General features: G+C 69.0%; 56 protein-coding genes and 1 tRNA gene (2 of these 57 cut by a window edge). 43 read left to right on the top strand and 14 right to left on the bottom strand.

Annotated features, from left to right (window positions below; translation table 11 throughout):
• The 8 genes in view from ACLF6J_RS13665 to ACLF6J_RS13630 are tightly spaced (at most 37 nt apart) and all read left to right on the top strand, a layout consistent with a single transcriptional unit that may run on beyond the window.
• Positions 1-309: the 3' portion of a Bug family tripartite tricarboxylate transporter substrate binding protein gene (locus ACLF6J_RS13665; RefSeq protein WP_134352083.1), read on the top strand. It extends 711 nt beyond the left edge of the window; 309 of the gene's 1020 nt are visible here — the last part of the coding sequence; its start codon lies off the left edge, out of view; its stop codon occupies positions 307-309.
• A 1-nt stretch (position 310) separates the two neighbouring features.
• On the top strand, positions 311-802 hold the full coding sequence (locus ACLF6J_RS13660) for a tripartite tricarboxylate transporter TctB family protein (protein ID WP_134352082.1): 492 nt from the start codon (positions 311-313) through the stop codon (positions 800-802).
• Positions 802-2349 carry a tripartite tricarboxylate transporter permease gene (locus ACLF6J_RS13655; protein ID WP_047524848.1) on the top strand — a complete coding sequence of 516 codons (1548 nt, stop codon included), beginning with the start codon at positions 802-804 and terminating at the stop codon, positions 2347-2349. The genes ACLF6J_RS13660 and ACLF6J_RS13655 overlap by 1 nt, the downstream gene beginning before the upstream one ends.
• Before the next feature lie 37 nt (positions 2350-2386).
• Positions 2387-3184: a sulfite exporter TauE/SafE family protein gene (locus ACLF6J_RS13650; RefSeq protein WP_047524847.1), complete on the top strand. Its 798-nt coding sequence runs from the start codon at positions 2387-2389 to the stop codon at positions 3182-3184.
• A 29-nt stretch (positions 3185-3213) separates the two neighbouring features.
• Positions 3214-3681 carry an FAS1-like dehydratase domain-containing protein gene (locus ACLF6J_RS13645; RefSeq protein WP_047524846.1) on the top strand — a complete coding sequence of 156 codons (468 nt, stop codon included), beginning with the start codon at positions 3214-3216 and terminating at the stop codon, positions 3679-3681.
• Positions 3681-4079 (top strand): MaoC/PaaZ C-terminal domain-containing protein, encoded by a 399-nt coding sequence (locus ACLF6J_RS13640; protein ID WP_134352081.1) that lies wholly within the window; start codon positions 3681-3683, stop codon positions 4077-4079. Before ACLF6J_RS13645 ends, ACLF6J_RS13640 begins: the two co-directional genes overlap by 1 nt.
• A 13-nt stretch (positions 4080-4092) precedes the next feature.
• Positions 4093-5226, top strand: coding sequence for a UDP-N-acetylmuramate dehydrogenase (locus ACLF6J_RS13635; RefSeq protein WP_134352080.1), 1134 nt, complete (start codon positions 4093-4095; stop codon positions 5224-5226).
• A 30-nt stretch (positions 5227-5256) separates the two neighbouring features.
• Complete coding sequence (locus ACLF6J_RS13630; protein ID WP_134352079.1) at positions 5257-5658, top strand: VOC family protein; 402 nt, start codon at positions 5257-5259, stop codon at positions 5656-5658.
• A 102-nt stretch (positions 5659-5760) separates the two neighbouring features.
• On the opposite strand, the gene ACLF6J_RS13625 is transcribed toward ACLF6J_RS13630, so the two are convergent.
• Both ACLF6J_RS13625 and ald read right to left on the bottom strand, forming a co-directional pair.
• Positions 5761-6960, bottom strand: coding sequence for a pyridoxal phosphate-dependent aminotransferase (locus tag ACLF6J_RS13625; protein WP_134352078.1), 1200 nt, complete (start codon positions 6958-6960; stop codon positions 5761-5763).
• Between the two features lie 81 nt (positions 6961-7041).
• Positions 7042-8136, bottom strand: a complete 1095-nt coding sequence (ald, locus tag ACLF6J_RS13620) for an alanine dehydrogenase (protein WP_134352077.1) — start codon at positions 8134-8136, stop codon at positions 7042-7044.
• Positions 8137-8241: 105 nt separating this feature from the next.
• Between ald and ACLF6J_RS13615 the strand changes: the two genes are divergently transcribed.
• Complete coding sequence (locus ACLF6J_RS13615) at positions 8242-8760, top strand: Lrp/AsnC family transcriptional regulator (protein WP_131492339.1); 519 nt, start codon at positions 8242-8244, stop codon at positions 8758-8760.
• A 13-nt stretch (positions 8761-8773) separates the two neighbouring features.
• On the opposite strand, the gene ACLF6J_RS13610 is transcribed toward ACLF6J_RS13615, so the two are convergent.
• From ACLF6J_RS13610 to aceA, 3 genes are all read right to left on the bottom strand, one after another.
• Complete coding sequence (locus ACLF6J_RS13610) at positions 8774-9205, bottom strand: hypothetical protein (protein WP_134352076.1); 432 nt, start codon at positions 9203-9205, stop codon at positions 8774-8776.
• A gap of 98 nt (positions 9206-9303) precedes the next feature.
• A complete protein-coding gene (gene aceB / locus ACLF6J_RS13605; protein ID WP_244093490.1) occupies positions 9304-10974 on the bottom strand; it encodes a malate synthase A in 1671 nt (556 codons plus the stop codon).
• Positions 10975-11117: 143 nt separating this feature from the next.
• On the bottom strand, positions 11118-12443 hold the full coding sequence (gene aceA, locus ACLF6J_RS13600; protein WP_131494298.1) for an isocitrate lyase: 1326 nt from the start codon (positions 12441-12443) through the stop codon (positions 11118-11120).
• A gap of 234 nt (positions 12444-12677) precedes the next feature.
• On the opposite strand from aceA, the gene ACLF6J_RS13595 reads away from it, so the two are divergent.
• The 6 genes from ACLF6J_RS13595 (at position 12678) to ACLF6J_RS13570 (ending at position 19343) form a co-directional block, all read left to right on the top strand.
• Positions 12678-14120, top strand: a complete 1443-nt coding sequence (locus tag ACLF6J_RS13595) for a helix-turn-helix transcriptional regulator (protein WP_047522379.1) — start codon at positions 12678-12680, stop codon at positions 14118-14120.
• Between the two features lie 113 nt (positions 14121-14233).
• Entirely contained in the window at positions 14234-15337 is a 1104-nt protein-coding gene (locus ACLF6J_RS13590) for an ABC transporter substrate-binding protein (RefSeq protein ID WP_131494301.1), read from the top strand.
• Positions 15322-16134: an ABC transporter ATP-binding protein gene (locus ACLF6J_RS13585; protein WP_134352075.1), complete on the top strand. Its 813-nt coding sequence runs from the start codon at positions 15322-15324 to the stop codon at positions 16132-16134. Before ACLF6J_RS13590 ends, ACLF6J_RS13585 begins: the two co-directional genes overlap by 16 nt.
• A complete protein-coding gene (locus tag ACLF6J_RS13580) occupies positions 16127-16975 on the top strand; it encodes an ABC transporter permease (RefSeq protein WP_047522375.1) in 849 nt (282 codons plus the stop codon). The genes ACLF6J_RS13585 and ACLF6J_RS13580 overlap by 8 nt, the downstream gene beginning before the upstream one ends.
• 111 nt (positions 16976-17086) lie before the next feature.
• Complete coding sequence (locus ACLF6J_RS13575) at positions 17087-18466, top strand: NtaA/DmoA family FMN-dependent monooxygenase (RefSeq protein ID WP_134352074.1); 1380 nt, start codon at positions 17087-17089, stop codon at positions 18464-18466.
• A complete protein-coding gene (locus ACLF6J_RS13570) occupies positions 18459-19343 on the top strand; it encodes a ribokinase (protein WP_134352073.1) in 885 nt (294 codons plus the stop codon). The genes ACLF6J_RS13575 and ACLF6J_RS13570 overlap by 8 nt, the downstream gene beginning before the upstream one ends.
• 4 nt (positions 19344-19347) lie before the next feature.
• Here the strand turns inward: ACLF6J_RS13570 and ACLF6J_RS13565 are convergent, their stop codons facing one another.
• Positions 19348-19947: a PadR family transcriptional regulator gene (locus tag ACLF6J_RS13565; protein ID WP_047522369.1), complete on the bottom strand. Its 600-nt coding sequence runs from the start codon at positions 19945-19947 to the stop codon at positions 19348-19350.
• 103 nt (positions 19948-20050) lie between these two features.
• Between ACLF6J_RS13565 and ACLF6J_RS13560 the strand changes: the two genes are divergently transcribed.
• Together ACLF6J_RS13560 and ACLF6J_RS13555 are read left to right on the top strand one after the other, a co-directional pair.
• Positions 20051-20560, top strand: coding sequence for a flavin reductase family protein (locus tag ACLF6J_RS13560; protein WP_047522367.1), 510 nt, complete (start codon positions 20051-20053; stop codon positions 20558-20560).
• Positions 20557-20964 (top strand): riboflavin kinase, encoded by a 408-nt coding sequence (locus tag ACLF6J_RS13555; RefSeq protein WP_047522365.1) that lies wholly within the window; start codon positions 20557-20559, stop codon positions 20962-20964. Before ACLF6J_RS13560 ends, ACLF6J_RS13555 begins: the two co-directional genes overlap by 4 nt.
• A gap of 76 nt (positions 20965-21040) precedes the next feature.
• Here the strand turns inward: ACLF6J_RS13555 and ACLF6J_RS13550 are convergent, their stop codons facing one another.
• On the bottom strand, positions 21041-22549 hold the full coding sequence (locus ACLF6J_RS13550) for a PucR family transcriptional regulator (protein ID WP_134352072.1): 1509 nt from the start codon (positions 22547-22549) through the stop codon (positions 21041-21043).
• Between the two features lie 98 nt (positions 22550-22647).
• On the opposite strand from ACLF6J_RS13550, the gene gabT reads away from it, so the two are divergent.
• From gabT to poxB, 8 genes are all read left to right on the top strand, one after another.
• On the top strand, positions 22648-24015 hold the full coding sequence (gabT, locus tag ACLF6J_RS13545; protein WP_052193443.1) for a 4-aminobutyrate--2-oxoglutarate transaminase: 1368 nt from the start codon (positions 22648-22650) through the stop codon (positions 24013-24015).
• Between the two features lie 105 nt (positions 24016-24120).
• Positions 24121-25503: a flavin monoamine oxidase family protein gene (locus ACLF6J_RS13540; RefSeq protein WP_047522362.1), complete on the top strand. Its 1383-nt coding sequence runs from the start codon at positions 24121-24123 to the stop codon at positions 25501-25503.
• The gene (locus ACLF6J_RS13535; RefSeq protein WP_134352071.1) at positions 25503-26387 is read left to right on the top strand and encodes a universal stress protein; all 885 of its coding nucleotides are present in this window, start codon (positions 25503-25505) and stop codon (positions 26385-26387) included. The genes ACLF6J_RS13540 and ACLF6J_RS13535 overlap by 1 nt, the downstream gene beginning before the upstream one ends.
• Positions 26387-27934 (top strand): APC family permease, encoded by a 1548-nt coding sequence (locus ACLF6J_RS13530; RefSeq protein ID WP_134352070.1) that lies wholly within the window; start codon positions 26387-26389, stop codon positions 27932-27934. Before ACLF6J_RS13535 ends, ACLF6J_RS13530 begins: the two co-directional genes overlap by 1 nt.
• 22 nt (positions 27935-27956) lie before the next feature.
• On the top strand, positions 27957-29423 hold the full coding sequence (locus tag ACLF6J_RS13525; protein WP_047522356.1) for an NAD-dependent succinate-semialdehyde dehydrogenase: 1467 nt from the start codon (positions 27957-27959) through the stop codon (positions 29421-29423).
• A 58-nt stretch (positions 29424-29481) separates the two neighbouring features.
• Positions 29482-30846, top strand: coding sequence for an NAD-dependent succinate-semialdehyde dehydrogenase (locus tag ACLF6J_RS13520; protein ID WP_134352069.1), 1365 nt, complete (start codon positions 29482-29484; stop codon positions 30844-30846).
• Positions 30847-30958: 112 nt separating this feature from the next.
• Positions 30959-31396, top strand: a complete 438-nt coding sequence (locus tag ACLF6J_RS13515) for a pyridoxamine 5'-phosphate oxidase family protein (RefSeq protein WP_134352068.1) — start codon at positions 30959-30961, stop codon at positions 31394-31396.
• Positions 31397-31616: 220 nt separating this feature from the next.
• Positions 31617-33341: a ubiquinone-dependent pyruvate dehydrogenase gene (gene poxB / locus ACLF6J_RS13510; RefSeq protein ID WP_134352067.1), complete on the top strand. Its 1725-nt coding sequence runs from the start codon at positions 31617-31619 to the stop codon at positions 33339-33341.
• A gap of 8 nt (positions 33342-33349) precedes the next feature.
• On the opposite strand, the gene ACLF6J_RS13505 is transcribed toward poxB, so the two are convergent.
• Entirely contained in the window at positions 33350-36154 is a 2805-nt protein-coding gene (locus tag ACLF6J_RS13505; protein ID WP_134352066.1) for a hypothetical protein, read from the bottom strand.
• 23 nt (positions 36155-36177) lie between these two features.
• A complete protein-coding gene (locus ACLF6J_RS13500) occupies positions 36178-38001 on the bottom strand; it encodes an HSP90 family protein (RefSeq protein ID WP_166804656.1) in 1824 nt (607 codons plus the stop codon).
• 195 nt (positions 38002-38196) lie between these two features.
• Between ACLF6J_RS13500 and ACLF6J_RS13495 the strand changes: the two genes are divergently transcribed.
• The 9 genes from ACLF6J_RS13495 (at position 38197) to ACLF6J_RS13455 (ending at position 43970) form a co-directional block, all read left to right on the top strand.
• Positions 38197-38269: transfer RNA gene (locus ACLF6J_RS13495), tRNA-Trp, on the top strand.
• Positions 38270-38309: 40 nt separating this feature from the next.
• On the top strand, positions 38310-38582 hold the full coding sequence (gene secE / locus ACLF6J_RS13490; protein WP_017201518.1) for a preprotein translocase subunit SecE: 273 nt from the start codon (positions 38310-38312) through the stop codon (positions 38580-38582).
• A 42-nt stretch (positions 38583-38624) separates the two neighbouring features.
• Entirely contained in the window at positions 38625-39659 is a 1035-nt protein-coding gene (gene nusG, locus ACLF6J_RS13485; RefSeq protein WP_047522345.1) for a transcription termination/antitermination protein NusG, read from the top strand.
• Between the two features lie 315 nt (positions 39660-39974).
• Positions 39975-40406 (top strand): 50S ribosomal protein L11, encoded by a 432-nt coding sequence (gene rplK, locus ACLF6J_RS13480; protein ID WP_033106100.1) that lies wholly within the window; start codon positions 39975-39977, stop codon positions 40404-40406.
• 11 nt (positions 40407-40417) lie between these two features.
• Complete coding sequence (gene rplA, locus ACLF6J_RS13475; protein ID WP_047522875.1) at positions 40418-41107, top strand: 50S ribosomal protein L1; 690 nt, start codon at positions 40418-40420, stop codon at positions 41105-41107.
• A gap of 186 nt (positions 41108-41293) precedes the next feature.
• Positions 41294-42115 (top strand): amino acid ABC transporter substrate-binding protein, encoded by an 822-nt coding sequence (locus tag ACLF6J_RS13470; RefSeq protein WP_134352065.1) that lies wholly within the window; start codon positions 41294-41296, stop codon positions 42113-42115.
• Between the two features lie 3 nt (positions 42116-42118).
• Positions 42119-42784: an amino acid ABC transporter permease gene (locus ACLF6J_RS13465; RefSeq protein WP_047522873.1), complete on the top strand. Its 666-nt coding sequence runs from the start codon at positions 42119-42121 to the stop codon at positions 42782-42784.
• Positions 42771-43574 carry an amino acid ABC transporter ATP-binding protein gene (locus tag ACLF6J_RS13460; RefSeq protein WP_047522872.1) on the top strand — a complete coding sequence of 268 codons (804 nt, stop codon included), beginning with the start codon at positions 42771-42773 and terminating at the stop codon, positions 43572-43574. Before ACLF6J_RS13465 ends, ACLF6J_RS13460 begins: the two co-directional genes overlap by 14 nt.
• A 39-nt stretch (positions 43575-43613) precedes the next feature.
• Positions 43614-43970 carry an iron chaperone gene (locus tag ACLF6J_RS13455; protein ID WP_134352063.1) on the top strand — a complete coding sequence of 119 codons (357 nt, stop codon included), beginning with the start codon at positions 43614-43616 and terminating at the stop codon, positions 43968-43970.
• 6 nt (positions 43971-43976) lie between these two features.
• Here ACLF6J_RS13455 and ACLF6J_RS13450 read toward each other — a convergent pair whose 3' ends face one another.
• Positions 43977-44639, bottom strand: coding sequence for a LysE/ArgO family amino acid transporter (locus ACLF6J_RS13450; RefSeq protein ID WP_134352061.1), 663 nt, complete (start codon positions 44637-44639; stop codon positions 43977-43979).
• A gap of 70 nt (positions 44640-44709) precedes the next feature.
• On the opposite strand from ACLF6J_RS13450, the gene ACLF6J_RS13445 reads away from it, so the two are divergent.
• Positions 44710-45654, top strand: a complete 945-nt coding sequence (locus ACLF6J_RS13445; RefSeq protein ID WP_205802390.1) for a LysR family transcriptional regulator ArgP — start codon at positions 44710-44712, stop codon at positions 45652-45654.
• Here ACLF6J_RS13445 and ACLF6J_RS13440 read toward each other — a convergent pair.
• Both ACLF6J_RS13440 and ACLF6J_RS13435 read right to left on the bottom strand, forming a co-directional pair.
• Positions 45593-46081, bottom strand: coding sequence for a MarR family winged helix-turn-helix transcriptional regulator (locus ACLF6J_RS13440; protein ID WP_134352057.1), 489 nt, complete (start codon positions 46079-46081; stop codon positions 45593-45595). The genes ACLF6J_RS13445 and ACLF6J_RS13440 overlap by 62 nt on opposite strands.
• A complete protein-coding gene (locus ACLF6J_RS13435; protein WP_134352055.1) occupies positions 46068-47789 on the bottom strand; it encodes an MDR family MFS transporter in 1722 nt (573 codons plus the stop codon). Before ACLF6J_RS13435 ends, ACLF6J_RS13440 begins: the two co-directional genes overlap by 14 nt.
• A gap of 274 nt (positions 47790-48063) precedes the next feature.
• On the opposite strand from ACLF6J_RS13435, the gene ACLF6J_RS13430 reads away from it, so the two are divergent.
• Genes ACLF6J_RS13430 through ACLF6J_RS13410 form a run of 5 tightly spaced genes read left to right on the top strand, consistent with a single transcriptional unit; the run spans position 48064 to position 51059 of the window.
• Entirely contained in the window at positions 48064-48690 is a 627-nt protein-coding gene (locus ACLF6J_RS13430) for a SipW-dependent-type signal peptide-containing protein (RefSeq protein ID WP_134352053.1), read from the top strand.
• Between the two features lie 8 nt (positions 48691-48698).
• Positions 48699-49316 carry a SipW-dependent-type signal peptide-containing protein gene (locus ACLF6J_RS13425; protein WP_134352051.1) on the top strand — a complete coding sequence of 206 codons (618 nt, stop codon included), beginning with the start codon at positions 48699-48701 and terminating at the stop codon, positions 49314-49316.
• On the top strand, positions 49313-49939 hold the full coding sequence (locus ACLF6J_RS13420) for a signal peptidase I (RefSeq protein WP_244093488.1): 627 nt from the start codon (positions 49313-49315) through the stop codon (positions 49937-49939). The genes ACLF6J_RS13425 and ACLF6J_RS13420 overlap by 4 nt, the downstream gene beginning before the upstream one ends.
• Entirely contained in the window at positions 49936-50568 is a 633-nt protein-coding gene (locus ACLF6J_RS13415; RefSeq protein ID WP_134352049.1) for a hypothetical protein, read from the top strand. Before ACLF6J_RS13420 ends, ACLF6J_RS13415 begins: the two co-directional genes overlap by 4 nt.
• A complete protein-coding gene (locus ACLF6J_RS13410; protein ID WP_134352047.1) occupies positions 50565-51059 on the top strand; it encodes a hypothetical protein in 495 nt (164 codons plus the stop codon). The genes ACLF6J_RS13415 and ACLF6J_RS13410 overlap by 4 nt, the downstream gene beginning before the upstream one ends.
• A 49-nt stretch (positions 51060-51108) precedes the next feature.
• Here the strand turns inward: ACLF6J_RS13410 and ACLF6J_RS13405 are convergent, their stop codons facing one another.
• The gene (locus ACLF6J_RS13405) at positions 51109-51789 is read right to left on the bottom strand and encodes a YqaJ viral recombinase family protein (protein ID WP_134352045.1); all 681 of its coding nucleotides are present in this window, start codon (positions 51787-51789) and stop codon (positions 51109-51111) included.
• A 277-nt stretch (positions 51790-52066) separates the two neighbouring features.
• On the opposite strand from ACLF6J_RS13405, the gene ACLF6J_RS13400 reads away from it, so the two are divergent.
• The 3 genes from ACLF6J_RS13400 (at position 52067) to rplL (ending at position 54320) form a co-directional block, all read left to right on the top strand.
• Complete coding sequence (locus ACLF6J_RS13400) at positions 52067-53050, top strand: type IV toxin-antitoxin system AbiEi family antitoxin domain-containing protein (RefSeq protein ID WP_134352043.1); 984 nt, start codon at positions 52067-52069, stop codon at positions 53048-53050.
• 349 nt (positions 53051-53399) lie between these two features.
• Positions 53400-53888 carry a 50S ribosomal protein L10 gene (gene rplJ, locus ACLF6J_RS13395; protein ID WP_017829129.1) on the top strand — a complete coding sequence of 163 codons (489 nt, stop codon included), beginning with the start codon at positions 53400-53402 and terminating at the stop codon, positions 53886-53888.
• Between the two features lie 48 nt (positions 53889-53936).
• Complete coding sequence (gene rplL / locus ACLF6J_RS13390) at positions 53937-54320, top strand: 50S ribosomal protein L7/L12 (protein WP_017829128.1); 384 nt, start codon at positions 53937-53939, stop codon at positions 54318-54320.
• Between the two features lie 79 nt (positions 54321-54399).
• On the opposite strand, the gene ACLF6J_RS13385 is transcribed toward rplL, so the two are convergent.
• A protein-coding gene (locus tag ACLF6J_RS13385; RefSeq protein WP_134352041.1) for a LacI family DNA-binding transcriptional regulator crosses the window boundary here: on the bottom strand, positions 54400-55372 show its 3' portion. 32 nt of this gene lie beyond the right edge of the window; 973 of the gene's 1005 nt are visible here — the last part of the coding sequence; its start codon lies off the right edge, out of view; it ends in the stop codon at positions 54400-54402.

Here is a 55372-nt window from a genome sequence, read left to right as displayed (position 1 = left end):
GCGCTCGCCGTATCCAGCGAGGAGCCGGTCGAACAGCTCCCCGACGTCCCGACCATCACCGAAGCGGGGTACGACGTCGTCCTCACCAACTGGCGTGGTGTGATCGCCCCCGGAGGCATCTCCGACGGCGCCAAGGACGAGCTCGTGCGCGTCATCACCGAGTTGCACGAATCGGCGGCGTGGACCGAACAGCTGGAGACGAAGGGCTGGACCGACGCCTTCCTGGTCGGGGACGAGTTCGACGAGTTCCTCACGGGCAACATCGAGGAGGTCACGGCGACGCTGAAGAACATCGGGCTGGTGCAGTGACATGAGGGTCGCCCTCGGCGAACTCGTGTTCGCCGGCATCATGGTCGCGCTCGGCGTCTTCGCCGTCGTCGGCATCTTCCTGATCCATGTCCCCGTCGGCATGAAGGCCGGCCCGACGGTGTTCCCGATCTTCGTGTCGGTCATCCTGCTCGCCTCTGCAGTCGCCGTGCTGATCGGCGTGCTGCGCGGTGAGCGCGGCGGTGCCGAGGAGGCGGAGGACGTCGACACCACACTGCCGACCGACTGGGTGACGCTCGCCAAGCTGGTGGGTCTGGTGGTCGCGCACCTCCTGCTGATCGAGCCGCTCGGATGGGCGCCGGCCGCCGCACTCCTGTTCGGCGGCGTCGCCTGGTCCCTCGCCGCGAAGCGCTGGTGGATGGCCTTCCTGATCGGGATCGTCGTCGCGGTCGTGATCCAGATCGCCTTCGGCGGTCTGCTCGGTCTCTCGCTCCCGTGGGGTCCTGCCCTCGGCTGGCTCGGAAGGATGTTCTGATGGACAGCTGGACGCTGCTCCTCGAAGGCTTCGCGACGGCGCTGCAACCCGAATACCTCGCCTTCGCTTTCCTCGGCGTCTTCGTCGGTACCGCGGTCGGCGTGCTGCCGGGGATCGGCCCCGCCATGACGGTCGCCCTGCTGCTTCCCCTGACGTACACACTGGACCCCGCGGCGGCGCTGATCACCTTCGCGGGCATCTACTACGGCGGCATGTACGGCGGCTCGACGACGAGCATCCTGCTCAACACCCCGGGGGAGTCGGCGTCGATCGTCACCGCGATCGAAGGCAACAGGATGGCCAGAATGGGGCGGGGCGCAGCCGCACTCGCCACGGCGGCCATCGGCTCGTTCATCGCCGGCACGCTCGCCACGTTGGGGTTGACCCTGCTGGCGCCGCTGCTCGCACAGTTCGCGGTGAACCTCGGACCGGCCGACTACGTCGCCCTCATCGTCATCGCGTTCGTCACGGTGGGTGCGCTGATCGGCAGCTCGATCTCCCGGGGGATGCTCTCGCTCGGCGTCGGGCTGTTCCTCGGACTCGTCGGCACCGACTGGCTCTCGGGGCAGCAGCGCTACACGCTGGGGATCCCGGCGCTGTCCGACGGCGTCGACATCGTGCTGGTCGCGGTCGGACTGTTCGCCGTGGGGGAGACGTTCTACATCGCCGCGCGGCTGCGTCACGGCGGCGTCGACGTCATCCCCGTCACCCGGGGCTGGCGTTCATGGATGACGAAGGCGGACTGGCGCCGGTCGTGGAAGCCGTGGCTGCGAGGAACGGCGATCGGCTTCCCGATCGGCACGATCCCCGCCGGCGGTGCGGACGTCGCCACGTTCCTCTCGTACGCGACCGAACGCAAGCTGTCGAAGCACCGCGAGGAGTTCGGACGAGGTGCCATCGAGGGCGTCGCCGGTCCGGAGTCCGCGAACAACGCGGCTGCCGCCGGTGTGCTCGTGCCTCTGCTCACACTCGGGCTGCCGACGACCGCGACCGCGGCGATCATCCTCACGGCGTTCCAGTCGTACGGCATCCAACCGGGACCCCTGCTGTTCGAGAACCAGTCGAACCTGGTGTGGGCACTGATCGCGAGCCTCTACATCGGCAACGTCATCCTGATCGTGCTCAACCTGCCGCTCGTGGGCATGTGGGTGAAGCTGCTGCAGATCCCGCGGCCGTACCTGTACGCGGGGATCCTGCTGTTCGCCGTCTTCGGGGCGTACGCGCTGCACAGCTCCCCGACCGACATCCTGATCCTGCTCATCGTCGGCATCCTCGGGTACTTCATGCGCCGGTACGGATACCCGGTGGCGCCGCTGGTGGTCGGGATGATCCTGGGGCCGATGGCCGAGGAGCAGCTGCGCAAGGCGTTGCAGCTGAGCCAGGGAGACCTGAGCACGTTGGTGATGCAGCCGTTCGCAGCCATCGCCTACGGGGTGCTCGCTCTGCTGATCATCGGTGGGCTGTGGTTGCGTCGGCGGCAGCGTCGCTACGAGCAGGCGCTCACCGAGTCGATCGCCGTGCCGATCAAGGCGGACTCGGAGGTCTGAGTTCGGGACGAGAGGAGTCCGGGAGTAGGCTGATCCGGTGAGTGACGTACAGGCCAGGGCACGAGGGCCTCGCGCCTACATCACGTTCATCGGGATCGGCCTTCTCGCCGGTCTCCTCTCCGGCCTCTTCGGCGTCGGCGGCGGCACGGTCATCGTCCCGCTACTGGTTCTCCTGCTCCACTTCGACCAGCGTCTCGCGGCCGGAACCTCGCTCGCGGCGATCGTCCCGACGGCCAGCGTCGGCGTCATCTCGTACGCCACGACCGGATCCGTCGCCTGGATCCCCGCCATCATCCTGGCGGCCGGGGCCGTGCTCGGCGCGCAGATCGGTACGCGCCTGCTGCCGCGCATCTCGCAGACAGCCCTGCGCTGGGGTTTCGTCGGCTTCCTCCTCGTCGTGATCGTCAGTCTCTTCCTCGTCATCCCCTCGCGTGACGCCGCGTTCGAGCTCACCTGGCTGACCGGAATCGCCCTGGTCGGCGTCGGCATCGGCACCGGCATCCTCGCCGGTCTGATCGGGGTGGGCGGTGGCGTGATCGTCGTCCCCGTGCTGATGCTGGCCTTCGGCACCAGCGACCTCGTCGCGAAGGGCACCTCGCTGCTCATGATGATCCCGACGGCGATCTCGGGCACGGTGGGGAATCTGCGCAACCGCAATGTCGACCTGCTCGCCGCGCTGCTCATCGGCGTCTCCGCGTGCACCACGACCGCGCTCGGGGCGTGGCTGGCGACGATCGTCGATCCGACCCTCGGCAACATGCTGTTCGCGGCATATCTCGTGGTGATCGCCGTGCAGATGGCGATCAAGGCGGTCAGAGGACGTAAGCGCGCCTGACCGAGAGGTGGCCTCGGTAGGATCGAGGGGTGGCAGTGAACCAAGAACTGGTCGGCCGGGAGTTCCCGCCGACGGCCCCGTACCTCGTCGGCCGTGAGAAGGTGCGCGAGTTCGCGCGTGCCGTCTTCGCCGACGCTCCGCAGCACACCGACGTCAAGGCGGCCCGCGCGGCGGGCTTCTCCGACGTGGTGGCGCCGCCGACCTTCGCGATGGTCATCCAGGACCTCACGCTCCAGCAGCTGCTGGGGCAGGAGGACTCGGGCATCGTGCTCGCGCGCACCATCCACGCGGAGCAGCGCTTCACGTACACGCGGCCCATCGTCGCGGGCGACGAGCTCACCGCACAGCTGCGCGTGACCGGCATCCGGATGATGGGGGGCAACGCGATGATCACGAGCGAGGCGGAGATCACCGACCCCGCGGGTGCCCACGTCGTGACCGCGACCAGCGTGCTGCTGGTCGGCGCGGACAGCACGGATGAAGGGGAGGCCGTCTGATGGGCTACACCGTCGGAGACGTGGTCGCCGAGCGCACCGTGCACCTCACCCGCGAATCGCTCGTGCGCTACGCGGGAGCATCCGGAGACTTCAACCCCATCCACTACCGCGACGATGTGGCGGCGTCCGTCGGGCTCCCGGGCGTCCTCGCCCACGGCATGCTCACGATGGGCATCGCGTCCTCGGTCGTCGTCGCGGCCCTCGACCCCGCGACGCAGATCCTCGACTACGGCGTGCGCTTCACCAAGCCGGTCGTCGTCGACCCGGTCGACGGTGCGGACGTGAAGGTCGTCGCGACCGTCGGTGCGGTCGACGAGCAGGTCGCACGCATCGACCTCAAGGTCACGTTCGGCGAGACCACCGTGCTCGTCAAGGCGCAGCTGCGCGTCGCCGTCTGATGAGGGCGGTCTGATGCGGGAGATCGAGCCGGTTCGTCTGGCGGAGCTGACGACGCTCTGCACGGGCGCAGCGCCGGAGCGGATGTTCGAGGCGACGACGACTGAGGGTCTCGTCGAGTCCCTTCGTGAGACGTGGGCGCGCGGCGACGAGTGGTTCGTCCTCGGCGGCGGCTCCAACCTGTTCGTCGGCGACGAGCCCTTCGAAGGCACCGTGATCCGAGTGCGTACGGAGGGCATCGAGGAGCTCCCCTCCCCGCACCCGGGTCGCATCCGTCTGCGCGCGCAGGCCGGACACGGCTGGGACGACCTGGTCGCCTACGCGGTGGCCCACGGCTACGCGGGACTCGAGGCGATGAGCGGAATCCCCGGCACCGTCGGCGCCGCCCCCGTGCAGAACATCGGTGCGTACGGGCAGGAGATCCAGGAGACGCTGGTCGAGGTCGAGCTGATCGACGAGTCGACCGGCGAGATCTCGACCGTTCCGGCGGCCGATCTGGGCCTCGGCTTCCGTACTTCGGTGCTCAAGCATCACCACGGAAGCGTGCCGCAGCGTCGTGCCGTGATCCTCACGGTGACCGTCGACCTGCTGATCGCCGGGGAGCGCGTGGTCCGCGGCGAGCAGTTGCGGCGTGCGCTCGGCCTCGTCGACGAGACGCCGGTCCCGCTCAACTGGGTCAGGGAGCGGATCCTCGCCACCCGTGCGTCGAAGGGGATGATCCTCGACGATGCGGATCCTGACACGCACGGCGTCGGATCCTTCTTCCAGAACGCCATCGTGACCGCGGCGGTGGCCAGGTCGCTGCCGTCCGAGTGCCCGCGCTGGCCGGTCGCCCCGGACCTCGATGCGGTGACCGTGATCCCTCTCGCCGCCTACGACGGGCAGGTTCCGCCGTCGAAGCCCGCGACCGTCTCCGACGTCAAGGTGAGCGCGGCCTGGCTGATCGAACAGGCCGGCATCCGCAAGGGGTTCAAGCTCCCGCGCTCACGCGCATCGGTGTCGACGAAGCACGCGCTCGCCCTGACCAACCGGGGTGGTGCGACCGCGGCAGAGGTCTCCGAGCTCGCACGGTTCATCCAGAGCAGGGTGCACGCCGAGTTCGGTCTCGTGCTGCAGCCGGAGCCCGTGCTGGTGGGCGTCGACCTGTAGGACCTCGACGGTCGCGGATACACTCGCGGCATGAGCGGACTGATCCCGTACCTGCTGTTCCCCGGCAACGCCGCAGAGGCGCTCCATCACTACCAGGGCGTGTTCGGGGGTGATCTGCAGCTGTTCGACTACGCCGCAGCCGGGCGTCATGACGGCCCGGGCGATGCGGTCGCGCACGGGCAGCTGAGCGGACTCGTCGAGCTCGCCGGCGCGGATGCCGGTGCCGACGACGACGCCGTCCAGATGGGCGGCATGTTCCTGTCCGTCCTCGGCACGGCCGACGCTCTGACCCTCACCGAGTGGTTCGACAAGCTCGCCGCCGACGGGCGAGTGCTCGACGCCTTGCAGAAGCGCCCCTGGGGTGACTACGACGGCACGCTCGTCGACCGCTACGGCATCCGCTGGCTGATCGGCTTCCATCCCGAGGACTGACCGCCGAGACCCCCGCCACACGTCGAGACCCCCTCGCAGCGCCGCGGCTGCGAGGGGGTCTCGACGGTCAGCGGGGGTCTCGGCCGACGGAGCGGGACCGCGTCAGGCGAACAGGCGCTGGAGGCGCTGCACGCCCTCGAGCAGCTGGTCGTCGCCGAGCGCATAGGACATGCGGATGTAGCCGGAGGGACCGAAGGCCTCGCCGGGCACGACCGCGACCTCGGCCTCGTCGAGGATGAGGTCGGCGAGCTCGAGCGAGGTGGTCGGCGTGACGCCGCGCCAGGTCCGACCGAGCAGGCCCTGCACGTCGGGGTAGACGTAGAACGCGCCGAGGGGGTTCGGGACGACGAGGCCGTCGATCTTCGACAGCTCCGACACGATGAGGCGACGGCGGCGGTCGAAGGCCTCGCGGAACTGCTCGGCCTCGGTCTGCGGACCGTTGAGCGCGGCGATGGCAGCCTTCTGCGCGACGTTGTTCACGTTGCTGGTGAGGTGCGACTGCAGGTTCCCGGCGATCTTGATGGCGTCGGTCGGGCCGACCATCCAGCCCACCCTCCACCCGGTCATGGCGTAGGTCTTCGCGACCCCGTTGACGAGGATCGTCTGACCGGCGACCTCGGGCACCGCCTCGACGATCGAGGTGGCCTTGACACCTTCATAGGTGAGGTTCTGGTAGATCTCGTCGCTGATGATCCAGATGCCGTGCTCGAGCGCCCACTGTCCGATGGCACGCGTCTCTTTCGCGGTGTACACCGATCCGGTCGGGTTCGACGGCGACACGAAGACGAGCACGGTGGTTCGTGCGGTGCGCCCGGCCTCGAGCTGCTCGACCGTGACCTTGTAGTCCTGGTCGGCGCCGGCGAAGACCTCGACCGGGGTGCCGTCGGCGAGACGGATGGCCTCGGGGTACGTGGTCCAGTACGGCGCGGGGAGCAGCACCTCGTCGCCGGGGTTCACGACGGCCTGGAACGCCTGGTAGACGGACTGCTTGCCACCGTTCGTCACGATGACCTGGCTGGGGGAGACCTCCAGGCCGGAATCGCGCAGGGTCTTCGCGGCGATCGCCTCACGCAGCGCAGGGAGGCCGGGAGCGGGCGTGTACCGGTAGCTCGCGGGGTCGGCGAGGGCCTCCGCGGCGGCGTCCACGATGAACTGCGGCGTCGCGAAATCGGGCTCGCCGGCGGCGTAGGAGATGACGTCCCTGCCCTCGGCCTTGAGGGCCTTGGCCTTGGCATCGACCTTGAGGGTCGCGGACTCGGCGATGGCGGACAGCTTGCGGGAGAGAGGAGCGCGTTCGGTCACGACTACGAGCGTACTCGGGTCGATGCGGCGCGCGAGGTGTGGGATGTCGCCAAGATCCGAGGTTCTTTCGGGTCTGGAAGGTCAGTCGGTCGGGAAGCCGTGCGCCTGCGCGACGGCGGGGAGGGTGATGTGCCCGTTCTGGACGTTCAGTCCCTTCGTGAGCGCGGCATCCTCGGACGCGGCACGCTCCCAGCCCTTGCCGGCGATCGCCGAGACGTAGGGCAGCGTCGCGTTGGTCAGCGCACGGGTCGCGGTCTCGGGAACCGCGCCGGGCATGTTGGCGACACAGTAGTAGATCGAGTCGTGCACGGCGAACGTGGGGTCGTCGTGAGTGGTCGGGCGCGAGCCCTCGAAGCATCCGCCCTGATCGATCGCGATGTCGACGAGCACGGATCCCGGCTTCATCGCGGCGACCATGTCGTCGGTGACGAGTTTGGGGGCAGCGGCGCCGGGGATCAGCACGGAGCCGATCACGAGGTCGGCGGTCCTGAGCTCTTCGGCGATGTCGTAGCGGCTCGAGGCGCGGGTCTCCAGCGCGCCGCCGTAGCGGTGCTCGAGCTCGCGCAGGCGGGGGAGGGAGACATCGATCACGGTCACGTTCGAGCCGAGTCCGAGGGCGTTCGCGGCGGCATGCTCGCCAGCGACGCCGCCTCCGATCACGACGGTCTTGGCGCGAGGGGTGCCGGCGATGCCACCGAGCAGCATTCCGCGACCACCCTGCGAGCGCAGCAGCGAGTGCGAGCCCATGACCACGGAGAGCCGTCCGGCGATCTCGCTCATCGGCACGAGCAGCGGCAGGCTGCGGTCGGGCAGCTGCACGGTCTCGTAGGCGACGGCCGTCGTCCCGGCATCCACGAGCGCGGTGGTCAGCGCGCGGTCGGCAGCGAGGTGGAGGTAGGTGAAGAGCGTGAGGTCGGGCCGGAGGAAGCCGTACTCCTGGGCGATCGGCTCCTTGACCTTGATCAGCAGATCGGCTTCGCCCCAGGCCTCGGCGGCGGTCGCGACGATCTCGGCGCCGGCGGCGCGGTAGGTCTCGTCCGTGATGCCGGAGCCGAGCCCTGCGCCGGTCTGCACGAGCACGCGGTGGCCTTCGTGGACCAACCGATCGGCGCCGGCCGGGGTGAGGGCGACGCGGTTCTCGTTGTTCTTGACCTCGGTGGGGACGCCGATCTTCATTGATCCTCCAGGGGTGTGATGAGGTGACCGACCCAGGATCGCAGAAACATCGCCAGATCAACAGAATCAGTGAAGATGATTCGTCGATGACCGAAATCCTGAATAATGCTTCGTATGGAGATGCCTTCTGACGCCCCGGGGCCGAACAGCGTTCGGGCGCCCGCGCTCGATGCGATCGACGCGAGGATCGTGCAGCTGCTCACCGCCGACGGACGGATGACGAATGCGGAGCTCGCCGCTCGGCTCGGGGTCGCACCGTCGACCGCGCACACGCGGCTGCGCGCGCTGATCGATCGGGGGGTGATCACCGGGTTCCACGCGAGTGTGGACGAGCGGAAGCTGGGGGCCGGGCTCCAGGCGATCATCGGGGTGACCCTGCGTCCGAGCGGTCGCCGGGAGAGCATCGTCGAGTTCGCGGACCGGGTGCGTGTCCTCCCGCCCGTCATCCAGGTGTTCTTCCTCGGCGGTGACGACGACTTCCTCCTGCACATCGCGGTCGCCGACTCATCGGAGATGCGGGAGTTCGTGCTCGAGCATCTGTCGGCCCAGAGCAGCGTCGCCTCCACCCGCACCAGCATCGTGTTCGACTATCACCGCAACTCGGTGGCCGCGTCGTTCCACTGAGCGGCCCCGCGTGTCAGGCGCCGTAGGAGGCGGGGAGTGCGCAGTAGTCGGCGAATCGCCGCGTCGGATGCGCGGGATCGGTCACATCGACGATCGCGCTCGCGACCGTGTGCGGCGGTTCGTCGCCTGCGAGCTGCCACACCGCGTAGTTCCACATCCCCCTGGTGCGCTCACCGAGCAGACCTGCCGGGCCGGAGATGAGCAGGATGACATCGCTCGTCGGGGCTTGGCGGAACGCGGTGACGACCTCACGCACTCCCGCTTCCCCTCCGTCCGCGGAATGATCCCGGACGACTTCCTGGTCGACGGCGGTCAGGGCAGCAGCCAGGGCGTCGGCCGCGGCACGCGAGCGCTCGGCATCCGTCCCGGCGACCGCCAGCAGGCGCCTGCCGCGCGGATAGAAGTGCAGGAACTCGGAGGCGATGTCCGCCCAGACGTCGGTCATGCCTCCAGGCTACGCCCGCCCGGTCGGCCCGGCTCGGGACCGGGAAGAGCCCCCGGGTGCGGTGTCCGCCGCGACCCCGAGGGCTCTTCGTCTATCGCTCAGTCCTCGTCGACCAGGAACCGGCTGTAGGCGCCGAGTGTGAGGAAGGTCGGGAACTCCTCGCGCAGCGCGACCTCACGGAAGATCTCCGCCGCATCGTCGAAGCGGTCGCCGTGGCTGCGCGTCGCCTGAGCCAGCACCTGCGCGATCAGTCCCTCGATGTACTCGGCGGTGATGGGGGTGCCGTCCTCGGTGGTGCGGTCCTGGTGGATCCACTGCCACACCTGCGAACGGCTGATCTCCGCGGTCGCGGCATCCTCCATCAGGTTGTCGATCGCCACGGCGCCCAGTCCGCGCAACCAGGCTTCGAGGTAGCGGATGGCGACCGAGACGTTGTCCCGCACACCCTGCGCGGTGATCGGTCGTCCGATGTGCAGGTCGAGCAGATCACGCGCCTCCACGTGCACGTCGTCGCGCTGACGGTCGACCTGATTCGGACGATCGCCCAGGACGGCGTCGAACTCGGCCTGCGCCGTGGGGATCAGGTCGGGGTGCGCGACCCAGGTGCCATCGAAGCCGTCGCCCGCCTCGCGCTTCTTGTCGGCGGTGACCTTCTCGATGGCACGCGCCGTCACCTCGGGGTCACGACGATTCGGGATGAACGCGCTCATCCCGCCGATGGCGAAGGCTCCCCGCTTGTGGCAGGTCTGCACGAGCAGGTCGGTGTACGCCCGCATGAACGGCACCGTCATCGTGACCTCGCTGCGGTCGGGGAGCACGAACCGCGCCCCGCGACCCCGGTAGTTCTTGATGATCGAGAAGATGTAGTCCCACCGCCCGGCGTTCAGCCCCGCGCAGTGGTCGCGCAGCTCGTAGAGGATCTCGTCCATCTCGAATGCGGCAGGCAGCGTCTCGATCAGCACGGTCGCGCGGATGGTGCCGTGCGGGATGCCGATGTACTCCTCGCTGAAGGAGAAGACGTCGTCCCACAGCTTCGCCTCCTCGCTCGACTCGAGCTTGGCGATGTAGAAGTACGGTCCGCGGCCGCTCTCGATCAGCGCCTGCGCGTTGTGCAGGAAGTACAGCCCGAAGTCGACGAGCGAGCCGGACGCCGAGGTACGACGACCCGCACGGTCGGTGAACGCGATGTGCTTCTCCGGCAGGTGCCATCCGCGCGGGCGCATCACGATCGTGGGGGTGCGCTCCGCCGTGACGCGGTACTCCTTGCCTTCCAGGGAGGTGAACGACAGCTCGCCGCGGATGGCGTCGCGCAGTGAGAGCTGCCCCTCGATCACGTTCTTCCAGGTCGGGCTCGTGGCATCCTCCTGGTCGGCGAGCCACACGCGTGCGCCGGAGTTGAGGGCGTTGATCGTCATCTTCGGGTCGGTCGGGCCGGTGATCTCGACGCGCCGGTCCTCGAGGCCGGGTCCTGCGCCAGCGACGCGCCAGTCGCGGTCTTCCCGGATGTGTGCCGTGTCCTCGCGGAAGCGCGGGTCGTGTCCGTTGCCGATCTCGAAGCGCCGACGCATCCGGTCTGCGAGTCTGTCATGGCGACGGGCGGCGAACCGGTGGTGCAGTTCGGTCAGGAAGGCGATCGCCTCGGGCGTCAGGATCTCCTCGTAGCGCTCGCGGAGGGATCCGGTGACCTCGATCGCAGGGCCCAGCTGGGTCGTCTGGATCGGGCCCGTGGCCGGGGGAGCGGTGGTCGGGGGAGCGGTGGGAGTGGTCATGATCGTGGGTCCTTTGCGTTGCGGGGATGCCGAGAGATGGTCGACGCCCCCTCCTGTCGTCGACACCCCCTCCGGCTCGCGTGGGAGGGCGGGGGTCTCGACGGGGAGAGGGGGCCTCGACGGAGGCGGCATCGGCTGACGGATCAGTGGAACTGTGCGGCCTCGGTGGAGCCGGCCAGGGCGAGGGTCGCGCTTTCGGGGTTGAGCGCGGTGGAGATGACGTCGAAGTATCCGGTGCCCGCCTCGCGCTGGTGCTTGGTGGCGGTGTAGCCGTGGGCTTCGGCGGCGAACTCGGCTTCCTGCAGCTCCACGTAGGCGCTCATGGCGCGATCGGCGTAGCCGCGGGCGAGGTCGAACATCGAGTGGTTCAGGGCGTGGAAGCCGGCCAGGGTGATGAACTGGAACTTGTAGCCCAGGTCTGCCAACTCCTGCTGGAACGTCGCGATCTCGGCGTCCGACAGGTGCTTCTTCCAGTTGAAGCTCGGCGAGCAGTTGTAGGCCAGGAGCTTACCGGGGAACTGTGCGTGGATGGCCGCGGCGAAGTCCCGGGCGAGCTGGATGTCGGGCTCGCCCGTCTCGACCCACAGCAGATCGGCGTAGGGGGCGAAGGCGAGACCGCGGCTGATGACCGACTCCAGGCCGGGGCGGATCCGGTAGAACCCCTCGGTGGTGCGCTCGCCGGTGGTGAACTCCTGGTCGCGCTCGTCGACGTCGCTGGTGAGCAGGTCGGCGGCGAGGGCGTCCGTGCGGGCGATGATCACGGTCGGGACTCCTGCCACGTCGGCCGCGAGACGGGCGGCGTTCAGGGTGCGGATGTGCTGCTGGGTGGGCACGAGCACCTTGCCGCCGAGGTGGCCGCACTTCTTCTCGCTGGCCAGCTGGTCCTCCCAGTGGATGCCGGCGGCACCGGACTGGATGAGCGACTGTGCGAGCTCGTAGGCGTTGAGGGGTCCGCCGAAGCCGGCCTCCGCGTCGGCGACGATCGGGGCGAGCCAGTCCTGGGTGGTCTCGCCCTCCGCGTGCTCGAGCTGGTCCTGACGCAGGAGCGCGTTGTTGATGCGGCGCACGACGGCCGGCACCGAGTTCGCGGGGTAGAGCGACTGGTCGGGGTAGGTCTGTCCGGCCAGGTTGCCGTCGGCGGCGACCTGCCATCCGGAGAGGTAGATGGCCTTGAGGCCGGCGCGCACCTGCTGCACGGCCTGGCCGCCCGTGTAGGCGCCGAGTGCCCGGACGTAGTCCTCGGTGTGCAGGAGGTTCCAGAGGTTGTCGGCGCCGCGGTGGGCGAGCGTCGCCTCTTCGCGGACCGACCCCCGGATGCGGATGACGTCCTCCGCCGAGTACGTGCGCTCGACGCCGTCCCAGCGGGGATCGGTGTCCCAGATCTCCTGGAGTTCAGCGGCCGTCTGAACCTGGTCGCCGGCTCGCAGACCGGCGGGGCGGGGCGTCGGGGTGTGGGCGGTGTTCGTCATGGTGTCTCCTCGGTGGATCCGGCTGCGGTGCCGGTGTGGCGTGGTTCCACTGTGCGTGAAGTTCAGGCATCTGAACGACCGATCTCGCGCAGAAGTTTCGTCATTCTTCTGCTTCTGTGACAGAATCGCCTCCACTCGCTCCGACCATCGGCGGTCGAAGTGCAAAAACGCGCCGGAAGTGCCTCGTGGAGGGGCGTTTCTGATCCCGCACGGGGTGCGAACAAGAGGAGTGGGATGGATACCGCAGAAGAGACCGACGCCCTCACGATCGGTCGACGCATCCGACAGTTGCGCACCGCGCGCGGGATGACGCTCGACGACCTCGCCTCGGCGGTCGATCGCGCCCCCAGTCAGATGTCGATGATCGAGACCGGCAAGCGAGAGCCGAAGCTCACGCAGCTGCAGACGATCGCCCGCGCGCTCGGCGTCACCATCGACGCGCTGCTGGAGGGGGAGCCGCTCGACGAACGCAGCGCGGTCGAGATCGCGCTGGAGCGGGCGATGAAGGGACAGACGTTCCAGGCCCTCGGCATCGAGCCGTTCCGGATCGCGAAGAGCGTGCCGACCGACGCGTTGAAGGCGCTGCTGGCGCTGCACGGCGAGATCGACCGGCTCAAGGACGAGCGGGCCGCCACGCCGGAGGAGGCGCGGCGGGCGAACGTCGAGCTGCGGCACCTCATGCGTCGTCAGGACAACCACTTCGCCGACCTCGAGGCGAAGGCCGCGGAGATCCTCACCGCCGTCGGGCACCCCGGTGGCCCCCTCACCCAGCGCACCGCCTCCGAGATCGCGGCGTACCTCGGATTCACGCTGCACTACGCGCCCGACCTGCCGCAGACCACCCGCAGCGTCGCGGACCTCGCGAACGGACGGCTGTACCTGTCCAGCAGCGTGCCGGCCAAGGGGGATGCCCGCACCGCGGTGCTGCAGGCGCTGTCGAGCCGCATCCTCGGGCACTCCGAGCCGCGCAGCTACGCCGAGTTCCTGCGGCAGCGCGTCGAGACCAACTACCTCACGGGTGCGCTCCTCATCCCCGAGGGGCACGTGGTCCCGGCGCTGAAAGACGCCAAGCAGCGGCGGGCGATCTCGATCGAGGATCTGCGCGACGCGTACTCGGTGTCGTACGAGACGGCGGCGCATCGCTTCACGAACCTCGCGACGCGGCATCTCGACATCCCGGTGCACTTCCTCAAGGTGCACGAGTCGGGCACGATCACGAAGGCGTACGAGAACGACGACGTGAACTTCCCCACCGACCGCCTCGGGGCGATCGAGGGACAGATGTGCTGCCGCAAGTGGACGTCGCGAGTGGTGTTCGACGAGGACGACCGCTTCAACCCGTACTACCAGTACACCGATACCGGCAACGGGACGTACTGGTGCACCGCGCGGGTCGAGGCGTCGAGCGAGGGACTGCACTCGGTCAGCGTGGGCGTGCGCTTCGATGACACGCGGTGGTTCGTGGGGCGCGACACCTCGCACCGCGGCGTCTCGAAGCACTCCGTCGAGGTCTGCTGTCGACGGGCACCTGCCGAGCTGGAGGAGCGCTGGCGTGAGAACTCCTGGCCCAATGTGAAGACTCCGCGCACCCTGCTGGCGACCCTGCCGACCGGGTCGTTCCCCGGCGTCGACACGACCGACGTGTACGAGTTCCTGGAGGCCCACGCCCCTCGCTGAGTCCCTGCCGCCCTTTCGCAGTTCGTCAAAAGTTAGTTCGATCTTGCTTAGTCAATCTTGACTATGTTACTTTCATCGAGCCATCAACGACGAACGGCCGAGAAGGGACCCTCATGGCTACTTCCTCTGCGGAAACCCGATTCCGCATCACTGCCACCCTGACGTGCGTTCTCGCCGCCACGCTGACGCTCGGAGCATGCTCCGCGCAGACGCCAGGCGGCGATACCGCCCCCACGAGTGCGAGCGACACCGACGCCTGCAAGCGGAATCAGGATGCCGGCACCATCACCTACATCTCCGGTTACGGCTACTCCGCCAGCGCCGGGCAGCTCGACGTGTTCCTCGCCGAGGAGTTGGGCTACTTCGACGATCTCTGCCTGGACGTGGAGATCAACGCCTCCGGTGCGAACGGGCAGCAGCTCGTGGCATCCGGCCAGGCGCAGTTCACCGCTCTCGGCTCCGCATCCGATGTGATGCTGGCAGCGGCGAACAGCAAGAACCTCACAGCGGTCGCGACCTACGGCACCACCCCGCCGTTCTCGATCTTCGGCAACGAGAAGCTCGAGAGCCTCACCGACCTCGAGGGTGGATCGCTCGGATACTTCATCAACCTGACCCCGATCGCCTCGGCCATGCTCGATGAGGCCGGTGTCGACGTCTCGAAGGTCGAGATGGTCAAGATGACCAACTACGACCCGACCGTCGTCGTGCGTGAGCAGGTCGACGCCATCGTCGGCTACGCGTCCAACCAGCCGCAGTCGCTCAAGGCGCAGGGCCTGCCGTTCAGCGAGTTCCTCCCCTCCGACCTCGGGGTCGAGGGCACGTACAACGTGATGGAGGTCAACTCCCGCTTCCTCGACGAGCACCGCGAGGTCGCCGCGGACTTCATGCGGGCGAGTCTCAAGGCGCTGCAGTACTGCCTGGACGAGTCGGACGCCTGCATCGACACACTCGCGAAGCTGGCCGAGGACAACAATCAGGGCGCCGCGTTCCCGCGCGATCAGCTCGCCCGCACGTGGGAAGTGGAGTCCGCATGGGTCCGGGAGAGCGCCGGTGGTAACCCCGGCGTGCAGAACGAGTCCATGTGGGAGCCCGAGTACGCCCTCGTGAAGAAGTACGGCGGCGTCAAGGACCTGCCCGCGATCGCCGACATGATGGACGCCGACCTGGTCGCCGACCTCTACGACGGCGACACTCTGACATGGCCGGCGAAGTGATGTCGGTCGCACAGGGCACGGGCGTCGAGGTCAGGAACGTCTCGAAGTCGTTCGGCGTCGACGGTGCCGAGGTCACGGTGCTCGACGACGTGAACCTCACGATCGGCATGGGCGAGTTCGTGTCGGTGATCGGCCCGAGCGGCTGCGGCAAGTCCACGCTGCTCAAGGTCGTCGCCGGTCTCCTCGAGGCCGATTCCGGCACGGTCACGATCGACGGTGAGAGCGTCACGGCGGCATCGCGGGACAAGAAGATCGGCCTCGTGCCGCAGTCGCCCGCGCTGCTGCCGTGGAAGACCGTGCGCGAGAACGTCGAGCTCCCCGTACGCATCAACGCCAAGGCGAACGCCGGAAGGGCTCTGCGCGACCCGGCGGAGCTGCTGTCGACGTTCGGTCTCGGCCAGGCGATGATGAAGTACCCCGGGCAGCTGTCCGGCGGCATGCAGCAGCGTGCCGCGATCGCCAGGGCCTTCGTGTTCGACCCCGCCATCATGTTGATGGACGAGCCGTTCTCGGCCCTCGACGAGATGAACCGGGACCTGCAGCGCATCGCCCTGCTGGAGTTCTGGCAGTCCAACCGGAAGGCCGTCATGTTCGTCACGCACTCCGTGCCGGAGGCGATCATGCTCTCCGACCGCATCGTGGTGATGGCCGCCCACCCCGGGCGCATCGCCCAGGTGATCGACGTCGACCTCCCGCGGCCGCGCACCGAGGAGGCCTATGCGACGGACGAGTTCCGCGAGCTGGAGGCAGTCGTGCGCGGTGCGCTGCGCGCGCAGACGGAGAAGGCCCATGTCTGAGCTGACGATGAGAGACACCACCGCGACCCTCGCGACCGCCCGCCTGAAGGCCCAGCCGCGCCGGGGAGTCCCGCCGTGGCTGCGCTGGGGGTCGTGGGGTCCCACCCTGATCACCTTCGTGATCGCCGCACTGCTGTGGCAGATCGTGGCCTGGACCAACCCGTATGTGCTTCCGACACTCGAGGCGATCGGCGGGAGTCTCGTCGACGATGCCGGCATGTACTGGTCGAACTTCCTCGTCACCCTGCTCGAGGTCGTCGTCGGTGCCGCCGCAGGCATCCTCGCCGGCTTCCTGCTGGCGGTGGTGATGGCGGAGTTCCAGATCATCGAACGGGCCGTGATGCCGCTCGTGATCATCGTGATGGTGACGCCGATCGTGGCGATCGCCCCGGCGCTGGTCGTGGCCTTCGGCTTCGGGATGGTCCCGAAGTTCATCGTGACCGGGCTCGTGGTCTTCTTCCCGATGCTGGTGAACTCGCTCGCGGGTCTGCGTGATGTCGACCAGAAGGCTCTCGACGTCTTCAAGACGCTGCACGCCTCGCGGTGGGAGATCTTCCGCGAGCTGCGCTTCCCCGGCAGCATGCCCTACGTGTTCGCGGGGCTCCGCATCGCCCTGCCGCTCGCGGTCGTCGGCGCGGCGGTCGCCGAGTTCGTCGCGGCAGGTCAGCAGGCCGGCCTCGGTTCGCTCGTGACCACCTCGGCCGCGCAGGCGAACCTGCCCGTCACCTGGGCCAGCATCGCCCTGCTGTGTCTGCTCGGTGTGCTGCTGATCATCGTCCTCGCCCTGGTGCGCAAGCGCGTGCTCTGGTGGAGCGACGGCGAGGTCACCGCCAAGGGCTGACGCCGCACCCCCATCCCGGGACGGGAGCCCCCGACCCGTCCCGGGGTTCCTCCGGCGTGCCCGGAACCACCCCAGAACGATCAGAACCACCCACAAGGAAGGCACCCGCACATGACCGATCAGAACACCGTCAAGCCGCTGCGTCTCGGCCTCTTCGAGAACGCCCAGGCGAACGACTCCGGCACGGCGACCTGGCGACACCCCGACAACGGGCGCTACCTGTTCGACAAGCTCGAGTACTGGCGCGACACCGCGCGGATGGTCGAGGACGCGGGGTTCGACTTCCTCTTCCTCGCGGATGCCTGGGGCTGGGCCGACGTCGCCGGCGAGCGTCCCGACATCTGCTCGGTGGAGGGGCTGGACCTGCCGCGCCTCGACCCCGCGATCATCCTCGCCGCCCTCATCCCGGAGACCACGCGACTGGGACTCGTCGCCACGGGGTCGACGCTGCTGGAGCCGCCCTATGCCTTCGCGCGCCGCATGGCGACGCTCGACATCCTCTCCGGCGGACGCATCGGTTGGAACGTCGTCACCACGGGCACCGCCGACACCGCCGTGCAGGGCTTCGGTGTGCCGATGGTCGGCCACGACGAGCGCTACCTCATGGCCGACGACTTCATGCAGGTCGTGTACAAGCTGTGGGAGCAGGCCTGGGAGGAGGGCGCGCTGGAGCGCGACAAGTCCGGCCGCTTCGCCGATCCGTCCAAGGTGCACCGCATCGCGCACGACGGCCCGTACTTCCGCTCGCACGGCTACGGCAACACCTCGCGCTCGCCGCAGGGCACCCCGGTGCTGTTCCAGGCCGGTGCGTCACCCGCAGGCCGCGAGTTCGGAGGCAAGCACGGGGAGGCGATCTTCGTCGGCAGCGGCTCGGTCGAGCAGCTCCGTGCCCACTCCGCCGCGATCCGTGAGGAGGCGGTCAAGAACGGCCGCGCGGCCGACGAGGTGAAGATCATGTCGGCGTTCGCCGCGATCGTCGGCAGCACGGAGGAGGAGGCGCAGCGCAAGTACGCCGAGGTCGCCGATGCGCAGAACCCCGACGTCACGGTCGCCTCGTACGCCTGGTTCACCGGGCTCGACCTCTCGGCCTACGCGCCGAGCACTCCGATGTCGGAGCTGAGCACCGAGCTGTCGCAGACGCAGGTGGCCCGCTTCGCCGACAAGACCGTGGGCGACGTGCTCGGCGACTGGCACGCGCACGGCGTCGGTGCCCGCCCGATCGTGGGCACCCCCGAGCAGGTGGCGGACCGGATGATCGATCTCGCCGACGGCGCCGACCTCGACGGCTTCCTGTTCGCCCCCGTCATCCCGCCGGCCTCGACCGTCGACTTCATCGAGCACGTGCTGCCGATCCTCAAGGAGCGCGGTGCGGTCGTCGAACCCTCGTCCGAGCCGCAGTCGCTGCGTGAGCGTCTGATCGGCACGCCCACTCCTGCGCTCGCCGACTCGCACACGGGCTCGCAGTACCGGCGGACGATGTCGCGTGTCTGACACCCGCACCGGTGTCGCCGTGGTGGGGAGCGCGAACCTCGACCTGGTCGTCGAGGTCTCGCGCCCCCCGCTCGTCGGCGAGACCCTGCTCGGTCGGGCCGGCGGACGCTTCTCCGGAGGGAAGGGGTTGAATCAGGCCGTCTCCTCCGCGCGCAGCGGCTCTCCCACCCGCTTCTGCGCGGTCGTCGGGCAGGATGAGGCCGCTGACGTGCTCGAGCGGACGCTGTCGGACGCCGGCGTGACGACTGTCCTGCGCCGCAGCGCCGCCGCTCCCACCGGGGTTGCCCACGTGCTGGCCTTCGCCGACGGAGACAACAGCATCATCGTGGCTGCCGGTGCGAACGCCGAGCTCGACGCGGACGATGCGATCGCCGGGATCGAGGGCGCAGCGGTCGTGCTCGCCCAGCTGGAGGTCCCGGCCGCGAGCGTGTCCGCCGCGCTGCATGCGGGACGGATGGCCGGCGCGCTGACGATCCTCAACGCCGCGCCCGCCCACCCCGCCGCGGTCGAGATGCTCCCCGATGTCGATGTGCTGGTGGTGAACGAGACGGAGTGCGCCGAGCTCGGCGGTATCGACCGGCTGCATGCGGCGGGTGCACGGACCATCGTGCTCACCCTGGGCGCCGGGGGAGTGCTCCTCCACCGCGCGGGGCGTGACCGCCTGCACACCGAGGCCTTCCGGATCGACCCGGTCGACACGACCGGGGCCGGCGACGCGTTCTGCGGGGCCCTCGCCGCGGCCCTCGCCCGCGGCGACGGGATCGAGGAAGCCCTGATCGGCGCCTCCGCGGCCGGAGCCATCGTGGCCCAGCACCGCGGGGCGACCACCGCGGCCTTGTCCGCCGAGTCGATCGCGACGCTCGTCGCCTCGCGCTGAGTCGCTACTCCGTGCGGGCGGCGTCGTCGTCCGTGCTCACCGTCTCGCCGGCGAAGGTGTATTCGCCGCCGCGGAGGCGCTCCAGCAGGTCGAGCAGCCACTGCTTCTCGGCAGTGAGGCGGGCGGTGGAGAGGTCGAAGATCTCGCGCACGTACTTCGGTGTCGTCTCGGAGCGCAGTGTGTCCTGCACATCGAAGCCGTTCTGGGTGATGATCGCGTCGCTCTTGATGAGGCGATGTTCGAGGCCGGCGATGACCTCCTGCCGGCTCAGCACGAACATGAACGAGGCGACGGTCATGATGGCCTGGGTGTCGAAGGCGGCGACGTTCCAGAGGTTCTCCCGCAGCATCCGCTGGAGCTCGACCTCGCCGGACGGTGTGATGCGATAGGTCGTGCGCGCGGGGCGCTTGCCCTCGGCCTCGGTGCCGCTCTCGGCGATGTAGCCGTCGACCTCGAGGGCGCGCAGGGCGTTGTAGATGGATCCGGGCTGGATGTGCGCCCACTCGTCGACATGCCACGTCATGAGCTCTCGGCGGAGGAAGTACCCGTGTACGGGCTGGAACTGCTTCACGGCGCCGAGGACGACGAGGCGGGTGGTCGACATGCCCCTCATGCTAACGGCTGGGGTCCAAGATTCCGGTTGTTTGCATGATCAAAGTTGCCTATTATCGGAACTAGTCAAAGTTGACTAACGAAAGGAAGCCGAAATGACGTCTGCCGTGACCGAAGCCCTCCCGCGCGACCTCGCCCTCCGCCGGGCGTTCTCGGTATACCCGACCGGCGTCGTCGCCCTCGCTGCGCACATCGATGATCGGGCTGTGGGGATGGCGGTCAACTCCTTCACGTCGATCTCGCTCGAACCGGCACTCGTCGCCATCAGCGCGGCGCGCACCTCGAAGACCTGGCCGGTGCTGCGCGAGGTCCCCGAACTCGGCATGAGTGTGCTGGCCGCGCACCACGAGCCGCTCAGTCGTTCGCTGTCGGCGCGTGAGGGAGACCGGTTCGGAGGTCACGAGTGGCAGCGCACCGACGGTGGGGCCGTGCTCATCTCGGATGCCGCGCTCTGGCTCACCTGCCGCCTGCACAGCACATTCGACGGCGGGGATCACGAGATCGCGCTGTACGAGATCACCGATCTCACGCTGTTCGACGACGTCGAGCCCCTCGTCTTCCACCAGAGCCGCTATCGCGCCATCGCCGCCCCCGAGAGCGCGTGAGCGCTCAGCCGCTCGGGGCGATCGCCGGCCTCGTCGTCCCCGGTGACGGTCGGGGACGGGAGCTCGGCTTCCCGACGGCGAACCTGGAGCTTGCGGACGGCAGCCTCCCCGACGACGGCATCTACGCGGCATGGGTCCGGATCGATGGAGCCGTGCATCCCTGGGCGGCGAGCGTCAGCGTCGGAGCGAACCCGACCTTCGACGGCGACCGTGAGCGGCGGGTCGAGGTGCACCTGCATGACGCGGACATCGACCTGTACGGCCGACGAATGGAGGTGACCCTGATCGCGCTGCTGCGTCCGACGCTCCGGTTCGACCGCGTCGACGACCTGATCGCCCAGACCGCGGAGGATGTGGTCCGCTGCCGGTCCGTGCTGGGCGCGCCGCCGATCGGTCCTGGCTGATCGTTCCGGTCGCACTCTCTCACGGAAAAGCGCCGGATTGGCGGCACGAACTGCGACCGGAACGACTTGCCAGGGCTCAGTCGCGAGCGGTCTGCAGGATCGTCCAGAGCTCCGCGCGCGCGGGGAAGGTCGACAGATCGATGTCGAGCAGCGCACCCGCATGGGCGATGCGGGAGCGCAGCGTGTGCCGATGCACCCCGAGTGCGACCGCGGCGGATTCGGCCTTGGCGTCGTGCTCCAACCAGGTGCGCAGCGAGCGCTCGAGCTCGGCGCCGGTGCGGGCATCGTGTTCGCGGATCGGTGCGAGGCGTGATTCCGCGACCAGGCGTGCCTCATCCGTCGCGAGTGCGGTGAGGATGCGGGAACCGACGGTGTCGGCATAGCGTGCGACGCCGTGGGTGCCCTGTTGCCGCAGTGCGGTGAGTGCCTGAGCGTGCGCCCGGGAGAAGGAGCCGTACCCCTCGGGCTCGGAGACGCCGATGCGGATGCCGAAGCGCGCGGCCGCCTCATCGAGCAGGGACTCATCGCCGACGGAGAGGCACATCGTCACGCCGTCCTCGGATTCGGCCAGGAAGACGGCGGTGCCGTGCTCGACCCGGTTCCGCTCCCACCAGTCCGCGAGCGGGCCGGCCGTGGCATCGGCGGCGACGGCCACGACCACCGGAGCGGGCGGCATGCTTCCCAGCACTCTTCTGGCCAGGCCCGGGTCGTCGGCGAGGAGCGAGCCGAGGAGCTGTGCATGCAGGCGTCGGCGGCTCCGTGCGAGCTGTTCGCTCTGCTCCATCGCGAGTCCGGCCATCGCGATCACCGATGTCACGACCGACCGTGCTTCCGGGTCCAGCGCGTCGATGGCGAGGGCGATCACCCCGCGCAGATGCCCGCCGCGACCGACGGTGAACAGCATGAACGTGTGCTCGCCGAGGACCAGCGACTGCCCGGCTTCGAGCCCGCGGGTGAGGATCTCCATCACCCGCTCGCCCAGGGCGTCGCGCACCTCGGCGTCGAGGCGGTCCCGGGGGTGGGAGGCGACGACCGTTCCCGCGGCGTCGAACATCCCCGCCCAGACCTCGAGCCGTCGTCCGAGTTCCGCGATCGTCGCATCGAGTCCGCTCGGGCGCAGGGCTGCGAGGGCGAGGGCGCGCTGTGTGTCCAGCGCCCAGGATCGGCGGGCATAGGCCTGCGCGGCGATCGCCTCGGAGTGGGCGCGGGCGACCGCGATGAACGGTGTGCGGTACGGCACGGTGAACAGGGGCATGCCGTGCGTGGCGCAGGCGGCGACCAGCTCGTCCGGAACGCCCGAGCGGTGCACCTCGGTGCCGAAGCCGAGTCCGAGGACACCCCGATCGGCGAGGCGACCGACGTAGGTGTCGATGCCGACGGCCTCGTCGAACTGTGTGCCGGTGGTCAGCAGGGCGAGGTCTTCCGAGAGGAACGGTGTCGGATCGGCCAGGTCCGAGCTGTGCACCCAGCGCAGGGGACGGTCGAGAGCCCCGTCCGCCAGCTCGGTCTCGCGGGGGACGAGTGCGAGTCCGAGATCGCGGCGACGCAGCAGGGCGCGCAGTGTCGGCTGCTCGGTCGTGGGCACGGCACGTCCTCCCGTATGTACAACGTGGCGAATTCTTCTTTCAGATTGTACGCGTCGGCGAGTGCGGGGGTCTTCGGCACCGCCGTACGCTCGCGATCATGGCACTCCTCGACACCGCAGCCCCCGCAGTCCCTCTCGGCGGACCCGACCTCCCGCAGGAGCGTCGTCTGGTCACGGACCTCCCCGGGCCCCGCTCGGCCGAGGTGCTCGCGCGCAAGGCGGATGCCGTGGCAGCGGGTGTCGGCCACACCGTGCCGATCGCCGCCGTCGCGGCCGGCGGCGGAGTCGTCGTCGATGCCGACGGGAACTCCCTCATCGACCTCGGCTCGGGCATCGCCGTGACCACGGTCGGCAACGCGCACCCGAAGGTCGCCGCGGCCGTCGCCGCCCAGGCCGCGCAGTTCACCCACACCTGCTTCATGATCTCGCCCTACGAGTCGTACGTCGACGTCGCCGAAGCACTCAACCGCGTCACCCCCGGTGGATTCGCCAAGAAGAGCGCCCTGTTCAATTCGGGAGCGGAGGCGGTCGAGAACGCCATCAAGATCGCCCGCAAGCACACCGGTCGCCAGGCGGTCGTCGCCTTCGACCACGGCTACCACGGCCGCACCAACCTGACCATGGCGCTCACCGCCAAGTCGATGCCCTACAAGAGCGGGTTCGGCCCGTTCGCCCCCGAGGTCTACCGCGCGCCGATGTCGTACCCGTTCCGTGACGGGCTCGAGGGTGGCGAGGCCGCTGCCCGCGTGATCCTCCAGCTCGAGAAGCAGATCGGCGCCGACAACCTGGCCGCGGTCATCATCGAGCCGATCCAGGGCGAGGGCGGCTTCATCGTCCCCGCCGACGGCTTCCTGCCGGCGATCGTCGACTGGTGCCGCGCCAACGGCGTCGTCTTCATCGCCGACGAGGTGCAGACCGGATTCGCCCGCACGGGGCACATGTTCGCGAGCGAGATCTTCGGCATCGAGCCCGACCTGATCACCACCGCCAAGGGGATCGCCGGCGGTCTTCCGCTCGCCGCCGTCACCGGCCGCGCGGAGATCATGGACGCCTCGCACTCCGGTGGTCTGGGCGGCACCTACGGCGGGAACCCGATCGCATGCGCGGCGGCGCTCGCGTCGATCGACGTGTTCGAGAACGACGGGGTGATCGAGCGTGCCCGGGAGATCGGCACGATCCTCACGGACCGCCTCACCGCGATCCAGGAGAGCGATCCTCGCATCGGCGACATCCGCGGCCACGGTGCGATGATCGCAGCCGAGTTCGTCGACCCCGAGACCAAGGCACCGAACGCCGCTCTCACGGCCGCGGTCGCCAAGGCCTGCATCGCGCAGGGCGTCATCGTGCTCACCTGCGGAACCTACGGCAACGTCATCCGCTTCCTTCCTCCGCTCTCGATCGGCGACGACCTGCTGAACGAAGGCCTCGACGTCGTGGCCGCCGCCCTCGCCGCGGCCACGGAATGATGTGCAGGCCGCGCCTCCGCGTGGCCTGACCCCCTGTCCGGTCGCGACCCCAATCGGGGGATTTCGGGTCGCGACCGGCACTACTTCCCAACGAAGGAGTTGCAGATGTCTGAGATCACCCGCGATGTACTGATCATCGGTGCCGGAGCCGCAGGGCTCACGGCGGCGAACGACCTCCGGAAGGCCGGCCTGTCGGTCGCCGTGCTGGAAGCCCGCGACCGTGTCGGCGGACGACTGTGGACCGACGTCATCGACGGCGCCATGCTCGAGATCGGCGGCCAGTGGGTCTCGCCCGATCAGGATGCGCTCAAGGACGCGATCGAGGAGCTGGGGCTCGAGACCTACAGCCGCTACCGCGAAGGGGACAGCGTCTACATCGGACCCGATGGGCAGGTGCACCGCTTCACCGGCGAGATGTTCCCCGTCGCCCCGGAGACCGAGGCGGAGATCGCTCGGATCACCGACATCCTGGATGCGCTCGTCGCCGAGATCGACCCGGATCGTCCCTGGGCGCACCCGAGCGCCGCCGACTGGGACTCCATCACCTGGGATGCGTGGCTGCGTCAGCAGACCGACGATGACGAGGCCGTGCGGAACCTGGCCTTCGCCACGGGATCCGCGATGCTCACCAAGCCGACGCACGCGTTCTCGCTGCTACAGTCGCTGCTGATGGCCTCGTCCGCCGGTTCCTACTCGAACCTCGTGGATGCCGACTTCATCCTCGACAAGCGGGTCGTCGGCGGGCTCCAGCAGGTGCCGCTGCGTCTCGCCGAGCGTCTGGGCGACGATGTGCTCCTCAACCAGCCCGTGCGCAGCCTCGAGTGGTCGGATGCCGGCGTCGTCGCCACCACGGACGACCTCACGGTCCGTGCCCGCCACGCGATCCTCGCCCACGCGCCGGTGCTGTACAGCCGCATCTCGTTCGTGCCGCCGCTGCCGCGCCGCCAGCACCAGCTGCACCAGCACCTCTCGATGGGCTTCGTCATCAAGGTGCACGCGGTCTACGACCGTCCGTTCTGGCGCGAGCAGGGCCTCAGTGGCACCGCGTTCAGCCCGTACGAGCTCTCGCACGAGGCCTATGACAACACGAACCACGGCGATGAGCGCGGCACCCTGGTCGGCTTCGTGTCCGACGCCAACGCCGACGGGGTCTTCGAGCTCTCGGCCGAGGAGCGCAAGGAGCGCATCCTCGAGTCGCTGTCGCACTACTACGGTCCCGAGGCCAAGAACCCGGTCGTCTACTACGAGAGCGACTGGGGCAGCGAGGAATGGACGCGCGGCGCCTATGCCGCGAGCTTCGACATGGGCGGCCTGCACCGGTACGGCGCGGACCTCCGCACCCCCGTCGGCCCGATCCACTTCGCCTGCAGCGACATCGCCGGTGCTGGGTACCAGCACGTGGACGGCGCGATCCGGATGGGGCACCTGGTGGCCTCGAACATCGTCGAAGCAAGCCGTGAGAACGGCTCCGCAGAGAGCGTCGGCTGATGAGCGGCTCGGTCGTCGTGGGGTACACGGCGACGGATGCGGGAGCGGATGCTGCCGCCCTCGGTGCGCGGCTCGCCCGCAGCCTCGGCGCGACGCTGCACCTGGTGATCGTGCTTCCCAACGAGGGCACGCGCAACGCCGCGGTGCCGCCGGAGCGGGCCTACGAGGAGCACATCAGGGCGCAGGCCAGGAAGTGGCTCGGCGAGGCCGTGGTCAGCCTCCCGCAGGAGCTGACCCGCAGCGGTCACGTGCGCTTCTCCGAGTCGTTCGCCGAAGGGCTGATCGCCGCCGGTGAGGAGTTCGGCGCCAGGGTCATCGTGATCGGCGCAGCGGGTGGTGGCATCTTCGGACGCCACCGTCTCGGCAGCGTCGCCTCCGAGCTCCTGCACTCGTCGACGATCCCGGTGGCCCTCGCCCCCGTGGGGACGGCGCAGCAGGACGACCACGTGATCCCGCGCGTCACCGTCGCGGTCGGCTCGCGACCGGGCGCCGACGCCCTTCTCGACGAGGCCGTGGCCATCGCCGGCGACAGCGGTGTCGATCTCCGACTCGTGTCCCTCGTGCCGTTCGACGTGCCTCCGGGGCTCGACACCGGCGCGATCCGCACGGTCGGCGACACGCACGCGCAGGAGGTGCTGGCGGTGGCGACGGAGCTGCTGCCGGACGGTCGCACCGCCGCGGTCGAGAAGGCGCCAGGCGACTCCGTCGAGGATGCCGTCGCGCAGCTCCACTGGCTTCCCGGGGAGGTCGTCCTCGTCGGCTCCAGCCGCCTGGCCCAGCCCCGTCGTCTCTTCCTGGGGTCCACGGCAGCGAAGATGCTGCACGAGCTCCCCGTCCCCATGATCGTCGTCCCGCGCACCCGCAACGAGGCAGGAGAACGCTGATGAGCAGCACCAACCGGGCGACGGAGCCCGAATCCGGTGTCACCACCGGTATCTCCACGAAGGGCCTGAGCGCCGGAACGGTCGGCCTCATCGGCGCGGTCGTGATCGGCATCTCGTGCATCGCGCCCGCATACACGTTCACCGCGGCCGTCGGCCCGGTCGCGTCCACGGTGGGGTCGCAGATCCCCGCCATCATCCTCGTCGGGTTCATCCCGATGCTCCTGGTCGCCTTCGGCTATCGCGAGCTGAACAACCGGATGCCCGACTCCGGCACCTCGTTCACGTGGGCTGCCCGCGCCTTCGGGCCGTGGGTCGGCTGGATGGCGGGCTGGGGCCTGGTGGTCGCCACGATCCTGGTGCTGTCGAACCTCGCCGGCATCGCGGTCGACTTCCTGTTCCTCCTGATCTCGCAGATCACCGGCAATCCGGACATCGCCGGGCTGGCGAGCGTCACCTGGATCAACATCAGCGTGTGCCTGCTGTTCATGCTTGGCGCGACCTGGGTCTCGTACCGCGACATGCAGACGACGCAGAAGCTGCAGTACTGGCTGGTGAGCTTCCAGATCCTCGTCCTCGTCTTCTTCGCGATCTCGGCGATCGTCCAGGCCGTCGGCGGCAACGGCTTCGACTACCAGCCGTTCGATCTGAACTGGTTCAACCCCTTCGCGATCTCGTCGTTCAGCGCGATCGCGGCCGGCCTCTCGCTCTCGATCTTCATCTTCTGGGGCTGGGACGTCACGCTCACCATGAACGAGGAGACCAAGGATCCCGAGAAGACCCCGGGGCGTGCGGCCACCCTCACGGTGCTCACGATCGTCTCGCTGTACCTGCTGCTCGCCGTCGCGATGATCATGTTCGCCGGCGTCGGAACCGGTGCACTGGGACTCGGCAACGAGGACATCCAGGAGAACGTCTTCTTCCACCTCTCCGGCCCGATCCTCGGTCCGCTCGCGTTCCTCGTCTCGCTCGCCGTGCTCACCAGTTCGGCCTCGTCGCTGCAGTCGACGTTCGTGGGACCGGCGCGCACGCTGCTCGCGATGGGGCACTACGGCGCGCTGCCCAAGTCGTTCGCGAAGGTCAGCCCGCGCTTCTTCACGCCCGGGTACGCGACGATCGTCTCGGCGATCGTGGCATCGGCCTTCTACGCCGTCATGCGCGTGGTCAGCGAGGACACGCTGTGGGACACCATCCTCACGCTCGGCATGATGATCTGCTTCTACTACGGGATCACCGCCTTCGCGTGCGTCTGGTACTTCCGCAAGCAGTGGTTCGACTCGACGCGGAACTTCTTCTTCACGTTCCTGTTCCCGCTCGTCGGCGGAGCGATCCTCGCGGTGCTGTTCTTCACCACGCTGATCGACTCGATGGACCCCGCCTACGGGTCCGGTTCGCAGATCGGCGGCGTCGGCATCGTCTTCATCCTCGGGATGCTGATCATCGTCGTCGGCCTCGCCGTCATGATCTGGAACGCGGTCCGACGGCCCGCGTTCTTCCGCGGACAGACGCTGAGCATCGACGCACCGCCCAGCCGACGCCCGCGCTCCTAGCCCTCCTCACAGAAAGAGAATCATGAGCACCCAGACCGAACAGGCCCTCCTCGACAGCATCCCCACCGGTCTCTTCATCGGCGGTCAGTGGATCGACGGCGAGACCGGCGGCACCTTCGACGTGCAGGATCCCGCGACCGGTGCCGTGATCCGCACCATCGCCGACGCGACGCCCGCAGACGGCATCCGTGCGCTCGACGCCGCGGTCGCCGCGCAGGACGACTGGGCTGCGACGGCTCCTCGCGTGCGCAGCGAGATCCTTCGTCGGGCGTTCGACCTCGTGCAGGAGCACAAGGAGGATCTCGCCCTGCTCATGACCCTCGAGATGGGCAAGCCCCTCGCCGAGGCCCGGGGTGAGGTCGGCTACGGCGGCGAGTTCCTGCGGTGGTTCAGCGAGGAAGCCGTGCGCATCAGCGGCCGATACGGCATCAACCCGGAGGGCACCGGCCACATGGTCGTGTCGCAGCGCCCGGTCGGACCGTCCTTCTTCGTGACGCCGTGGAACTTCCCCTTCGCCATGGCGACGCGCAAGATCGCCCCCGCGCTCGCCGCCGGCTGCACCGTCGTGATCAAGCCCCCGGCACTCACGCCGCTCACCACGATCTTCTTCGTCTCGCTGCTGGAGAAGGCCGGACTGCCCGCGGGCGTGGTCAACGTCGTGCAGACGTCGAAGTCCAGCGCGCTCTCGGCACCCATCATCGCCGACCCGCGTCTGCGCAAGCTGTCGTTCACCGGTTCGACCGAAGTCGGCCGCAAGCTGATCGCCCAGGCGGCGGAGGGCGTGCTGCGCGTGTCGATGGAGCTCGGAGGCAACGCGCCGTTCGTGGTGTTCGACGACGCCGACCTCGACAAGGCCGTGGACGGCGCGCTCGCCGCGAAGTTCCGCAACATCGGACAGGCCTGCACCGCGGCCAACCGTTTCATCGTGCACAAGGACGTCGCGGGCGAGTTCGCGAAGCGCGTGACCGAGCGTGTCAACAGCATGAAGATCGGTCGGGGCACGGAGGACGGCGTCGCGATCGGTCCGCTCATCGACGCGGATGCCGTCGCCAAGGCCGGCGAGCTCGTCGACGACGCGGTCGGACGCGGTGCGACCCTCCTCGCGGGTGGCAAGGCCGTCGAGGGAACGGGCACGTTCTACGAACCCACCGTGCTCACCGATGTCGTCGCCGGGAGCGCGATCCTCCGCGAGGAGATCTTCGGACCGGTGCTCGCCATCGCGACCTTCGAGACCGAGGATGAAGCCGTGCACCTCGCGAACGACACGGAGTACGGGCTCGTCTCGTACGTCTTCACCGAGAACCTGCAGCGCGGACAGCGGATGATCGACAAGCTCGAGACCGGCATGATGGGTCTCAACGTGGGCGTGGTCTCCAACGCAGCGGCCCCCTTCGGCGGCGTCAAGCAGTCCGGCGTCGGCCGCGAGGGCGGGTTCGAGGGCATCCACGAGTACCTGTCCACCAAGTACACGCTGATCCCGGTCTCCTGATTCCGATGCGCGGGGCCCGCACCGTCGGGCCCCGCCCCACCACACGAGAGGACATGTCATGACCGACTACGCCGTCATCAACCCCGCCACCGGAGAGACGCTGGCGTCCTTCGACACCTTCACCGACGCCCAGATCGAGGAGGCCGTCGCCGCCGCCGACGAAGCCCACCGCGAGTGGTCGCGCTCGTCGACCGTCGCCGAGCGCGCCGCGCTCCTGCACCGCGCTGCCGAGCTGCACCGCGAGCGACGGGAGGAGCTCGCCGACATCTTCGTGCGCGAGATGGGGAAGCCGCGTGAGGCCGCGCTCGGCGAGGTCGACTTCGCCGCGGACATCGCCGACTACTACGCCGACCAGGCGGAGTCGATCATGGCGGACCAGCCGATCGCGATCCTGGGGGAGGGCTCGGCCGTCATCCGCCGCTCCTCGCTCGGGCCGCTCATCGGCATCATGCCGTGGAACTTCCCGGCGTACCAGATCGTCCGCTTCGCCGCCCCGAACCTGATCGTCGGCAACACGATCCTGCTGAAGCCGGCGCCGCAGTGCCCGGAGTCCTCGACCGCGATCGAGAAGATCTACCACGATGCCGGCTTCCCGAAGGGCGCCTACCAGAACGTGCTCGCGACGAACGAGCAGATCGGGACGATGATCGCCGACCCGCGCGTGCAGGGTGTCTCGCTCACCGGCTCCGAGCGCGCCGGCGCCGCGGTCGCCGAGATCGCCGGCCGCAACCTCAAGAAGGTCGCGCTGGAGCTGGGTGGCTCCGACCCGTTCATCGTGCTCTCCACCGACGACCTCGACGCCACCGTGCAGGCCGGCGTCGATGCTCGTCTGGACAACAACGGACAGGCCTGCAACGGCGCGAAGCGGTTCATCGTGGTGGACGGGCTGTACGACGCCTTCGTCGAGAAGTTCACGGCGGCGATGGCGGCGGTCGAGGCGACCGACCCCATGCTCGACGACACGGTCCTCGGTCCGGTGTCCTCCGAGACGGCCGCGGTCACCCTGCAGAAGCAGATCGACCAGGCCGTCGAGCAGGGGGCGACCCTGCTCACCGGCGGAACGCGCGAGGGCACGTTCTTCGCTCCGACCGTGCTGGCCGACGTGACGCCCGAGATGAACGTGTACCGCGAGGAGCTCTTCGGGCCCGCTGCCGTCGTCTACCGTGTGGCGGATGAGGACGCTGCGGTCGAGCTCGCGAACGACACCACGTTCGGTCTCGGCTCGTACGTCTTCACCACGGATGCCGAGCAGGCCGAGCGCGTCGCCGACAAGATCGAGGCGGGCATGGTCTACGTCAACCTCGTGCTGGCCGACAGCCCCGAGCTGCCCTTCGGCGGTGTCAAGCGCAGCGGCACGGCCCGCGAGCTGGGCCACCTGGCCGCCGACGAGTTCGTCAACAAGAAGCTCATCCGCATCGGCTGAGCGCCACGATGAACGGCCCCTCGCAGACCGCGAGGGGCCGTTCGCGTGCCCGCCTCGGAACACGTGACGAATGGCCTGTCGGTGGAGACATCGAGTGGGAGACAATGGCGGCATGAGCGCGCACACCGACCCCATCGAGACCCTGGCCTCGGACCGGAGCTGGGAGCTGCTCGGCACGCAGGAACTGGGACGACTCGTCACCCATGTGGGCGACACGATCGACATCTTCCCGGTGAACTACGTGGTCGACGGCGAAGGCATCCTGTTCCGCACCGCGCCGGGCAGCAAGCTGTTCGAGCTGACCGTCAACACCGACGTGCTGTTCGAGGTCGACGACCACACCGACACGGATGCCTGGAGCGTGATCATCCGCGGGTACGCCACCGCACTGGAGTCGGATGCCGACGTGCAGCGGGCGGAGGCCGCGGGGCTTCGGCCCTGGATCCCCACCCTCAAGCGCGTCTTCGTACGCATCGCCCCGACCTCGGTCTCGGGGCGGGCGTTCCGCCGCAGTGCCGAGCCGGAGCGCGACGGTCCCCAGGAGTACTGACCGCACCGGCACCGCGCGGCGCGTGTCCCGAAGGAGACCTCACGTTCTGGAGGAGATCTCCCGTCCTGGAGGAGATCTCACAGGATGAAGGAGATCTCACAGGATGAAGGAGATCTCACAGGATGAAGGAGATCTCACAGGATGAAGGAGCGAAGACAGCATTCGCTCCTTCAGAGCATGAGATCTCCTTCGTGTGGGTGCCCGGGCGTAGGGTCGAAGCATGGCCAACGTCGCTGAGAACATCGTCAAGACTCTGCACGCCAATGGGATCGACCGGGTCTACGGCATCCCCGGGGATTCGCTGAACGGCTTCACGGACGCCCTGCGCAAGGACGGCACGATCCGATGGGTGCACGTGCGCCACGAGGAGTCCGCCGCGTTCGCCGCCGCTGCGGATGCCGCCACGACGGGAGAGCTCGCGGTCGTCGCAGGATCCTGCGGGCCGGGCAACCTGCACCTCATCAACGGACTGTACGATGCGAACCGCTCGCGTGTGCCGGTGCTCGCCATCGCCGCGCAGATCCCCACCACCGAGATCGGCACGGGGTACTTCCAGGAGACGCATCCGCAGGAGCTCTTCCGCGAGTGCAGCGTGTACGTCGAGTACGTCGCCGACCCCGCACAGATGCCGCGCCTGCTGGAGATCGCCATGCGCGCCGCGATCGAGGAGCGCGGCGTCGCGGTGCTCGTGATCCCGGGGGACGTCGCCCTCGCCGACATCGCCGACGATCGCGCCGTCGTGATCGAGCGCAGCCATCCCGTGATCGTGCCGAGCGCTGCGGAGCTCGAGAAGGCGGCGACGCTGCTGAACGCGGCGAACAGCGTCACGATCCTCGCGGGTGCCGGTGTGGAGGGCGCCCACGACGAGGTCATCGCCCTCGCCGACACGCTCGGCGCGCCGATCGTGCACGCCCTCCGCGGCAAGGAGTTCATCGAGTACGACAACCCCTTCGACGTCGGGATGACGGGGCTTCTGGGCTTCGCCTCCGGATTCCGCGCGATGGAGGCCGCCGACGCCCTGCTCGTGCTGGGCAGCGACTTCCCCTACGAGCAGTTCTATCCGGACGGTGCGAAGACGATCCAGGTCGACATCCGGGGTGCACAGCTCGGGAAGCGGCATCCCCTCGATCTGGGGCTGGTCGGTGACGTGCGCGCGACCGCCGATGCCCTGCTGCCGCGTCTGGCACGCAAGGACGACCGGAGCCACCTCGATGACGCCACCGCCCACTATCGCAAGACGCGCAAGAAGCTCGACGAGCTGGCGGTGCCCGCGAAGGGCGACCGCCCCATCCATCCGCAGTATCTGGCTCGGCTCCTGGACGAGTACGCGACCGACGACGCGATCTTCACCGCCGACGTGGGGTCACCGACCGTGTGGGCGGCCCGCTACCTGTCGATGACCCAGGACCGCCGGCTGATCGGTTCGTTCACGCACGGCTCGATGGCCAATGCGCTGATGCACGGGATCGGGGCGCAGGTGGCCCACCCCGACCGACAGGTCGTGGCCCTCGCGGGTGACGGTGGTCTCTCGATGATGCTCGGTGAGCTGCTGACCCTGACGCAGAACGAACTGCCCGTGAAGACCATCGTGGTCAACAACTCGTCGCTGAACTTCGTCGAGCTCGAGATGAAGGCCGCGGGCTTCGTGACGTACGGGACCGGATTGGAGAACCCCAGCTTCGCCGCGATCGCCGAGGCGATGGGGATCTTCGCCCGTCGTGTGGAGCGCAGCGAGGATCTGCCGGAGGCCGTGCGCGAGGTGCTCGCCCACGACGGCCCCGCCCTGCTGGACGTGGTGACGGAACGGCAGGAGCTGTCGATGCCGCCCGCGATCGAGGCCGCCCAGGTCAAGGGCTTCGCGCTGTACGCGATCCGCACGGTGATGTCCGGGCGCGGGGACGAGCTCCTCGATCTCGCCAGGGCGAACTGGCGCCAGTTCTTCTGAGCGGGCGCTCAGCTCTCCAGGTGCGAACGGATCTCGGCGGCTTCACCGTGCCGACCGAGCGACTCGAAGACGTTGCCGAGTTCGAGTGCGGCCACCTGCAGCAGGGGAGGGTGGCCGGCGGCGTGCTCGATCGCACTGCGGTAGACGGGTACCGCATCGGCTGACCTGTCGTTTCCGGCGAGCACGCGTCCGGCGAACAGCTCAGAGCTCCCTGCAGAGCCCAGGTCTCCGAGCGCGGCGAACCCGTCGGCGGCGGTGAGCGCGGCCGCGACCGCCTCGTCGATCCGGCCGAGCTCGGCGAGAGCGCGACCGCGCGAATCCGTGACATCGGCGAGGAGCCACGCCGCCTCGTGCTGCTGCGCGAGCGCGGCGACCTCGTCGAAGAGCGCGAACGCCCGCTCGTCACCACGACCGCCGTACGCCTGCCCGAGACTGTGCAGCACCTCGGTCAGCGCTCCGACGGCGTCGGGTGCGCGGCGCACGATCTCGGCGGCCGCCTCCAGCAGCCCGATCGCGTCCTCCTGTTCGTCGAAGCGTGCGAGGATCTTGGCCTGCTCGGTCATCGACATCGCCTGATCGGCGTGCTCTTCGGCCTGGCCGAACAGTTCGGAGGCGTAGCCGTGCGCCCCGACGGCCTGGCCGAACTCACCGGCCGCGCCCAGGGCGCGGGCCAGCATCGATGCGGTCATCGCGCGGGAGCCGGCGGCCACCTCCGCGATCTCCTCCCGCTGCAGCACGTCGCCGAACAGCTCCGCCGCTTCCTCCGCATCCCCGACCCGCAGCATGGCGCGCGCGAGACGGAAGTCCACCCCGGTGGAGTCGCCCCCGGCCTCTCCGGCGATCCGCGACGCGAGACGGTAGCGCGAAACGGCCTTCTCGGGCTCTTCCGCGTCCTCCCAGAGGGCCCCGGCGAGCAGGTGCGCATCGCCCAGCGCGCGGGTCGCTCCCAGCTCGGCGAGCAGCCGGCAGACCTCGTCCGCATCCGTGGCGCCTTCGACGTAGCTGTCGGTGCCGCCGCGCACCCGCGCCCTGATCTGCAGGGCCTGTGCCCGGTGCCCGGTGCTGAGGTCGTCCTGGGCGAGGAAGCGGTCGAGCAACGTGATCGCCGGTTCCAGGTCGCCCTTGCTGAGCACCGCCGAGATCGCCAGCAGGGTCGTGGTGTTCGAGAGGCGAACGTCCTCGGCCTCGGCGAACGAGCGGGCGGCGACCTCTGCGAGATCCAGTGCCGCATCCGCCTCACCGGCCTGCAGGTGCAGTGCGGCGCGGCTGATCGCGAGGTCACCGCGCGACCAGGCGGGAAGCGAAGCCGAAGCCGCGTCGGAGATCGCCTCTTCCAGCGCGGCGGTCGTCTCAGGGGTGTTCAGCCCGAAGGTCGCGAGCTCCAGGCGTTCCTCCAGTGCGGCTTGCTCGTCGCGACCGGCGGCCCGGAGCGCGGCGATGCGCTCGGGCAGCAGCTGCAGGGCCTCCTCGGCGCGGTCGAGGGCGATCAGGATGCCCAGACGCATCGACAGCAGCTGGGCGCGCTTGTCGGGGTCCTCCACCGCGAGCGCCCGCGGAAGAGCGTCGAGGGTCTCGTGCTCGGCCCCGAACTGGGCGAGCTGCATCGCGCGCTCGAACCAGCCGTCCGCATCCACCGGGGCGGCGGACGGGGTCGGGGCGACGAACGCATCCGAGCGGATCGGCACGTCGTACTGCTCCGTGGCGAGGGCGCGCATCCGGTCCAGACTGCGGGCGTGTCCCCGGGTCCCGTCCCGCTCGTCGAACGCGGCGCCGATCCGCTCTGCGGCGGACCAGGCCGCCGCGGCGAGGTCGGTCGCGCTCCAGGGACCGTCGTGCGCGCCGAACAATGGGACGAGGGAGGGAGCGTCCGCACCGCGCACGGGGGTGTCGCCGTGCCCCGCGGCGGTGACCCGGTCCAGGGCCACGGCGAGGGCGGCGAGGGCGGCGAAATGCGCGTCGACGTTCAGTCCGTCGTGCGCCAGCCAGGCGATGTGCTTCTCCACCATGGCGAGTGCCCGCGCCTCGTTGCCCGTGATCGCGGCGAAGACGATGTTGTTGGCCACGATGCGGAGGTTGTCCGGGTTGTCCTTCGCCAGGCGGTAGCTGCGCAGGTGGGCGGTCTTCGCCTCCGCCGGGCGGCCGGCGCGGAGGTAGGGGAGCAGGGCCCGGGAGAGCGCATGCTCCGGCTCCTCGCCGCAGGAGAAGCCGCCCTCGATCATCTCCTCGACCAGCCGGATCGCCTCGTCGTCGCGGTCGGTGTCCGCATAGAAGCCGGCGACCTGACTGCGACCGCAGGCGTCGCAGTGACTGTGGTCGTCGCGGGGAGTGGCCTCGAGCTGCACGCGCAGCGCCTCGGCATCGTCCATGCGACCGGCGTCCCACGCATCCTCGAAGCGTGCGGTGAGCACGCCGCTCAGGCCGAGTCCGGCGGCGCGGTAGTGCGCCTCCATGTCGTCCAGCACGGCGGCGATCTGCTCCTGCGAGAACGCGGGCGAGGACCGCAACGAGGAGGCCATCCACTTGAACTGCCACATCAGGTCGGCGCCGCCGTTGTCGAGGTCGGCGGGGAACCGCTGCGGATCCGCGTCATGGTGCGCGAGGCACCACGCGAACGAGTTCAGCATCACGTCGGTCGCGCCGCCCATGTTGGCCGAAGCCGTCTGCCGCATCCGCGCCTCGTACTCGAGGCGCTCGTCGCCGACCTCGATCGCCAACGCCACGGCTTCCGCGACGAGGGCCTGCTCGGCGGGGCCCCAGGGCGTGCGATCGATCTCCTCGAGCAGCTGCTGGAAGCGCTTCTTCGGACGTGCCATGGACGGAACCCTTCGATGGAGAGTCAGCGGACGTCGTCGAAGGGGATCTGATCCCCTTCGAGGCCGGCCGAGAGCGAGACGAGATCGGCGAGCGCGCTCGTCATGAGCGCGCGGTCGGCGTCGGCGAGCGGATGGTGCCCGGCGAGCAGTGCCTGGATGTAGAGGAGCTGCACCGTGCGGGCGAACACGGCGTCGTCGTGCACGCGCACCAGCGCGCGGACGACACGGTTCGACCAGTTCAGGCACAGACGGGCACGGAGATCTTCCTGGCGTCCGGACGACAGCGTCCGGTCGATGCGGTCCAGCACCCCGCCCCAGAGCGCCCCGGTGACGCCCTTGGTGCGGCCGCGGTCGATCGCGCGCAGCACCTCGGGGTCGGCGACGTAGAGCCCTGCGAGGTCGGGGCGGTCGATGGAGCGCACCACCACGGAGCATCCGGATGCCGTGAGCACGGCCTCGGCGCGGGCCTCCAGGGCGACGGCGGCATCGCGGTCGTCGAGCGGCGGAGGATCGAGGCGGTCCAGCTCGGCGGTCACATCGACCTGCTCGACCGTGACGTGCGGGTACAGGTCGGGAAGCATCCGGATCAGGTCGGCGTCGTAGAGATACCCTCCGTTGACCAGTACCTCGCCGCCGGGGGAGATGCCGGCCACCTGGCGGAACTCGTCCACGGTGTTCGCGTACCGGATGTGCGGGTGACGCTCGACGAGGTCGCCGATCCGGAGGGTGCCGTGCGTCGTCTCGACGGTCAGCCAGCGGGAGATGAAACGGGCCAACTCCTCGTCGTGGCGGACGAGCGACTTCAGTCCGACCTCGTGCACGGCGACGAACTGCGCCAGGCGGTGCGGCTCGCTCAGCCCGAGCTCGAGCACCCAGCGGCGGATGCCGGCGCCGAGCTGCTCGCGCACGCGCTCCAGGGCCTCGTCCTCGACGAGCGACTCCCGGCTCGCGGTGGGTGCGAGCCCGGTGGAATCCACCACGGCGCGGACGAAGAAGGCCCACTCGGGCAGCACATCGTTGACGCGCTCGGAGAGCAGCATCCGTCCCAGATACATGCGCGTCGCCTGACGTGCACCGGGAGGCGGGGCGTAGGGCAGCACGTAGGCGAGGCCGCGGGTGCCGGTGGCCGGCTCGCTCAGCTCGATGACATCGAGAGGGCCGGTCCCGAGGAGGTCGCGTCCGTAGCTCACGGCGGCCTCCGGGTCCTGCGCGGCGTCGAGGAAGGGCGCGTCGCGGGTGATGTCGATGTCGCCGGAGGCGGTGTCGATCGTGACCCGCACCGGCAAGAACTCCCCGAACGTCGTCGCCAGCTCGTGCACGCTGGCCGGGCGCAGCAGGTCTCCGGCGTCGAAGCGCGGGACGAGATGCACGCTGGTGCCGATCGGCAGCTCCTCGTCGATCTCGGCCACCTGGAACGTGCCGTCCGCGCTTCCCGTCCACTCCACGGAGGCCCCGCCGCGGGCGCTGCGGGAGCGGATGACGATCGTGTCGGCGACCATGAAGCAGCTCAGCAGTCCGATGCCGAACTGTCCGAGGTAGTCGCTGCGCGGCAGGTCGAAGATGTCGCGCTTGGAGCTTCGGCCGACGGTCGCGAGCAGATCGGCGACCTCGGTCACGGTGAGCCCCACGCCGTCGTCGCGCAGCACGAACTCGCCGCTCTCGGCGGTCAGCGGAGTGATCCGGATGCGTCCGCCCCCGCCGTCGACCTCGCGACGCGCCGTGATCGCGTCGCGGGCGTTCTGCAGAAGCTCCCGCAGGTACACCCGGGGGCTGGAGTAGATGTGTCGACTGAGCAGATCGACGACTCCGCGCAGATCCACCTGGAACTGCTGCACTTCAGCGCTCACCGGCGCTCCCTCCTCCTGCACACGCTCGCCGAGCCTAACAAGAACACGCCATCGCGATCCCGGTTCGGCGCGACCGGATCGATGCCGTATGCTTGTGGGGCAGTTGTTGTCTGCATTCTTTCGCCATGCCTGGGGTTTCCCGACCACGGTCACGGCGGCAGAATGGGGAAAACACCCCGAGACCTCCCGGTCTCTAGGGCGGTAGCTCAATTGGCAGAGCAGCGGTCTCCAAAACCGCAGGTTGCAGGTTCGATTCCTGTCCGCCCTGCGCGTCAGCGCAACGCTGACACACGAAAGGTACATTCAGGATGGATCAGGACGAACCGCGCGGCGAGGTCGTCGCGGCCGGCGCCACCCGCGAGAAGAAGGGCAACCCCTTCTCCCGGTTCTTCGGGAGCATCGCCCTGTTCATCCGCCAGGTCATCGCCGAGCTCCGCAAGGTCGTCACCCCGACTCGCAAGGAGCTGTTCAAGTTCACCGGTGTCGTGCTCGTCTTCGTGATCATCGTCATGGGCATCGTCTACGGCTTGGACACGCTGTTCGCATTCGTGACGCACTGGGTGTTCGGAATCCCTGGCTGATGACCCCCGCGGCTCACGCCGCAGCTATGGAGAAGAAGCAACGTGTCTGAACGATATTCCGACGACGCCGACTGGGCGACCGCCGCAGAGCAGTCCAGCGAGGAGGACGAGGCCCAGGAGGGCAACGTCCTCGCCGCGGAGGAGCTCTCGGTCACCTCGGCCGAGCACGTCGCGGTCCACGTCGAAGGCGAAGACGGCGAAGAAGACGGCACGGAAGACATCGACATCGACATCGACGACCCGGAGGCGGACGCGATCGTGAACGACGCTCTCAACCTGGACGAAGCGGCAGAGTCTGAGGCTGCCGCTGAGGTCCTCAACGAATCTGTGGCCGAAGAGGCCGCCGACCACGACGCGGCTGCGGCCGAAGAGGTCACCCCCTACGACGGTCCCGAGGTCGGTGCCGATGAAGTCCAGAGCGACGAGGACTCCGCGGCGGACGAGGGTGCGGAAGAAGACCCGTACGAGGCCTTCCGTATGGACCTGCGTATGCTCCCCGGCAAGTGGTACGTCATCCACTCCTACGCCGGTTTCGAGCGCAAGGTGAAGGCCAACATCGAGCAGCGCAAGTCGACGCTCGAGGTCGAGGACGAGATCTACCAGGTCGAGGTCCCGATGGAAGACGTGGTCGAGATCAAGAACGGCCAGCGCAAGATGGTCACCCGCGTGCGCATCCCCGGCTACGTGCTGGTGCGCATGGAGCTCACGGAAGACACCTGGTCGGTCGTGCGTCACACCCCGGGTGTCACCGGCTTCGTGGGCAACGCTCACAACCCGACGCCGCTGCGCTTCGAAGAGGCCTTCAACATGCTGAAGTCGCTCGTCGAGGTCAAGGACGTCCCCACGGCCAAGAACATCGCGTCGAAGGGCGGCGTCGCCGTCGCTCGTCCGCTCCCCGCCGAGGTCGACTTCGAGGTCGGCGAGACCATCACGATCAAGGAAGGCTCGTTCGCGGGGCTTCCCGGTTCGATCAGCGAGATCAAGCCCGAGAGCGGCAAGCTCACGGTCCTCGTCTCGCTCTTCGAGCGCGAGACCCCGGTCGAGCTGTCGTTCGACCAGGTCACCAAGATGGTCTGACGCACACATCCTTCACGAGAACGGCCGTCCCTTTCGGGGCGGCCGTTCTCGCGTCCCCCCGTCCCCCGGATGCGGGATCAAAAACGCGCCCGGGAACCCTCCGCGAGAAACGTTTTCGATCCCGCATCCGGCGATCCGGGGGCGATCCGGGGGCGGGGGCGGGGGCGGGAACGGAACGGGAGGGGGCGGGGGATGAGGTAGGATTGTGTGGTTTGTGTGCCGCTTCGGCGTGCGCAGAGACGACCACGGTTCGGAAACGCCGGATCTGTGGGAGAAGCGGATGCTCCGGTATCCGATTCGATGAAAGGAAAGAGAATGGCACCGAAGAAGAAGGTGACCGGCCTGATCAAGCTTCAGATCAACGCCGGTGCAGCCAACCCGGCGCCGCCGATCGGCCCCGCGCTCGGTCAGCATGGCGTCAACATCATGGAGTTCTGCAAGGCGTACAACGCCGCGACCGAGTCGCAGCGCGGCAACGTCATCCCCGTCGAGATCACCGTCTACGAGGACCGCAGCTTCACGTTCATCCTGAAGACCCCGCCCGCCGCGGAGCTCATCAAGAAGGCCGCAGGCGTCGCGAAGGGTTCTTCGACCCCGCACACCGTCAAGGTTGCGAAGATCACCAAGGACCAGGTCCGTCAGATCGCAGAGACCAAGCAGGCCGACCTGAACGCGAACGACGTCGAGGCCGCTATCTCGATCATCGCCGGCACCGCCCGTTCCATGGGCATCACGGTCGAGGGCTGAGGAGAATAATCATGGCTACCAAGTCCAAGGCTTACAAGGCTGCCGCCGAGAAGATCGAGGCAGACCGTTTCTACACCCCGGCCGAGGCCGTCGCCCTCGCGAAGGAGACCGGCTCGTCGAAGTTCGACTCGACCGTCGAGGTCGCGCTGAAGCTCGCTGTCGACCCCCGCAAGGCGGACCAGATGGTGCGCGGCACCGTCATCCTGCCCCACGGCACCGGTAAGACCGCCCGCGTCATCGTCTTCGCCACCGGCCCCGCGGCCGAGGCAGCGATCGCCGCAGGTGCGGATGAGGTCGGCGGCGCCGAGCTCATCCAGAAGGTCGCCGATGGCTGGACCAACTTCGACGCCGCGGTCTCCACCCCGGAGCTCATGGGCCAGGTCGGTCGTCTCGGAAAGGTGCTCGGACCGCGCGGTCTGATGCCGAACCCGAAGACCGGCACCGTGACCCCGAACCCGGCCAAGGCCGTCGAGGAGATCAAGGGCGGAAAGATCGAGTTCCGCGTCGACAAGCACGCCAACGTGCACTTCGTCGTCGGCAAGGCCTCCTTCACCGCAGAGCAGCTGGGCGAGAACATCGGCGCAGCGCTCGAGGAGATCGTCCGCCTCAAGCCGTCGAGCTCGAAGGGCCGTTACATCCAGAAGGGCGCCGTGTCGACCACGTTCGGCCCCGGCATCCCGCTGGACGTCAACGCCATCTGAGTCTGACTCGCAGAGAACGCCCCCGGGTTCGCCCGGGGGCGTTTTCGCGTCCCTGCACCCGGCTCCGCGTGTGCGGTGAAACGAAACGTCATCGGATGAGGGAAACCGGCGGCCCCCGCGTACTGTGAGGAAGTTCCCGCGCCGGTCACGTAAACTCGCACCGCGCTTCACACCCCAGGAGGGTCCATGTCCCGTCGTCTCATCGCCGTCACCGCACTCGTCGCCGCTGCCGCGGTGCTCACCGCCTGCAGCGGGTCGAGCACCCCCGCGAGTACTCCGGGCGGCGGAGAGGGATCCGCGAACGCCGACTTCGGGCTGGTGCAGGAGGGCACCCTCACAGTCGCGACCGAAGGCACCTATCGGCCCTTCAGCTTCCACGACGACGGCGGCGCGGGCGACCTCACGGGCTTCGACGTGGAGATCATCCAGGCCGTCGCCGACAAGCTGGGCCTCGAGGTGAAGTTCCAGGAGACGCAGTGGGATGCGATCTTCGCCGGGCTGGATGCGGGACGGTTCGACGTCATCGCGAACCAGGTGTCGGTCAACGACGAGCGCGAGGCGAAGTACCTCTTCAGCACGCCGTACACGGTCTCGCCCGGCGTCATCGTGGTGGCGGACGACGACGACTCGATCTCGTCCTTCGCTGACCTCGACGGCAAGTCCACGGCGCAGTCGCTCACGAGCAACTGGTATGAGCTGGCCACGGATTCGGGGGCCAAGGTCGAAGCGGTCGAGGGCTGGGCCCAAGCCGTCGAGCTGCTGCGCCAAGGGCGTGTGGATGCGACGGTCAACGACAAGCTGACCTTCCTCGACTACGAGACCACCAACAGCCCCACCGGCCTGAAGATCGCGGCCGAGACGGACGAGGCCGGCACCCAGGCCTTCGTCTTCACCAAGGACAAGGAAGCGCTGGTCGAGGCCGTCGACGGCGCGCTCGAGGAGCTCCGCGCCGACGGCACCCTGGCCGAGATCAGCGACAAGTACTTCGGCGAAGACGTCACGAAATAGCCGATGGAGAGTCCCTGGCAGCTGTTCCTCGATGCGCTCGGGCCGATCGCCTGGGCGGGTCTGACGGCGACGGTGCCGCTCGCGTTGCTGTCGTTCGCGCTGGGCCTCGCGATCGCGGTCGGTGTCGCTTTGATGCGGATCTCGGTGAATCCGGTGGTCGCGGGGGTCGCGCGCTTCTACATCTCCGTGATCCGGGGCACGCCCATGCTCGTGCAGCTGTTCGTGATCTTCTACGGCATGCCGTCGGTAGGGATCACGCTGGACCCGTGGCCGAGCGCGATCATCGCACTGTCGCTCAACGTCGGCGGCTACGGTGCCGAGGTCGTGCGTGCGGCGATCCTCTCCGTCCCGAAGGGGCAGTGGGAGGCCGCCTACACGGTCGGCATGAATCGCACGCGGACGCTCACGCGCATCATCCTGCCCCAGGCGGCGCGGGTGTCGGTGCCGCCGCTGTCGAACACCTTCATCTCCCTCGTCAAGGACACCTCTCTCACCTCGCTGATCCTGGTCACGGAACTGTTCAAGGTGGCGCAGCAGATCGCCGCGACGACCCTCGAGTTCATGGTGGTGTACCTCGCGGCCGCGCTGGTCTACTGGGTGTTCTGCCTGGTGCTCTCCTTCGGACAGAGCGCCCTCGAGAGGAGGCTCGACAGCCGTGTCGCCCACTGAGAACACCACCGACGCCCTTCTCACCGCCCGCGGCCTCCGCAAGAGCTTCGGTGACAACGAGGTGCTGCGGGGCATCGATCTGACGTTGCACCGCGGCGAGGTCGTCGTGCTCATCGGCCCCAGCGGTTCCGGCAAGACCACCGTCCTGCGAGCGCTCAACGGACTCGAGACCCCGGATGCCGGCACGATCGTGGTCGCGGGTGGCCCCGACCTCGACTTCGCCCCGTCGGCGAAGCCGTCGACGCGGGAGCAGAAACGCAAGCGGCTCGCGCTCCGGGACCGCTCCGCGATGGTGTTCCAGCATCACAACCTCTTCCCGCATCTCACCGTGCTCGAGAACGTCATCGAGGGGCCGTGGCGGGTGCAGGGGCGCCCCAAGGCCGAGGTCGTCGCCGAGGCGCTCGTGCTGCTCGACAGGGTGGGGCTGAGCGACAAGGCCGATGCGCGTCCGCATCAGCTCTCGGGTGGGCAGCAGCAACGGGTGGGCATCGTGCGTGCCCTCGCCCTCAAGCCCGACCTGCTGCTGTTCGACGAGCCGACCAGCGCGCTCGACCCGGAACTGGTGGGCGAGGTGCTCCTGGTCATCAAGGAGCTCGCGGACGAGAACTGGACGATGGCGGTCGTGACCCACGAGCTGAGCTTCGCCCGCGAGGCCGCGGATCATGTGCTGTTCATGGACGGCGGGGTGGTCGTCGAACAGGGGCCTCCCGCCGAGCTCTTCCGCGCGCCGAAGCACGAGCGCACGCAGCGTTTCCTCACGCGCATCCTGCGCCCGCTCGACGGCGCCTGACCGCTCGCGGTCGCGGGCGACGGCTGGAAGGATGACGTGATGGGCACCATCGACGACTACCTCGCTGAACTCGACGCCGCGGATCGTGAGGCGATCGACCGGGTCTACGCGGTCGCCCGCCGGGAGGTTCCGGATGCGGAACAGGGCAAGGGATACGGCATGCCGGCACTCGTGCACCGCGGCAAGGGACTCCTCTCGGTGATGCGCGCCAAGAAGCACATCGGCATCTACCCGTTCAGCCCGGACGCGGTCTCGGCGGTCGCGGGCCTGCTCGAGGGCAGTCCCGGGATCAGCGTCGACAAGGGCACCATCCGATTCCAGCCCGAGCATCCGATCCCGACCGCGGTGCTCGAGAGCCTCGTGAGGGCGCGGCTCGCACAGATCGACGGAGCGTGAACGCCGTCAGCCCCGAAGCACCGGAAGCACGAGACTGACCGCGATCGTGATCATCACCACGGCGATCACGGCATCGAGGATGCGCCAGGAGAGCGGGGTGCGCAGCCAGCGCCCCAGATAGCGTGCGCCGAAGCCGAGCGCGGTGAACCACAGGATGCTCGCGGCGATCGCTCCGGCGGCGAACAGCCAGCGGTCGTCGCCGTGCGTGGCCGCGATCGATCCCAGCATCAGAACCGTATCGAGGTACACGTGCGGATTGAGCCACGTGAGCGCGAGGGTCGTCAGGATGACCGGTGCCAGTCGTGGGCGGACGAGCGTCGACGTCGCGCTGTGGGGGAGCGGCGCGCTCGGATCCACGGCTTCCGTCCCGTCGACCCGGAGCTCCTGCCCGCCGCGCCACGCACGGCGTGCGGCGAGGACGCCGTAGGTCAGTAGGAACAGTGCGCCCGCCCACCGGGCCACGACCACGAGCCACGGGGCGGCCGAGAGGACGAAGCCCAGCCCCGCCACCCCGGCGGCGATCAGGGCGGCGTCGGAGGCGGCGCAGATGATCACGACGGCGAGCACGTGCTCGCGGCGGATCCCTTGGCGCAGCACGAAGACGTTCTGCGCGCCGATGGCGACGATGAGGGAGAGTCCGAGTCCGAGCCCGGCGAGGACGGTGAGCACGGGTTCAGCCTAGGAACCGTTGGACATGAGAGGAAGCGATGGTTTCTTCAGAACCATTAGTATCGCTAATGTGAGGATCGACCCGGAATTGGCCGCCACCCTCGCCGCGATCGTCGATGAGGGGACGTTGGACGCTGCATCGAGGCGTCTGCGGATCACGCCGTCCGCGGTGAGTCAGCGGCTGAAGATGCTCGAGCAGCAGCTCGGCCGGATCCTGCTCGTGCGCGCCAAGCCCGCGCGGGTGACGGAGGCGGGGGAAGCGGTCGTGCGGCTGGCGCGACAGGTCGCCCTGCTCGAACACGATGCTCTGCTCGGCGTGGGCATCGACGAGGCCGGCGGGACGCGTCGCATCAGCATCCCGCTGGCCGTGAACGCCGACTCGATGGCGACGTGGTTCCTCGCTCCGCTCGCGCGTCTGTCCGCCGGGCACGACATCGACTTCGATCTGCATCGTGATGATCAGAACTTCACCGCCAGATTGCTGGAGTCGGGCACCGTGATGGCTGCGGTCACCAGCGAGGCGGCGCCCGTCGCCGGGTGCTCGGTGTCGCCGCTCGGGGTGCTCGAATACCGGGCGATGGCGGAGCCGGGGTTCGCGGCGCGTTGGTTCCCCGAAGGGGTCACGACAGAGGCGTTGGGGTCGGCCCCCTTCGTGGACTTCGACCGTCGAGACACGTTGCAGCACGAGTGGCTGCGTGCGATGTCGGTCGGGCAGGAGGGCGTGCCACGGCACTACGTCCCCGCCTCGAACGACTACGCGCTCGCGGTCGGTCTGGGCCTCGGCTGGGGAATGGTCCCGCTGCTCCAAGAGCGACCGGGCCTGGTTCCGCTGGGCGGGCCGACTCTGCGCGTGGAGCTCTACTGGCAGCAGTGGAACCTGCGCTCGGAACTGCTCGACACCATCGCCGGGGAGGTCGCCGCCGAGGCCCGCCGTGTGCTCGGCGGCACCGGGGTCACGCAGACGGCTTCTCGTCCGGAGCCGCCCCGGAGGCCAGGGCGTGCAGCAGCCGGGTGAGGCTCCCGATGTCGGCGAGGCTCCACTCCGCGAGTGTCTCGAGCAACCGGCCCTCCTGCGGAAGTCGGGCGGCAGCGAGGCGCTGTGCACCCGTCGCCGTCAGCTGCAGCAGGAACGAACGGCCGTCGGTGGGATCCGCCGAGCGCTCGATCAGGCCGAGCTCCTCCAGCTCCCGCACCGTCCGGCTGACCTGCCCCTTGTCGATCAGCATCCGCTCGGACAGGGTCGACACCGTCACCATCTCGCAGCGCGCGATCGTGGTGAAGATCTTGTAGGCCCCGGGCAGCATCCCGGGGCTCACCCGGTTGGCGTTCTCGGTGATCACACGACGGAAATGCGTGATCAGTTCGCCGAACTCCGCTTCGAGGGCGCGGACCGCCTCGGCCCGCGCCTCCGGAGTGTCGAGCACGTCTTCAGCGGCCGGCATCGGATGCTGTATCGCCGCGGTCGTCGCCGGACCGGCTGATCGCGGTCACGGAACCGGTGGATGCTCCGGAGAGCGCCTCCGCGTCGGCGATCGCGACGTCTGCGGCATCCTCCACGGAAACGTCGGCCGCCTGCTTCCCGGAGGCATCCGCCCGAGCGCGCTCGGAGGTGGTCATCGTGGTGAGCGGACGGTTCGGAAGGAACAGGATCGCGATCAGGCTGATCACCGCGAGCGGGATGCCGATCAGGAACGCGTGCGAGATGGCCTGCGCGTAGAAGTCCTCGATGATCGAGCGCACGGGCTCGGGGAGGAGCCGGACCTGGGGAAGAGTCCCGGACGAGAGCTGTGCGGCGACCTCGGCGCCCTTGTCCCCGAGCTTCGCGATCGCCGCGCCGATGCGCTCCTTGCCGTCGGAGAACAGACCGGTGAGGCTGTTCGCGAGCACGGCGCCCATGACCGAAACGCCGATCGTGCCCCCGAGGCTGCGGAAGAACGTCACTCCGGAGCTGGAGACGCCCATCTCACTGGGCTTCGCGACGTTCTGGACGATGAGGACGAGGTTCTGCATCGTCATGCCGACGCCCGCGCCCATCACGAACATGTAGATCGAGACGAGGATGAAGTTCGTGTCGTAGTGCAGCGTCGACAGCATCACGGAGCCCGCGATCAGCAGCACCGAGCCGAGGATCAGGTACCCCTTCCACTTGCCGAAGCGGGTCACCAGCTGACCGACGACCATCGAGGAGATCAGCAGGCCCGCCATCATCGGCAGCGTCATCAGTCCGGCCTCGGTGGGGGTGGCGCCGCGCGACAGCTGCATGTACTGCGCGAGGTAGACCGAGGTTCCGAACATCGCGACGCCGATGGAGATCGATGCCAGCACCGACAGGGTGAACGTGCGGCCGCGGAACAGCGTGAGCGGGATGAGCGGCTCGCGCACCTTGAGCTCGACGATGATGAACGCGATGGTCGCGATGATCGCCGCGCCCACCATCAGCACGGTCTCGGTGCCCCACCAGTCGAAGGTCGAGCCTGCGTTGGTGATCCAGATGAGGATGAGCGAGACGGCGGCCGAGAGCAGCACGATGCCGACGTAGTCGATCGAGACCTTGCGCGTGCGCTCGGTGCTGATGCGCAGCGTCTTCTGCAGGATGATGAGGGCGGCGACGGCGAAGGGGAGCGCGACGAAGAAGTTCCAGCGCCAGTTCGCGACGTCGGTGATCCACCCGCCGAGCAGGGGGCCGCCCACGGTCGCGACGGCCATCACGGCGCCGAACAGGCCCATGTAGCGGCCGCGCTCACGCGGACTGATGATGTCGGCCATGATGACCTGGCTGAGGGCGGCCAGTCCGCCACCGCCGATGCCCTGGATGGCGCGGAACGCGATGAGCGTGTTCGTATCCTGCGCGAAGCCGGCGGCGGCCGTCGCGCCCACGAAGATGACGAGGGCGAGCTGGATCAGCAGCTTGCGGTTGAACAGGTCGGCGAGCTTGCCCCAGATCGGTGTGGAGATCGCCGTGGTGAGGAGCGTCGCGGTGATGACCCAGGTGTAGGCGGCCTGGTCTCCGCCGAGGTCGTGGACGATGACCGGCATCGAGGTGGACACCACCGTCGTCGCGATCATCGAGACGAACATGCCCAGAAGGAGCCCGGTGAGGGCCTCGAGCACCTGCCGGTGCGTCATCTTGACGGGGGAGTCCGTGGTCATGCGGGACCTTTCGCTGTCGTGAACGGGGATGCGGCGACGGCTCTGGCGCGCACGAGATGGTTGAACTGGGTCAACTATACGTCGATCGTTGATTTACGTCAACCATCTTGGACTGCGGAGCGACTGCGCGCGATGAGCGCGGAGCATGCGCGAAATCGCCTTGTCCTGCTCGGAGGCGTGGATGAGGATGAGGGCACAGCGGGGATGCGGGGCTTCTGAGGGGCAGCCGTTCTCAGACATCCACGCGATCGCCTGATTCCTGAGGGGGACACCGATGGCTAGCAAAGAGACACAGCGCAAGGTTCTCGCGGTCCTGGCAGGCGGACTCGTCCTCGGAGTGGGCGTCGCCGTCACACTCGCGGCGTGGAACGACTCCGAGTTCGCCAACGGCACCTTCACCGCCGGCGCTTTCAACCTGGAGGGATCGACGGACGGCACGACGTTCAGCGATCACAACACCGACGACGGAGATGCGGCGGCGACACTGGCGTTCAGCCTGCCGGCGGGGGTCGTCGACAACATGTCGCCCACCGACTCGGTCTACGCCGGCTTCTGGGTGCGGTTGGCGGCGGGGACGACGAGTGCGGCCGATCTCGAAGCCGACGGCACCACGGCTGACGCCGCCGGCACCTCCAACTCGGACCACCTGTCGTATCAGATCTATCAGCTCGCCCCCGGGGACACCTGTGACGCCACGACCGCCGTCGGCACGCCGATCGCGACGGGCGCCACCCTCGACGCGCAGACCGGGGTGACCGCGGTGGCGCTCGCTCCCGGGGCGACCGCGATCGATCCCGGCGTCGACGTGCAGCTGTGCATCAAAGTGACCGCGGACGCCGACCTCGAACCCTCACTGGTGACCGACGCCACGTGGAAGTTCACGGCGACGTCGACGAACTGAGTCCTCTGATGGTCACCCGCAGAGAGATGCGGGAGAAGCGGCGACTGCGCTCCCGTCGCATCCGGGCCCTCCTCGCGGGCGGACTGGTGCTCGGCGTCGGCGCGGCCGCGACCCTCGCCGCCTGGAACGACTCGGAGTACGGCGCAGCGACGTTCACCGCCGGACGGTTCGACATCGTCGGAGCTGCGGATGGGGCGACGTTCTCCAGCCACGCGACCACCGGCACGGCATCCACTCTGAGCTTCCAGCTTCCGCCCACCGCGATGGCGCCGGGGACGACGACCTATGCGCTGCTCAGCGTGAAGACCGCTGACCCGTCGGTGGCGGGGACCCTGCAGTTCACGGCCGGGACCCCCGGTGGCACCGGGTTGGCAGCGCATCTGACCTATGGGGTGCGCACGATCGCCGGGACCGCGTGCAATGCGACGACGTACGCCGCGGGAACCTCCGTCGTGACCGACGGCTCCGCCCTCACGGCAGGAGGCGCCTCGACCCAGGCGGTGAGCGCCAACGGTGCCGCGCAGGTCAACTACTGCATCGCCGTCACGCTGCCGACCACAGCTCTCAACGCCGCGCAGGGGCTCACGATGACGCAGACCTGGCACATCCAGGGGACGTCGTCGTGACGCAGCTGACCCGGCGCAGTGCGCGCGCGCAGGCGGAAGGGATTCGCGCGGACGACGGCGCCGACGTCCGGACCCCGGCACGTGTCCGAGCACGGCCCGGTCGGATGATCGGCGATGCGCTCCTCTGGCTCGCGGCGCTGGCCGGCGTGATCTGCATCGTGCTCGTGGTCCTGGCGTTCACGGCGCAGATCACCCTGATCCTGTTCCGAACGGGGTCGATGTCGCCCACGATCCCCGCCGGTTCCGTCGCAGTGGTGCAGCGGATCCCGGCGAGTGGGATCGAGGTCGGAGACGTCGTGACCGTGGACCGCGTCGGAGAGCTTCCGGTGACGCACCGCGTCACGACCATCGCACCCGGGGCCGGGCCTGAAGAGCGGATCATCACCATGCGCGGAGACGCGAACGCCTCGGAGGACCCCTTCCCGTACACGGTCTCCAGCGTGCGGATCGTCCTGTTCTCGGTCCCCGGCGTCGCGACGCTGATCGTCGGCATGGGCAACCCCGTCGTGCTCGGCACGCTGACCCTGGCGGCGACGACGGTGGTCGTCTGGGCGTTCTGGCCCCGCACGCATCGTCGTGCGGATCGGAGCGGTCGAATCGGAGCGGGCGGGAGGGGCGGATGAGGCGTGTCTTCGGGATCCTCACGATCGCGGCCGCCGCGGTCATGACGCCGAGCGCTGCCTGGGCGGCGCCGACCACGCAGGTCATCCAGGGAGAGGTGCTCCGCCTCGTCTCGGTGGCGGACTGGGATGCCGCGGCCGGCCTGCTTCCCGGGGCGCCGGTGCGATGGGACGTCGCTGTGAGCGCGGATGCTCCCGACCCCGGTGTGGTGCGGATCGGCGTGAGTGCGACCGGCACGGCCCGACTGCTCGTCGACATCTCGACGTGCTCGCGGGCCTGGCGCGATGCCGGATGCCCCGGGTCGGAGACGGTGCTGCGCACGGAGTGGCGGATTCCGCGGGACGGTGCGGTGGTCCCGCTCGCCGAGATCAGCGACGCCGACACCGCCCATCTGCGCCTCTCCGTCGCTCTCGACCCGGCCGATGGCGCGGGCAGCACCGACCTGCGCGTGATCGCGACGGCGGCGGGGGAGACCGCGGACGTCGGGCCCGGAGGAGGCCTCGCGAGCACCGGCCCCGTGCCCGGGGCTCGCTGGGCGGTCGTCGGCGGAGTGCTCCTCGCGGTGGGGGGCGGTGCGCTCGCCGTCCTGCGCCGGCGTCGGGCGGAGGCAGAACTGGGAGAGCGGCCATGAGAGGCGGGCGGCGGCGGATCCTCGCGGGCGCGGTCGGCGTCGCGATCCTGGTCGGAATCGCGTCGTTCCCGCCGGTGGAGTCGACCGAGGCGAAGTTCACCGACAGCGAGTACGGCGCGGGAGCCTTCACCGCGGCGACCCTCCCGACCCCGGTGGTCGCATCCTGCACGGTGACGAGTTTCCTCGGGACCTTCACCGGGTTCACGATCACGTGGACATCGCCCGCCGTGAAGCTCCGACAGCGCTTCTCCATCAACGGCGTCATCGTGGACAACACGAACGTCACGCAGACCGGGACCGGGCCGTACACGTACTCGTCGACGATCAGTTCCGGACTGCTGAACACGCTCCTGGGAAGCCTCCTGGGCTCGACCAACACGGTGAAGGTCGAGACCATCTACCCCGGAACATCGTGGGTCTCACCGGCGGCGACGCGCTCCCTGTCCGTCGGCGGACTGCTCGGGCTCGGCGGCAACAACACCTGCACCTGAGCCGGGCCCTGCTCCGCCGCGCAGGGGTGCGCGAGGGGGTCGGCGAGCGTCAGTCGGCGAGGGCCAGCGCGCGGAAGGCGTCTCGTTCGCGCAGCTGCTCGCGGCGGCTCACCGCAGGGTCCGCGGTCCGAATCGGGACCTGTTGGCCGGTCGTGCGCCGATAGAGCTCGTCGATGAGATCGGTCGCGAGGCCGACGAGCTTGGCGATCTCACGGTCGTCCCGGTCGATCCACACGCACCGGGGCTCGTCGTGGATCGGGGCGAAGTCGACGTGCTCCTCCCACACGAACAGCGTCCGCTCGGCGCCGAGCACGTGCTGCTGCCACCACACCTGGCGCAGGTAGGTGCGTGGGATCCCGCGGAACGCCTTGTTCGTCGTCTTGATCTCGGCGAGCTTCACGCGGCCTTCGGCATCGACCGCGATCCCGTCGGGCGTGGCGAGGTGGCGGTGCTCGACCTCGGCGCGGAAGAGGGCGGAGGAGGGGAGGATGCCGTGGGTCGCGGCGACCCAGGCGGCGATCTCGGGTTCGCGCCGGCGACCGTGGTCGGTGTACGCGTTGCCGCCGAAGCGCGGGCCGCCGCCGAGCTTCGAGTCCGCAGCCCGGGCGATCGACCTCTCGGAGGTGAGTCCGGCGACGTCGGTGGCCGTGATCCCGCGCGAGCGGGCCCGCATCCATGCCACGCGATCGCGAGAGTCCGCGACGATGCGTGCAGCGAGTTCCGGGGTCACCCTTCGACCCTAACCCCGCTCGCCGACCCTTCCTCTCCCACACGCCGTCCTCCCTCCCGCCCCCGCCCCGTCCCTCCCCGTCCCTCCTCGTTTCGGTCGACGCCCCCTCTGCTCGTCCGCGCCCCCGCGTGCTTGCGCGATTCAGCGGGGGTGCGGACGGTCAGCGGGGGCGTGGGGCGGTGGTGACTGTTCCTGCACCAATCGGTCGACGTCGAGACCTGGGATCGGCCCTGTGAGCGACGGTGGCAGGGGGTGACGGAGGCCTCACGATGACGGGATGCCGAACAGGATCGATATCACCGACGTCCGCTCGCTCCTCAGGACGCGGGGCGAGTTGCTCGTGAAGGGGCACACGGAACGGGAGATCGGATCGCGTGTCGCTGCGGGGTCCCTCCGCCGAGTGCGCCGGGGTCGCTACGTCGAGGCCGACCGATGGGACGGGCTCTGGAACGAGGGGCGTCATCTCGTCGAGGTGGTTGCGACCGCTCTCAACTCCGACGGTCCGGGGCCGGTGTTCTGGGGGCCGTCCGCCGCGGTCCTGCACGGCCTTCCGTTGTATCGGCTGGCGCCCCGGAAGGTGCATGTGGTCATCGCCGGGGCCCGGCATGGGAGGACCCGGTCCGGGGTGATGTGGCACGACGTCGAGGTTCCTCCCGCGGAGGTCGTCGACGTCGATGGCATCAGGTGTACGTCGCTCGACCGCACGATCCTCGACCTGGCCTGCTCGACCCGCGAGGAGGTCGGATTGTCCGCCGCGGATGCCGCCCTCCGTCGCGAGGCCGTCTCGGGTCAGGTCCAGGACTCCGGGGCGGTCGAGGGCTGGCGGGCACGGATGATGGTGCGAGCGCTCCTCTCGCACTCGCGGGGCGTGCGCCGGGCGCGACGGGTGATCGAGTTCGCCGACGGACGCGCACAGCTGCCGGGTGAGAGCGTCAGCCGTCTGCAGCTGCACAGGCTCGGCTTCGCGGCGCCCGAGCTGCAGGTGCACGTGCGCGGGCCGGGAGGCGAGGACTACTGGGTCGATTTCGGGTTCCGTCGCTCGCACTGTTTCGGCGAGTTCGACGGAGAGGACAAGTACCGCGACGCCATCCTTCGCCGAGGACGGAGCGTCGAGGAGGTCGTGCTCGAGGAGAAGCGCCGGGAGGACGCGATCCGAGGGGTGACCGGATGGCGGATGGTCCGGTGGGGGTCGTCCGACATCGCCTCCCCGGATGCGCTCGGCGCCACGCTCTCCGCGTACGGCATCCGCCCTCCCGGGTAGCCCGCGTCGACGCCCCCGCACGCCGCCGAGACCCCGTCGGGTTCGCAGGGCGCAGGAGGGGCCCCGGCGCTCAGAGGGGGCGTCGGCATTCGGAGGCCGGGTAAGGGGACGGGAGGGGAGAGTGGATTTGGGGGAGGGGGAAGCGTCGGGTACAGTTGTCGTAACCGAAGACCGCTGGTCATCGTCGTGAGCACATGCGCACAACGATCGAAGCTCTGCACAGCAGGGGCCCGCGCAGGACACGAACTTTCCAAAGCTCCGTGCGCTTGCGCCGGAGCTTTTTCTATGCAGGTGGTCCAGGTCGGCGCCCCACCACCGTGCGGCGCCTCGTACACACCAAGGAGTGACCATGGCGCAGAAGGATGCATCGGTCGCCGAGCTCACGAAGTCATTCGAGAACTCGACTGCCGTTCTGCTGACCGAGTACCGCGGTCTGACGGTTGCCCAGCTCAAGGAGCTGCGCAACAGCATCCGTCAGGACGCTGAGTACGCCGTGGTGAAGAACACGCTGACCAAGATCGCCGCCAACAAGGCTGGCATCTCCGCGCTGGACGACGACCTCAAGGGTCCGTCGGCTGTCGCGTTCGTGCACGGTGACTTCGTCGCCACCGCCAAGGCTCTGCGTGACTTCGCCAAGGCCAACCCGCTTCTCGTGATCAAGTCCGGCATCTTCGAGGGCAACGCCCTCACCGCGGACGAGGTCAACAAGTACGCCGCGCTCGAGAGCCGTGAGGTTCTGCTGGCGAAGGCTGCGGGCATGATGAAGGCGACGATGGGCAAGGCTGCCGCCACCATCGACGCTCTTCGCGAAAAGCTGGAGACCGCAGAGGCCGCGTAAGCGACCTGCGATCTCGTCTACAAACCCCATCTATCTAGGAGATACATCATGGCGAAGCTTTCCACCGAGGAACTGCTCGAGCAGTTCGCCGGCCTGACCCTCATCGAGCTCAACGAGTTCGTGAAGGCGTTCGAGGAGAAGTTCGAGGTCACCGCTGCTGCTCCCGTCGCCGTTGCCGGCGCTGCGGGTGGCGCAGGTGCTGCAGAGGCTGAGGAAGAGAAGGACTCCTTCGACGTCATCCTCGAGGCCGCTGGCGACAAGAAGATCCAGGTCATCAAGACCGTCCGCGAGCTCACCTCGCTGGGTCTCGGCGAGGCCAAGGCCGTCGTCGACGGTGCCCCGAAGGCCGTCCTCGAGGGCGCCAACAAGGAGACCGCCGAGAAGGCCAAGGCTGCTCTCGAAGAGGCCGGCGCGACGGTTACCCTCAAGTAATCACGCTTCAGCGTTTTCTGCGAAGGCCCCGGGTTCGCCCGGGGCCTTCGTGCGTTCCGGGGCGCGCGCGTGGCCGCCGTCAGCGCGGGGGAGCGGTCGAGTTGCGCACCACGAGGGCGGAAGCGGCAGCCACACGCTCCTGCGGAGCGTCCGGCCGGTCGATCCGCTGCATCAGCAGGCGAACGGCTTCGTGACCCTGTTCTCTCGGGGACTGCCCGATCGTGGTGAGGGCGAACATGTCCGCGTGCTCGTGGTCATCGATACCCACGACGCTGAGCTCGGTGGGGACGGCGATGCCCAGGCGGCGGGCGGCGATGATCGCGCCGATGGCGGCCTCGTCGCACACGCCCACGATCGCGGTCGGTCGGTTTCGCCGATCGCCGAGCAGCCCCGCCGCCGCAGTGTAGCCCCCGGGCATGGTCGGGGCAGTGCCCGCGACCCGGGCGTGCGAAGCGAGTCCCGCGGCGCTCAGCGCGTCGCGGTAGCCGTCGAGCCGCCGCGTGTCACCGAAGCTCCGTCCCATCGCGTCTGTCGGGCCGCCGACGAAGGCGATCTCGGTGTGGCCGAGCTCGATCAGATGCTCGGTCGCGATGCGTGCGGCCGCCGCATCATCGATCGAGACCGCGCTCGAGCCCTCGCCGTAGGGCCCGACGCTCACCAGCGGCCTTCCGGTGCGCTGCAGGCGCTCGAGCTCATGCGCGCTCGGCTGGATGCCGACGGCGATGATCCCGTCGAAACGACGGCCGGGCAGCACGCTCTCGAACAGCCGTTCCCTGGTCTGCGACCCCTCGGGCACCCCGTAGAGGGAGAGGTCGTAGTCGAGGGCGAACAGCGACTCCTGGATCCCGGCGAGGAGTTCGGCGAAGAACCAGCGGTCGACGGGTGGCATGACGATCCCGACCGTCTGCGTCCGCCCCGTCGCGAGACTCGTCGCGGAGGAGTGCGCGACATAGGCGAGTTCGCGGGCGGCGACCTCGACGCGCGTCCGCGTCTCGTCCGAGACATAGCCCCGTCCGCTCAGGGCGCGGCTCGCCGTGGCCTTCGACACCCCG

Origin of the sequence: Microbacterium sp. IO18 (genome assembly GCF_049099505.1) — a bacterium.
Classification (GTDB): domain Bacteria; phylum Actinomycetota; class Actinomycetes; order Actinomycetales; family Microbacteriaceae; genus Microbacterium; species Microbacterium aurugineum.
This window is presented reverse-complemented; position numbering and strand designations above follow the sequence as displayed.

Excerpts from the sequence above, each read along its gene's own strand:
- secE (WP_017201518.1), top strand. The coding sequence starts at position 38,310 with ATGGATCAGGACGAACCGCGCGGCGAGGTCGTCGCGGCCGGCGCCACC.
- ACLF6J_RS13515 (WP_134352068.1), top strand. The coding sequence starts at position 30,959 with ATGAGCGCGCACACCGACCCCATCGAGACCCTGGCCTCGGACCGGAGC.
- ACLF6J_RS13410 (WP_134352047.1), top strand. The coding sequence starts at position 50,565 with ATGAGAGGCGGGCGGCGGCGGATCCTCGCGGGCGCGGTCGGCGTCGCG.
- ACLF6J_RS13415 (WP_134352049.1), top strand. The coding sequence starts at position 49,936 with ATGAGGCGTGTCTTCGGGATCCTCACGATCGCGGCCGCCGCGGTCATG.
- ACLF6J_RS13635 (WP_134352080.1), top strand. The coding sequence starts at position 4,093 with ATGCGGGAGATCGAGCCGGTTCGTCTGGCGGAGCTGACGACGCTCTGC.
- ACLF6J_RS13560 (WP_047522367.1), top strand. The coding sequence starts at position 20,051 with ATGACGTCTGCCGTGACCGAAGCCCTCCCGCGCGACCTCGCCCTCCGC.
- ACLF6J_RS13640 (WP_134352081.1), top strand. The coding sequence starts at position 3,681 with ATGGGCTACACCGTCGGAGACGTGGTCGCCGAGCGCACCGTGCACCTC.
- poxB (WP_134352067.1), top strand. The coding sequence starts at position 31,617 with ATGGCCAACGTCGCTGAGAACATCGTCAAGACTCTGCACGCCAATGGG.
- ACLF6J_RS13400 (WP_134352043.1), top strand. The coding sequence starts at position 52,067 with ATGCCGAACAGGATCGATATCACCGACGTCCGCTCGCTCCTCAGGACG.
- ACLF6J_RS13530 (WP_134352070.1), top strand. The coding sequence starts at position 26,387 with ATGAGCAGCACCAACCGGGCGACGGAGCCCGAATCCGGTGTCACCACC.
- rplK (WP_033106100.1), top strand. The coding sequence starts at position 39,975 with ATGGCACCGAAGAAGAAGGTGACCGGCCTGATCAAGCTTCAGATCAAC.
- ACLF6J_RS13580 (WP_047522375.1), top strand. The coding sequence starts at position 16,127 with ATGTCTGAGCTGACGATGAGAGACACCACCGCGACCCTCGCGACCGCC.
- ACLF6J_RS13425 (WP_134352051.1), top strand. The coding sequence starts at position 48,699 with ATGGTCACCCGCAGAGAGATGCGGGAGAAGCGGCGACTGCGCTCCCGT.
- rplA (WP_047522875.1), top strand. The coding sequence starts at position 40,418 with ATGGCTACCAAGTCCAAGGCTTACAAGGCTGCCGCCGAGAAGATCGAG.
- ACLF6J_RS13630 (WP_134352079.1), top strand. The coding sequence starts at position 5,257 with ATGAGCGGACTGATCCCGTACCTGCTGTTCCCCGGCAACGCCGCAGAG.
- ACLF6J_RS13565 (WP_047522369.1), bottom strand. The coding sequence starts at position 19,947 with ATGTCGACCACCCGCCTCGTCGTCCTCGGCGCCGTGAAGCAGTTCCAG.
- gabT (WP_052193443.1), top strand. The coding sequence starts at position 22,648 with ATGGCACTCCTCGACACCGCAGCCCCCGCAGTCCCTCTCGGCGGACCC.
- ACLF6J_RS13430 (WP_134352053.1), top strand. The coding sequence starts at position 48,064 with ATGGCTAGCAAAGAGACACAGCGCAAGGTTCTCGCGGTCCTGGCAGGC.
- ACLF6J_RS13595 (WP_047522379.1), top strand. The coding sequence starts at position 12,678 with ATGGATACCGCAGAAGAGACCGACGCCCTCACGATCGGTCGACGCATC.
- aceA (WP_131494298.1), bottom strand. The coding sequence starts at position 12,443 with ATGACGAACACCGCCCACACCCCGACGCCCCGCCCCGCCGGTCTGCGA.
- aceB (WP_244093490.1), bottom strand. The coding sequence starts at position 10,974 with ATGACCACTCCCACCGCTCCCCCGACCACCGCTCCCCCGGCCACGGGC.
- ACLF6J_RS13610 (WP_134352076.1), bottom strand. The coding sequence starts at position 9,205 with ATGACCGACGTCTGGGCGGACATCGCCTCCGAGTTCCTGCACTTCTAT.
- ACLF6J_RS13435 (WP_134352055.1), bottom strand. The coding sequence starts at position 47,789 with ATGACCACGGACTCCCCCGTCAAGATGACGCACCGGCAGGTGCTCGAG.
- ACLF6J_RS13470 (WP_134352065.1), top strand. The coding sequence starts at position 41,294 with ATGTCCCGTCGTCTCATCGCCGTCACCGCACTCGTCGCCGCTGCCGCG.
- ACLF6J_RS13505 (WP_134352066.1), bottom strand. The coding sequence starts at position 36,154 with ATGGCACGTCCGAAGAAGCGCTTCCAGCAGCTGCTCGAGGAGATCGAT.
- ACLF6J_RS13440 (WP_134352057.1), bottom strand. The coding sequence starts at position 46,081 with ATGCCGGCCGCTGAAGACGTGCTCGACACTCCGGAGGCGCGGGCCGAG.
- rplJ (WP_017829129.1), top strand. The coding sequence starts at position 53,400 with ATGGCGCAGAAGGATGCATCGGTCGCCGAGCTCACGAAGTCATTCGAG.
- ACLF6J_RS13455 (WP_134352063.1), top strand. The coding sequence starts at position 43,614 with ATGGGCACCATCGACGACTACCTCGCTGAACTCGACGCCGCGGATCGT.
- ACLF6J_RS13520 (WP_134352069.1), top strand. The coding sequence starts at position 29,482 with ATGACCGACTACGCCGTCATCAACCCCGCCACCGGAGAGACGCTGGCG.
- ACLF6J_RS13525 (WP_047522356.1), top strand. The coding sequence starts at position 27,957 with ATGAGCACCCAGACCGAACAGGCCCTCCTCGACAGCATCCCCACCGGT.
- ACLF6J_RS13660 (WP_134352082.1), top strand. The coding sequence starts at position 311 with ATGAGGGTCGCCCTCGGCGAACTCGTGTTCGCCGGCATCATGGTCGCG.
- ACLF6J_RS13615 (WP_131492339.1), top strand. The coding sequence starts at position 8,242 with ATGCTTCGTATGGAGATGCCTTCTGACGCCCCGGGGCCGAACAGCGTT.
- ACLF6J_RS13585 (WP_134352075.1), top strand. The coding sequence starts at position 15,322 with ATGGCCGGCGAAGTGATGTCGGTCGCACAGGGCACGGGCGTCGAGGTC.
- ACLF6J_RS13540 (WP_047522362.1), top strand. The coding sequence starts at position 24,121 with ATGTCTGAGATCACCCGCGATGTACTGATCATCGGTGCCGGAGCCGCA.
- ACLF6J_RS13655 (WP_047524848.1), top strand. The coding sequence starts at position 802 with ATGGACAGCTGGACGCTGCTCCTCGAAGGCTTCGCGACGGCGCTGCAA.
- ACLF6J_RS13575 (WP_134352074.1), top strand. The coding sequence starts at position 17,087 with ATGACCGATCAGAACACCGTCAAGCCGCTGCGTCTCGGCCTCTTCGAG.
- ACLF6J_RS13465 (WP_047522873.1), top strand. The coding sequence starts at position 42,119 with ATGGAGAGTCCCTGGCAGCTGTTCCTCGATGCGCTCGGGCCGATCGCC.
- ald (WP_134352077.1), bottom strand. The coding sequence starts at position 8,136 with ATGAAGATCGGCGTCCCCACCGAGGTCAAGAACAACGAGAACCGCGTC.
- ACLF6J_RS13535 (WP_134352071.1), top strand. The coding sequence starts at position 25,503 with ATGAGCGGCTCGGTCGTCGTGGGGTACACGGCGACGGATGCGGGAGCG.
- rplL (WP_017829128.1), top strand. The coding sequence starts at position 53,937 with ATGGCGAAGCTTTCCACCGAGGAACTGCTCGAGCAGTTCGCCGGCCTG.
- ACLF6J_RS13590 (WP_131494301.1), top strand. The coding sequence starts at position 14,234 with ATGGCTACTTCCTCTGCGGAAACCCGATTCCGCATCACTGCCACCCTG.